Below are 57,404 nucleotides of genomic sequence, written 5' to 3' on the forward strand. Positions count from 1 at the left end.
CGATCATCGATGCGATCACGACCATCGACAACGCCATCATCGTCGTCTGATTGATGCCGGCCATGATGCTCGGCCGGGCCAAGGGCAACTGCACGTTCAGAAGCAACTGCCAGCGCGTCGTGCCGAACGCGCGAGCCGCTTCGACGACTTCGGCGTCCACATGCCGGATGCCGAGATCGGTCAAGCGAATCAAAGGCGGCAGCGCGTAGATGATGGTCGCGAAGATCGCCGGTACTTTGCCGAGACCGAACAGCATCAGCACCGGGATCAAGTACACGAAGCTCGGCAGCGTTTGCATGATGTCGAGGATCGGCAGCAGGATGCGCCTGAGCCACGCGCTGCGAGACGTCAGAATGCCGAGCGGCACGCCGAGCACGACCGACAGCACGGTCGCCACCAGCATCAACGCGAGCGTCTGCATGAGTTTGTCCCACAGCCCGAAGCAGCCGATCGCGTAGAGCAGCAGCACGAAGAAGCCGGCGACGGAAAGACGCCGCGTCGCGTTCCACGTGAGCAGCCCGATCGCAATCAGCAGCAGCCACGGCGGCACTGCACGCAGCGCGCCTTCGAGCGGCACCAGCAGATACCGCAAGAGCGTGGTGCTGAAGTCGTGGAAGCTGTCGCCGTACTGCGCGACGAACGATTGCACGGCGTCGTTCACCCAATCGGCGATCGACAAGTGTAGGAAAAACGAATTCATCATCAGCTCTCGCGTATCGGCATTCAGCTAGCAGCCATTAGCTCGCCAGGCTCGCCTGGATCTTCGTAGCGACGTCGGCCGGCACCCACTGCTTCCACATCTCGGGATGCGTCTTCAGGAAGTCGGTGGCCATCGTGCTGCCGTCGAGCTTCTTGGTGTTCATCTCGAGGATGGTCGAGTTCAGGAAGTCCATCGGGAACTTGACCTTATCGAACAGCGTGATCAGCTGCGGATCGGCTTGGTAGAACGGCGTCGATACGCCCACCGTGATGTGCGAGACCATGTACGACGACGCGCATTGCGAAGTGCTGCTTTCGTTACGCAGCGTCTGCCAGCAGGCGTCGTTGTACGCCGGCATCTTGAGCTCGGTGAGCTTGTACTTCGCCATCAGCGCGGCCGGGCCCCAGTAGTAGAAGAGGATCGGCTTGCCTCGCTCGTAGGCCGACGCGATCGCCGCATCGAGCGCCGCGCCCGTGCCGGGGCGGAAGTTCGTGTACGAATCGTCGAGCTTGAGCACCTTCAAGAGACGCGTGTTCACGCGCTCGCAGTCCCAGCCCGAGGGGCAGTTCAGGAAGCGGCCCTTGTTGGGCTCTTCGTCGTCGGTGAAGAGGTTCTTGTACTTCGGCAGATCGGAGACGGAAACGAGGCCCGGCGCCGATGGTTTGATGCCGCGCGCGGCGTCGCCCTTCACGACGTATTCGGGCACGAACCAGCCCTCCTTCGTGCCGCCCGGCAGCGTGTCGCCGACGAGCTTGACGCTGCCTGAAGCAACGGCCTTCGCGGTGATCTCGCTGCGGCCGGTCCATTGCTCAGCCCAGATCTGAATGTCGTTGTGGGCGAGCGCGGTTTCGGTGGCGGCCGTGCTGCCCGGCACGACGTCGGTCTTGCAGCCGTAGCCCTTCTCGAGAATCTGCCGCAGCACTTCCGTCGTGAACGAGCCGCTTTCCCAGGTGATGCCGGCAAAGTGCACGGTCTTGCCGGAAGCGCACCAGTCGCTCGGGCTGGCCGCGTGAGCCGCGCCGCTCGCGGCGAGCACTGCAGCGGCGAAGAGCGCCGCGCGAAGTTGTTTGAATCGCATCGTTGACCGTCTCCAATATGAATGTCGTTCTAGGACTTGTATTTGTACCGACCACACCCTGACCCGTTATGGGTAAAGCAGGTAGCGTGATTGTGCTGTCGAGCCCGGCTCCCGAAGAATGGATTTTTTATGGGATTGGGTATGAGCCTGGCTCAATTTCGGGTTTCTACCGAGCGGGGGAATAGCGTTCGTCGTCTTGTTCCATTTTTTCGAACGTTTCTCTCGATCCGGCGGCACGTCTAACCTGCATGTACATCACACAATGACCGCAAGCATCCGGGTGTGGTCAGTCGAGAGGCCTTCAAGCGTGTCCATGGCTGAATTCGTCCTCATTCGGATTTTTCGAACGAATTGGCTTGCCAAGGAGAACGTGATGGAATCGGTTGAACATTGGCTGCGCCGGGCAGGCGCGGCACTGATTGTGCTGCTGGCGTTTCAGGCGAATGCGAACGCGGCGGGCGCCGCAATCGAGGAACATTCGCTGACGGTGAACGGCGTCGAGTTGCACTACCTGGAGGCGGGCGCCGGGAATGGCACAACCGGCACGCCGGTGATTCTGCTGCACGGCTACGGTGAGACCAGCCATATGTGGTTGCCGCTCATTGCGAAGCTGGCCCGAAACCATCTCGTGATCGCGCCGGACTTGCCCGGCGCCGGAGCCTCGGGGATTCCCGCCGGCGGTTATGACAAGAAGACGATGGCCCAGGACATCCACGCGCTCGTGCAGGCACTTGGGCTTCGCGACGTCGATGTGGTGGGCCACGATATCGGCCTGATGGTGGCGTACGCCTACGCCGCCCAGTATCCGGGCGAGACCCAACGCCTCGCGCTAATGGATGCGTTCCTGCCGGGTGTCGGCAACTGGCAGCAATACTATTATTCGGGCGCAAAGTGGCATTTCGTCTTCTATGGGGACACGCCGCTCAAGCTCGTGCAAGGCCGTGAGCGGATTTATTTCGAGCATTTCTGGAACGATTTCGCCGCCAATCCCGAGCATTCCGTGTCCGAGGCGGACCGAGAGCTCTACACGAGCGTCTATGCGCAGCCCGGCCGCATGCGCGCGGGCTTCGAATGGTTCCATGCGTTCCCGCAGGACATTCAGGACTTTCAGCAGTTCGCTAAAACGCCGCTGCAGATGCCGGTTCTCGTACTCGCGGGCGAGAAAGCCGCGGGCAATTTCCTGATCGACCAGACCCGTGTAGCGGCCGTGGACGTGCAAGGGGAGGTGATCGAAGGCGCGGGCCACTGGCTCATGTCGGAAGCGCCTGAACGGACGATGGCGGCGCTCGTCGCATTTCTCGATGGCGGCCCGGCGAGTTGAGTCTCACGCGCCGGCTCCCGGAGCGCGGAGCGCATGCTCACGCTTGCGAGCTGACGGTCCGCTCCTGGAGCAGCGTGGCGAATGCATCCGCGGTCAGCGGCTTGCCGAGCAAGAAGCCTTGCATTTCGTCGCACAGCATCGCTTTCAGCTTCTCGTGCTGCGAAGTGGTTTCGACGCCTTCGGCCACCACGTCCATATCGAGCGAGTGTGCGAGCGCGATGATGGCCGAGACGATCGCGCCGCCCTCGTGGCCCTGAGCGTCGAGACCGTTGGTGAAGAAGCGGTCGATCTTCAGCTGCTTGACCCGGAAGCGCTGCAGGTAGGCCAGGCTCGAATAGCCAGTGCCGAAATCGTCGATCGCGATCTCGAAGCCGTTTTTTTGGAATTCGTGGATCATCTCGATCGTTTTGGCCGCGTCCTGCATCGCCACGGTTTCGGTGATCTCGAACATGAGTTGCTCGGGCGGAACCCCTTCGTCACGCACGATATCGAGCATCGTCGCCACGAGGTCGGGCTGTCCCAGCTGGCGCGGCGACAAGTTGATCGCCACCTTCGTCGACGGCAGCCCGGCGGCTTCCCAGCGGTTGATTTGCCGGCACGTCTCGCGCACGACCCAATTGCCGATCAGCACGATTTGTCCCGAACGTTCCGCGACCGGAATGAACTCCAGCGGCGCAAGCGGCCCGAGCTCCGGGTGATTCAGGCGCAGCAGCGCCTCGGCGCCGGCCAGCTCGCCGTTCTCGCCGCGAAACTTCGGCTGAAAATGCAGCGAGAAATAGTGCGCGTCGAGCGCTTCGTGCAGCGCGTTCTGGATCTGCAGCTCGCGCGTCGCCGCTTCGTTCATGCCCGCTTCGAAGAAACGATAGGTGCCGCGGCCGGCGCGTTTGGCCTCGTACATCGCGGCGTCGGCGTGCTTCAGCAGCGTGTCGACGCTGTCGCCGTCCCGCGGGAACAGCGCGATGCCGATGCTCGGCGTCACCTGCAGCGGCTGACCATCCATCCACGCCCCTTTGCGCATCCGGTCGAGCACGGTTTCCGCGACTCTTTCCGCGCCGGCCGGCGACTCGACGTTTTCGAGCAGCACGACGAATTCGTCGCCGCCCAGGCGCGCGACGGTGTCGTCGCCATGCACGCAATGCAAGAGCCGCTGCGCGAACGCTTTCAAGACTTCATCGCCGACCGAGTGTCCGAGCGAATCGTTGATGGTCTTGAAGCCGTCGAGATCCATGAACAGCACGGCAAAGAGATTCCCCGTGCGGCGCGAGGTTTGCATCGCGCGCTCGATGCGTTCGCCGAGCGTTCGGCGATTGGGCAGATCGGTCAAGGTGTCGAACGTGGCCATGCGGACGATCTGGCCGTTGAGCTGCGACACCGAGCCGGCGAGGAGCGCCGCCCTCACGTCGAAGCGCGACATCATGAGCGCCACGGTGAGGATGGCGAAGGTGAACAGCGTGATCGTCGTCGCGAGCCACTGGGAATCGATGCCGGTCGCGGCGCGGCAGATCGAGCCAAGCGGAAACTCGGCGGCCGCCATGCCGGTGTAGTGCATGCCGGTGATCGCGACGCCCATGATGAACGCCGCGCCGATGCGCTTCGTCACGACGCGATGCTGCTTCGCGTCGCTGAGCGTACGCGCGATCCACAACGCCGCGGTGGCCGCGGCGATCGCGATGGCGACCGACGCAGCGAAGAGCGCCGGATCATAGTGAATGTCCGGCTGCATCTTCAGCGCGGCCATGCCGGTGTAATGCATGCCGACGATGCCGAGCCCCATGAGCACGCCGCCGCCCGCAAGACCCGTCAGCGCGAGCGTCGAGCGGGTGACGACATAGAGCGCGAACCAGGAGACGAGGATCGCGATAGCGAGCGAATAACCGGTGATGGTCAAGTCGTAGCCGAGCGGAATCGGCAGCGAGAACGCGAGCATCCCGATGAAATGCATCGACCAGATGCCGATCCCCATGGCCGCCGCGCCCCCGGCGAGCCAGACGTGGCGCGCGCGCGAGTTCGCCAATTGGGTAATTCGGCCCGACAGGTCTAGCGCTGTATACGAAGCCAAAGTGGCAACGGCAAGCGATAGCGTGACTAGCCAAAAGTTGTACGTGCTTTGCATGTCAATCCGATCGCGAAAAAAATACGCGTTGTCTGGTTATCGGCAGCAAATTTTGATTATTTAGTGCGCGATCGTCGTCGTGCAACGGACTGTTGTGAATTCTGAAACTTGAACGCGTTTGGATCGTCCCTATCTCGAAACTCTTTAACAAAACGGGACTAGCTTTGACGGCAGCCGCCGCCTCATCGGCCGGCCGCCTATAGTCCGGATTGCCTTCATTGGGCTACAGCTTTTCGGAGCAATGGAATGCTGAGATACGCAAAATTCACTACGGCTGTTTTCGCGGCGGCACTGCTCGGCGCATGCGCGAGCGGCTCGGCCATCACGCCCACCGGGCAGGCCGATACCTACGTGATCACCACTCAGGCCGCGGGAGGTTCGCTGGCATGGGGCAGGGCCTTGAATCAGGCCGACGACCGCGCGGACGCGTTCTGCAAGCAGCGCGGCATGCTCGCGTCGACCAAGTTGGCGAGCACGTCCGGCTTTGGCGCGATGGAGACGCATGAAGCGACGGTGACCTTCACCTGCCATCCCGACTGGGCGACCGCCCGCAAGAATTGATGGCGGCCGGGCAAGGCCGTGATCACGAGCGGTATCGGTCATGACCGCGCTTGAGCTCCCAATCCCATCAGCACAGAGATCTCAAAAGCAACAAATCGGCCATCGCCAGCCTCGGGCGGGTCGGGATAAATACGTATGATGAATAGGCGGGCGGCGCCGATAATTCAGCCACGGCGCCCGCTCGTGCGTGCCGGCCTTTCGTTTCACGGCCTACGGGCCTGGAGCACGGCTTATGGACGTAACGCCAATACAGTTGCCGCTCGTCCGGCGCGCAAGCCAGGCGTTCGCGATGTTGCGGCGGCGCTTTGCCCGCTTTCAACTGGCGAGCCTGATCGTGATCGCGGCGCTTTGGATTGCGTTGGGCGCGTTCGTCGCATGGGACGCCGGCTCCGAGATCCGAACGGCGCGTGCCGGCGCGACTGCCCTGGCCGATGCGCTGTCCGCGAACACCGCCCGCGTGCTGCGCGAGGCCGAACAGGTGGCGGCGTTTGTCGCGCTGCAGGTGCGCAACGATGGGGTGGCGATTCCGCTCGCTCAATATGCCGACGACGGCATCCTGAAGCTCGACGTGTTCGTGCAAGTCGGTGTGATCGACGCGCATGGCGTGCTTCGAGCCTCGACGCTACCCGGGTTCAAGCCGATCGATCTCTCCAGCCGGGAAAACTTCCGGATCCACATGCACGACCCGAGCACGGCGCCGATGGTCGGCAAGCCGTTGATCGGCCGCACTAGCGGGAAGCCCCAGTTCCAGCTGTCGCAGCGCGTCGACGGCCGCGATGGCAGTTTTCTCGGCGTGGTGATCGTTTCGGTCGATCCCGCTTACTTCACCGAGGTCTACAACAGCCTGAGCATCGGCAGGAGCGGGCTCGTTCTCGTGCTCGGCACGAACGATTTCGTCGTCCGGGCAGGGGGGGCCGGTTCCGGCCGCGGCAACGCGTTCGGCGCAACGCTGCCGCCGAGCGACGCGCTGCGCCGCGCGCTCGAGCACTCGCCGTCGGGGACGCTGCGCATGCGGTCGTTCGTCGATGGCGCCGACACCGTCATCAGCTATCACACGCTCAAGGACTACCCCCTCGCGGTGGCGGTCGGCTATTCGACTGGTGAGTACTTGTCGGCATGGCGCATACGAAGCGCTTTCCTGCTGATTGCGGCCGTACTGCTCACTGCGCTGATCGTGATTACCGACCGTCGAACCTCGCAGCGAGCCGCGGCGCTCGGGGACAGCGAACGACGCTATCGCCAGTTGATCGAGCGCTCGCCCTACGCCGTATTGGTCCAACGCGCCGGCATCGTGACGTTTGCCAATCCGAAAGCCCTGGCCACGCTCGGCGCGAGCTCCGAAGCCGAGTTGCTGGGTCAGCCGATCAGCCGGTTCGAGCATTTCGTGCATCTCGATCACCTCGCCGGCATGGGCCGCCGTGGTATCGGCGACCGGATGCAGCCGAGATTGCAGAGCGGCGCCGAAGCCCAAGCGCTGGAGCAAACGTGGGTGCGTCTGGATGGATCGAAAATCTTCGTGGAAGTGACGGCAGTCCCCTACGACGAGAACGGCGAGCCCGGAGCGATCGTGCTACTGCACGACATGACCCGGCGCAAGCAGGCGGAGGCCCAGCGCGACCAGCTTTTCGAGCTTTCGTTGGATCTCATCTGCATCGCTTCGCCGGACGGCTACTTCACCCGCGTCAATCCGGCGTTTTCGGAGGTGTTGGGGTGGACCGAGGACGAGCTGCTGTCGCGTCCGTTCATCGAGTTCGTCGTGCCGGACGATCGACAGGCCACGAGCGAGGCGATTCAGGAGCACCGTTCGGGCGCGCCGCTGGAGCAGCTGGAAGTCCGCTTCATCTGTAAGGACGGCTCGATTCGATGGCTCGGCTGGAATGCCGTCGTCTTGCCCGACGGCACCGCCTATGCGACCGCGCGCGACGTGACGGAAAGCCGAAACGCCCAGCAGTTGATCGAGCAGGCGCGCTCGGACGCCGAAGCCGCTTCGCGCGCCAAGAGCGCCTTCCTCGCGATGATGAGCCACGAGATCCGCACGCCGATGAACGGTGTGATCGGCATGATCGAAGTGCTGACCCGCTCCGAACTGTCGGGCGATCAGAAAGACATGGTCCGCACGATTCGCGACTCCGCGTCCGCGCTGCTCAAGCTCATCGACGACATTCTCGACTTCTCCAAGATCGAGGCCGGCAAGCTGCAAGTGGAGTACGCCCCCGTGTCTGTGGAGGAGCTGATCGACGGCGTATGCATGTCGCTCGCCATGGTCGCCGAGCAACGCGCCGTCGCGCTGCGCACGTTCGTGTCGCCGGACCTGCCGGCTCTCGTGCTGTCGGACGACACGCGGCTGCGCCAAATTCTCTACAACCTCGTTGGCAACGCGATCAAGTTTTGCGGCAACCGCGCGAGCGATCGCGGCCAAGTCTGGGTTCAGGCTCGGCTTTCAACGGCGCCGCTCGAAGTGCATATCGAAGTGCGCGACAACGGGATCGGCATGTCGCCCGAGACGCTCGCGAAATTGTTCCGCCCATTCAGCCAGGCCGAAGCGTCCACCACGCGCCGCTTCGGCGGCACCGGCCTCGGCCTCGCGATTTGCCGCCGGCTCGTGGAATTGATGAACGGCGACATTTCTGTGACGAGCCAACCCGGCAGCGGTTCCACCTTCATCGTGCGCTTGCCGCTGCTGCAGGCGCCGGAACAGCCGGAGCGGAATTTGCCGGATCTGAGCTCAGTCGCGTGCTTCGTGGCCGCATCGCCGGACTTCGAAAGCGCCGACGTCGTCAGCTATCTGCAAAGCGCGGGCGCAACGGCCGCCGTGCTGCGCTATGTCGACGCCGCGAGGTGCGCGCTGCCAGCCACGCACGGGCCGGCCGTGCTCGTGCACGATGGCCGCGCCGGGAGCGTCGAGCCGGAATCGATCGGCGCCGAGCTCGCGCCCCGGCAGTTCAGTCAGGTGCTGATCACGGCCGGGTACACGCTCGCGCCTGCCGCGCATAGCGAGAACGTGATTGCCATCGGCCGGCAGGCATTGCGCCGCCGCACGCTGCTCGATGCCGTGGCGATGGCGAGCGGCGGGATGCTCTGGCACGCGGCCGGCAGCATGCCGTCCGAACGTGGACGCGCCGCGCTGCCGGAGCCCGTGCGCCGGTCTCCGAATGTCGCCGGCGCGATCATCCTCGTCGCTGAAGACGACGCGATCAACCGCAAGGTGATCTCGAGACAACTGGCGCTGCTCGGTTATGCCGCCGAGATCGCGTCCCACGGCAAGGAAGCCTTGCGCATGTGGCAGCCAGGGCGCTACGCGCTTCTGCTCACCGACCTGCACATGCCGCACATGGACGGCTACCAGCTGGCTCAGGCCATTCGCAGCGAGGAGGCGCAGCACGGGCATCCGCGCATGCCGATCGTCGCGTTGACCGCCAACGCCATTCAGGGCGAAGCCAACCGGGCCAGGCAACTGGGTTTCGACAATTACCTGACCAAGCCGCTGAAGTTGAATCAGCTGCAGCAGGTGCTCGAGTGCTGGATCGCGCCGCCGGACGCGCCGCAGTCGTCGGGCCTCGCGTCGTCTTCCTCGCCGCCCGCCGCCTCGGCGGTGGACATCGACGTATTGAAGGGCATCGTGGGCGACGACGCCGAGATCGTCGGCGAGCTGCTGAAGGAGTATCTGGATTCCGCGGGCGGCCTGGCGGACGATCTGCGCCGGCACGCGCGCGAAGCGCTGCCGCGTGAAGTCGCCGCCGTCGCGCACAAGCTCAAATCGTCGTCGCGCTCGATCGGCGCTCTGGGCCTCGGAGACCTTTGCGCCGAGCTCGAGAACGTCGCCAGACAGGGCGGCGCCGAACCGCTTTCCGAACTGGTCGCTCAGTTCGATACCGCCTTCAGCGGCGTGAGCGACGAAGTGCATCGGCTATTGCAAACCGTGACAGGAGCGTGACGAATGAAAACCAGTCCCTCGATCCTGGTGGCAACCCATGCGAGCGCCGACGCCGATCTGGTCGCGCGCCTGCTCGCCGACGAGTTCGACAACGTCCAGCTATCGACGAAACCGGAATACGCGGTGTCGGACTTCGAGAAGCATCTGCCGTCGATCCTGATTCTCAGCTTCGATACGCTCGAAGAAGCCGAGCGTTACTACCTCGGCTTGTACCGGCTCAGCAAGGTCATCCACACCGTCCCCCACAAGACGATCATCTTGTGCAACAAGGACGATCTGTGGCGCGTCTACGACCTGTGCAAGAAGCAGCAATTCGACGACTACGTGCTGTTCTGGCCGGCGACGAATGACGCCCCTCGGTTGCGCATGGCCGTGCATCATGCTGCGCGCTTGTTGGAGCCGCTCGCGCCCGATGCCGTGATGCCGGGGCAGCTCGCCGCCCAGGCGCGGCGCATGGCGGCGCTCGAACCGAAATTGGCCGAGTTCACGCGGCACTTCGCGCAGGAAATCGACAGCACGAGTGCCGCGGCCCGAGCCGCCGAGCGTGCGCTTGACGCCGCGAACGGGCACGTCCCGAACCCCGCCGACTTGCGGCGACAGTTCCAATCCGTGGGAGCGTCGGTCGAAGCGCTGCGGCGGGTCATCGGCGACTTGACGAGCGCCATCGCGCCGCAGCTCGAGGCGGCGCGCACGATGAGCGGGCTCGCCGAACGCATGCGGCCCGTGGTCCTCGCCGTCGACGACGACGACTTCCAGCGCAAGCTGCTGCAGAAGCTCCTTACCGGCGCCAAGGTCGATCTGGCGTGGGCCGCGAGCGGCACGGAAGCGCTGGCGATGATGTGGAAGCAGCGTCCCGATCTCGTGCTCATGGACGTGGAGCTGCCCGATCTGAACGGCGTCGAAGTCACACGCCGGCTCAAGGCGGTCGAACAATTCGCCGAGATTCCCGTGATCATCACGACGGGGCACAGTCAGAAGGCGATCGTGATGGAAAGCTTGACGGCCGGCGCCGCGGATTTTCTGGTCAAGCCCTTCGACCGCGCGCATCTGCTCGACAAGCTCAGAACGTTTCTGCCCGGCAGCGTCGAGGGATCGACTCAGCCCGACGGCGGCGCGGCTGCGCATCCGGACGCATCGGTGGCGCCGTTGCCGCGCCACGCCGATGCGAGAGAGCCCGATAACGGCAACACCAGCCGCCTCACACCATGAACACGCCCGAGCGCACCACCAAGGTTCTCATCGTCGACGATGAGCCGTTCGCTTTGAAGCTGCTGTCGCGGCAACTCAATCAGCTCGGCTTCCACGAGGTGTTTTCATGCGAGCGTGCGCAGGAGGCGCTCGCGATGCTCGAAGATGGCGGCGAATCGATCGATCTGGTCTTGAGCGACCTGCAAATGCCGGAAATGGATGGCGTCGAATTCGTTCGGCGGCTTGCGAACGCGCGCTACGAAGGCACGCTCATGCTGGTGAGCGGCGAGAACCCGCGGCTCTTGAAAAGCGCCGAGCGGCTCGCGTCGGCCCAAGGGCTGCGCGTGCTCGGATCGCTGACCAAGCCGCTGACGCAGGAACAATTGCGCGAGTGCCTGAGCGGCGTCCCGCAGTCCGCAAGCAGGTCAGCGGAAACGAGCGGTGCGTTCGACTTCGAACCGGACGAGTTGAAAGCGGCGATTTCGAACGGCGAAATCGTCACCTACTACCAGCCCAAGGTCGCAACGGCAACGGGCGCCATCGTGGGGGCCGAGGCCCTCGTTCGCTGGCGGCATCCGAGGCTGGGCTTGATCGCACCGGCTTGCTTCATCGGCATGGCCGAGGACCATGGGTTCATCGACGATCTGACGCAGGGTCTCGTCAAAGCGGCGCTCGCTTGCGCGCGGGAGTGCAAGACGGCGTTCTCGCCGCACTTCAAGATCGCCATCAATTGCTCGATGGACAGCCTGAAGACGCTGCAATTTCCGGAGGCAGTCGCGCGCATTGCCGAGGGGGCCGGCGCCGAGCTGTCCGACCTGGTCGTGGAAGTGACCGAAACGCGGCTCACGAGCGACCGCGTGGCGTCGCTCGACGTCTTGACGAGGCTGCGCCTGAAGGGGGCAAGCGTCTCCATGGACGAGTTCGGCACGCGCCAGTCCTCGTTGGCGCAACTGCGCGACGTGCCGTTCGACGAATTGAAGATCGACCGCAGCTTCGTGCAAGGCGCGCTGCGCGATGCGTCGCAGCGGGCGATCGTCGAGGCGAGCCTGGCCCTCGCCAATCGGCTCGGCATCCGAACGGTCGCGACCGGCGTCGAAAATGCGGAGGATTGGACGTTCGTTCGAACCACCTCGTGCGAAGTCGCGCAGGGATTTTTCATCGCCCGGCCGATGCCGCAGGAGGACCTGCCGCGCTGGGCCGCGGACTGGCGGACCCGGCTGCCGGATCTCCTGGCGGAAGTCGCCCTGTAAACCGTGTCGGCATGTGTCCCGATATCCTGCCAACAATGACAGTACCCGCCCGCATCGGCTCGACCTAGCATCGAAGCCTGCCACGCACAACGCATGCGTCCGCCTGTAACGCCAGCTCTCGGGGGATGTTGAGATGGCCATCGTCGTCAAGCGGCTGGGGAAAAATGCATCGCGCTGGATCACTCTCGGCCTGTGGACCGCGGCCGGTTTATTGCTGCTGACCGCCGGCGTCGGCGCACTCGGCACGGTACGCCTCTATAACAGCGAAGCCGAGGTGTTCCGCTCGAACGAGGTCATCGTCAGTCTCGAACAACTGCTCTCGCTGGCCAAGGACCTGGAGACCGGTCAGCGCGGGTACGTCATTACCGGCCGGCCGAGCTACCTCGAGCCCTACACGACGGCACTGTCGAACATCGGGCAGCAGTTCGACCGCCTGGCAGGACTGCTGAACGGCGATGCGCTCCAGCAGCAGCATCTCGCCGAGCTGCGCGCGCTGTTGCTCAAGAAGCAGGCGGAGCTGGCGGCCGTCATCGCGGCTCGTCAAACGGGCGGTTTCGACGCTGCGCAAGCGATCGTGCTGGACGACAGCGGGAAAGTCTTGATGGACCGTGCGCGCACGCTCGCACATGACATGGAGCTGTCCGCCCGGCGCGAACTGGCCTTGCAGCGCGAGACCGCCGTCAGGACACGCAACCTCGCGATCGCGACCGGGCTCGCGTCCGGTGCGCTGACGCTGTTGGTGTGCGTCGCGTTCGGATACTTGACGCAGCGCATGCTGCTGTCCGAGGCGCGTGCCGAGGAACGCTTCCGGCTCGCCGTGGAAGCCTCGCCCAACGCGATGATCATGGTGAATAGCGTTGGGCACATCGTGCTGGTGAACTCGCAAGCCGAAAAGATGTTCGGCTACGCGCGCGACGAACTGATGGGGCAGGGGATCGAGATGCTCGTGCCCGAGCGCTTCCGCTCTAAGCATCCCGCTTATCGCGACGCATTCTTTCGCGACCCGCACAGCCGCCCGATGGGAGTCGGGCGCGACCTTTACGGCTTGCGCCGCGACGGCACCGAGATGCCGATCGAAATCGGCCTCAATCCGATCGAAACCTCCGAGGGCATGTTTGTCTTGAGCGCGATCGCCGATATCACGGAACGAAAGCGCGCCGAGACGAATCTGCGCAGGCGGACCGAGGAGCTGGCCCGCTCCAACGAGGATCTCGAGCAGTTCGCCTACGTTGCCTCGCATGATCTGCAAGAGCCGCTGCGCGCGGTGGCGGGGCCGCTGCAACTGCTGCAGCGCCGCTACCAGGGCCAGCTCGACTCGCGGGCCGACGAGTTCATCGGGCACGCGGTGGACGGCGCCACGCGCATGCAGGCGCTCATCGACGACCTGCTCGTCTATTCCCGCGTGGGGCGGCCGGACGATGCGCGCCAGCCGACCGATTGCTCGCAGGTGCTCGATCAGGCGCTCAAGAACTTGAGCGCGTTGGTCCAGGAGTCCGGCGCTCAAGTGACCCGGGATGCGCTGCCCGTCGTCCGGGCTCTCCCGACCCAGCTGCTGCTCCTGTTTCAGAACCTGGTGGGCAACGCCATCAAGTTCCGGCGTCCGGACGGCCCCGTGCACATCCACGTCGGCGCCCGCGCCGAGGAGGACGGGTGGCGGCTGTGGGTCAAGGACAACGGGATCGGCATCGACCCGCAATACTTCGAGCGGATCTTTCTCATCTTCCAACGCTTGCATACGCGACGCGAGTACCCCGGCACGGGGATCGGGCTCGCGCTATGCAAGCGCATCGTCGAGCAGCACGGCGGCCGGATCTGGGTGGAGTCCGGCCAGGACGAGGGCACGACATTTCTCTTTACGCTGCGCAAGGAGTTCGTCGAGTAATCAGGATAACGATGTAAATAACAGGAGCAGCCGATGATCGTCGACCAAACCGGCAGTTTGGTTCATATCCTCTTGGTGGAGGACAGCCCGACCGACGTCATGATGACGCGCGAAGCCATGGAGCACTACAAGGTCCTCAATCCGCTTCACGTCGTGGACGATGGGGTGGCCGCGATGGAATACCTGCGGCGCGAAGGCCAATATCAGTCGGCGCACCGGCCCGGGCTGATCATTCTCGATCTCAACCTGCCACGCAAGAGCGGCCGGGAAGTGCTCGAGGAGTTGAAGACCGATCCCGAGTTCAAGAACATCCCCGTCGTCATCTTGACTACCTCGAAGGCGGAGGAGGACATCGCGAGATCGTACGGGCTCCATGCCAACTGCTACATCACGAAGCCCGTGGATTTCGACAAGTTCATCGACGTGGTGCGGACCATCAACGACTTCTGGTTCGGCGTCGTCACACTGCCTCCGGATCAGTCTTGAGCACGCCGCGAACCATCCGGATTCTGCTGGTCGAGGACAGTGCCACCGACGCTTTGCTGCTCGGCGAAGCGCTCTCGGAGGTGGTGGATTTCGAGCCCCAGCTGATTCGTGCCGAGCTGCTGTCCCAGGCCTTGGCAGAGGCGCAGGCGACACACCTCGATGTCGTGCTGCTCGATCTGGGCCTGCCCGACGCGCAGGGCGTCGAAACGTTCCGCACGTTTCGTCGGCACGCACCCGACGTGCCGGTGCTCGTGCTGACCGGGCTCGACAATGCGTCGGTCGGTTTGCTCGCGATCCAGGAAGGCGCGCAGGACTATTTGCTGAAGAAGGAAATCCACGCGTCGCTGTTGGGCCGCGCGATTCGCTACGCGATCGAGCGGCACCGCGTGGCGGCGGCGCTGGCGGCGAGCGAAGAGCGGTTTCAACTCGCGGTGAGCGGCGCCACGGCCGGCTTGTGGGACTGGAACCCGCAAACGGGCGCGATGTACTTTTCGCCCCATTTCAAGGAAATCCTGGGCTACGAAGACCATGAAATGCCCAATGTCGCCCAGGTGCATGAGGACGCCATCCACCCGGACGATGTCGAACTGGTCGCGGCGAACCTGAAGGCGCATATGGAGCACAAGCGCGACTACAACGTCGAGTATCGCGTGCGCACCAAGTCGGGCGACTTCCGCTGGATTCAGTCGCGCGGGCAGGCGCTGCGCAATGCGTCCGGCGAGCCTTATCGCATCGTCGGCTGGATCATGGATGTCACCGATCGCAAGCGTGCCGACGAAGCGTTGCGCAGCTCTCGCGAAGAACTGCAGCGCCTGTCGGCGAACATTCAGCAGATCCGTGAAGAGGAAAAGACCCGCATCGCGCGCGAACTGCACGACGATCTAGGCCAGCAGCTGACCGCGCTGAAAATGGAAGTCATGTTTGCCGAAGACGAACTCAAGCGTGCCGAGGCCGTCACGTCGAGCGAGGCCCTGCACAATCTCTACGCGCTGATCGATCAGCTGGTTCACTCTGTGCGGCGGATCGCGACGGACCTGCGTCCGGTGATACTCGACGATCTTGGCCTGATGCCGGCGATCGACTGGCTCGTCAAGGATTTCTCGGCGCGTTACGACGTGCGGGTGATCACGCGCGTCGACGCGAGGGACATCGCGTTCAGCCAAGACAGCGCGACGGAAGTGTTTCGCATGGTTCAGGAGGCGCTGACGAATATCGCGCGCCATTCGCGCGCCACCGAAGCGACGCTCGAGATCGTGCGCGACGAGCCGTACTGCATCGTGCGGATCGCCGATAACGGCCGCGGCGCCGCAAGCGATGCGCGCCCGGGCCTCAATTCGTTCGGCTTGCTCGGGATGCGCGAGCGCGCCGCGCGGCTCGGCGGCGAGATTCGCGTCCGCACGGCGCCCGGGGAGGGTTTTGGTCTGACGATCACTTTGCCGCTTGCGACCGTCGAGGCTCAATTGCTCCCTGACTCTTGAAGCTGACTGCAAGGGGGCGACTAGTCCTGAGTGGCCGCATCGGTAGCTTCGGCCTGTACCAGTGCGCGCACGAGTAGGTACACGACTGGCAAGTTGTCGTCGTCACGTCGCCAGTCGACGGGTTCGTCGAGATCCATCGCGGACAAACGACTGTCCTCAAACCGGACAAATGTCGAGCGTACTGCCTCGTTGTGCCTCGCCCGGAAGCCCCGATTCTCAAAGACCTGTTCGTCGATGGTCAGCAGCGTGCGCCAGGTCGGCAACCGCGCGCCACTTGAGTAACGGCGACGGCCACTGTCGAGGTGACGACCTGCGATCGTGGCAATGATCTGCTGGAGGTCGAGCGACGCGCTGCGGAGTGCGCGTTCGAGGGCGACAGGATTGACGTCGTGAACATCCATATCAAGAGCAGAGTCGTTAATCATAGGGTTATCTTCCTGAGGACTCGCGGCAACTCGCGGCATCAAACCTGATGCTTCAACAACGCCTTGTTTCGCTGTGCCAGCAACTGGCGGATCTGGGCAAGATGGTTATCGCCGACCGTGCAGTCTTCAACAGGCCGGCTCTGCTGGTGAGGCGTGGGTGGGCGTACGCCGAGATAGCGGCATACCGCGGACAGGTACGGTTTGCCGTTGCCTCCCAGATGTCGCGCAGCGGCAACCACGCGCACGTCTCCGACATGCTTGCGCAACCACGCAAGCGTTTCGCGATCACCGTCGTTCAAGATGCGGATGAGTTGATTCATGGCCGATCCTGTATATAAAAACAGTACTGTGAATTTATACAGTATTCGGCCAAGACGCAAGCTAATTCGCGGGAAGTTGGACTCGGCGGAAAGAGGGTGCAGATGGTAGACAGTTGCCTTCAACTGTCGATGCGTTCTACGCCGCTATTGGCGGTTCGCAAATCCCGAAACTCGGCCGCCATGTAATCCGAGAATGCGCGTGCGGACGGCTTCGCGGCTCGGCCTGCCGGAAGCACGACATTGATGTCCGCCGATCCCATCTCCCAATCGGGCAGCACGCGCACCAGTCGGCCCGTTTCCAGTTCGGTTATCACGCTGAGATCGCCTGTCGAAAGAATGCCGAGCCCGGCGACAGCCGCCGCCACGGCTGCATCCGTGCCATTCAGGAAAAATCGTCCTTCGACGCGCACCGAGCGGGTCATTCCGTCACGCTGAAACGCCCATCCTTCAATGCCTCGGCCGGCAGAGCTGACGATGGTTGCGTGGTCCGCAAGATCGCGCGGGGCCGACGGAGTTCCGGCCTTGGCCAGGTAGGAGGGCGCTGCAACGACGACACGGCGCACCGTTCCGATTTTGCGGGCAATGGCCGTGGAATCGCCAAGAACGCCGATGCGGACAGCGACGTCGATCGATTCGCCGACAAGATCTTGCCGATCATCACTGAGGACGAATTCCATGCGCAGACCGGCGTGCTGATCGGTGAAACGTGCCAGGCGCGGCAGGACAGCACGTATCGCGAAGCCGGAGGAGGTGGCGACGCGCAGCAGGCCGCGCAGCTCGCCGGTTCCGCGCGCGGCGTGATCGGCCTCTTCCAGAGCAGACAGGATGGACTCGATACGAGACAGATAGTCGGAGCCTGCCTCGGTGAGCGTCACAGCTCGCGTGGTTCGAACAAATAGCGCGACGCCGACTTGCTTTTCGAGGGCGGCCACGATCCGCGACGCCGAAGGCTGCGAAATGCCCATCTCGCGCCCAGCAACGGAAAAACTCCCGCTCCTCGCGACGCGGGCGAACAGTTGCAACGAGAAGAACCTGTCATTCATTCAGAAATTGCATTTAATAAAGTCGATTTTTCAGACTACCGCGAATTTCTGAATAAGCCAATCATTGCTCGAAGTTACCCCCCCGAAATGTGTCGGCCATGACCTCTTCTAACCAAGCGATTCTCTTCACGCCCTACGCGCTCGGCGAACTTCAACTCAAAAACCGTGTGGTGATGGCGTCCATGACGCGCGGCCGGGCGCGCAATGCCGAACTCGCGCCCACAGAACTTCATGTCGAATACTATCGACAGCGAGCGGCCGCTGGCCTCATCTTCACCGAAGGCACCTGGATCAGCCCTCGAGCAATCGGATTCATCAACGCTCCCGGCCTCTTTACCGAACGGCAGATCGAGGGCTGGCGGGCCGTCACCTCGGCCGTGCATTCCGAAGGCGGGACAATATTCGCGCAGCTTGCTCATGCCGGGGCGATCTCGCATCCCGACTTTTTCGACGGCGAGCTACCCGTCGCCCCGTCCGCTGTTAACCCACGCCTGAAAGCATTCACCCCTGGAGGGTTCAAGGATACGGTGACGCCGCGCGCCATGTCGCTTGAAGAAATCGGCTCGACCATCGCCGACTATGGGACGGCTGCGAGAAATGCCCGGGAGGCCGGCTTCGATGGCGTGGAACTGCATGCCGCAACCACGTATCTCCTGCCGGAATTCCTCAACAGCGCGCTGAATATCCGCGAAGACGCTTATGGTGGCAGTGCGGAGAACCGAACGCGGATCGTCCTGGAGGTTCTCGACGCGCTCATCGCGGTCTGGGGAGCAGGGCGTGTCGGCATCAAGATCAGCCCGGCGCTCGCAATGGGTGGCTTCGGACTGACCGACAAGACGATCGAAACCTACGACTACCTTGTTGACCGTCTCAATGAACTTCCGCTCTCTCACCTTCAGGTCGGCAGAGCGCTGGACAACTTGTCGGGCACGCCCATCGCCGCCTTGCAAGACACGATCGGCTACTACCGCGCCCGCTTCAACGGCACCTTGATTGCGAACTTCGGCTTTGATGGCGCCTCCGCCAATACGGCGATCGAAGACAAGCAAGCCGATCTGGTCTCCTTCGCCAAACCGTTCATCGGCAATCCCGATCTCGTGCGACGCCTTCGCGAGGGCCTGCCGCTCGCATCCTCATCCGCGGAGACTTACTACCAAGGTGGACCGCAGGGGTATATCGACTACCCCGCCGCTCCCTGAGGTGACAACCCGCAAACGCGGAAGTATCGGAAACCAATCCGGCTTGAAACACCACAACCTATAACGTAGCGGCGAGCCAGTCTGCGAATCGGAAAGGAAGATAGCTATGGAAATGAGAACGCTTGGTAAAAATGGTCCCCGTGTTTCCGCGATGGGCCTCGGCTGCATGCGGATGTCGAGTTTTGCGGGCCCGAAGACAAGCACCGACGCGGAGGGTATCGCTACCATTCAAGCTGCCTTGGACTCAGGAATCAATTTCTTGAACACCGGCGACTTTTACGGAATGGGACACAACGAGCTGCTCGTCGGTAAAGCGATTGAAGGTCGGAGGGACCAAGCGCTTATTAGCGTGAAATTTGGCGCCCTTCGTTCCCCCTCCGGGCAAATGTTGGGCATTGATACTCGGCCGAACGCTGTGAAGAACTTCGCGGCCTATTCGCTTCAGCGACTCGGCGTCGATGTCATCGACATTTACCAGCCTGCTCGCATCGACCCGAACGTGCCGATTGAGGAAACGGTTGGGGCTATTGCCGACCTTATCAAGGAAGGGAAAGTGCGATACCTGGGTTTGTCCGAAACAGGCGCTGAAAATATTCGGCGTGCCCACAAGGTGCATCCTGTGACCGCTCTTGAAATCGAGTATTCCCTTGGAACGCGTTTCATCGAGGAGGAAATCCTGCCTACCGTCAGGGAGCTTGGCATCGGGCTGGTCGCTTATGGGGTGGTCGGTCAAGGGCTTCTGACTGGTTCAGTGACCAATGACCTCCCGGCAAACGACTTTCGTCGCCAGTTTCCAAAATTCGACAAGCAGAACCTTCCAAAGAATCTAGAAAAGGTTTCGCTCCTCGAGCGCATGGCGAATGAGAAAAACTGTACGACGACGCAATTGGCAATAGCGTGGGTGATGTCGAGGGGTGAAGACATCGTGCCGCTGGTCGGAATGAGTCGTCCTGAACGTGTGGCGGAAAATCTCAGGGCTTTCGATGTGACGCTTACCAAGGAAGATCTCGACGAGCTCGATCGGACGTTTGCACCGGGAGCAATCACAGGGGACCGCTACCCCGCTCAATCCAAACACCTGGCGGCCAAATAGAAAAGGTGTTTAGGCGTATGAGAGACGATATGACGGAGATCTCGATCCCGACTCCGCATCACCCGCTCAAAAGCTATCTGGCCACGCCGCAAGGCGAAGGGCCTTGGCCTGGCGTCATTGTGCTTCATGATATTTTCGGCCTGACCGACGTGACGCGTAACCATGCCGATTGGCTGGCCAAGGAAGGATATCTCGCGGTGGCGCCGGACCTGTTCTCCTGGGGCAGCCGCTTCCGTTGCATCCGTGCCCTGATGATGGATCTGTCTACGCGCAAGGGAGCGGCGTTCGACGACGTCGAAGCTGTGCGGCAGTGGTTGGAACGCCGCCAGGATTGCACTGGCAAGACCGGAGTTATCGGCTTTTGCGTGACCGGCAAGTTTGCGATCCTTCTTGCGGCCGGCCACGGCTTTTCAGCAAGCGCCCCGAACTACGGCCCGCTTCCGAACGACATCGATGCGATCATGGGCGGCGCCTGTCCGGTGGTCGCGAGCTACGGTGGCCGCGACTGGACGCTGAAGGGCGCGGCGGCGCGGCTGAAAGGCGCACTCGAGCGGAACAGGATCGAGCATGACGTCAAGGAATACTCGGACGCAGGGCATTCCTTCCTGGACAATTACACAGGCCTGATCGGGGTGCTCGGCGTCGTCATAGGGGCGAGTTACAAGGACCGGGCCGCCGCTGACGCGCGAGACCGCATTCGAACGTTCTTCGCTCGCCATCTCGCTTAGTACTACGTTGCGTGTTGCTGGAGATAACTGGAGAAGAGTGACTCTCCATCACTTAAGCATTCGTTGCCGGACCGCTGATCAGACCGTGCCTCTGGTTTGTTGCGTAGCGGAACGAGCGTGCCCGCGATCCCGACCTCAAAAACATCGAGAGACAGAGGCGGGAGGCAAACCATTTGCGCCGCCTGCGAACGTAGGCTCGGCGTTGGATTCACTTGTCTTGCTGCCCTGACTACATCCTTTCGATCTTCCCCTAAATATTTGCGCGCGGTCTGCGGGATTTCCCTAGGCTCGACGCGGGGCTCGCGCGGCCGTCTAGAGGCGCACAGAGTTCGTCATATCCACTCCGTTGCCGAAGGATCCAGTCGTTGCTGCATTTCAGTGATAAGGCATTGTTTCTTTGAGGGAATTTGCGGATCGAAAGGGCGCTGTTAGGGGGTGGCGAGTTCAAACTTGAGTGAGCAAAGTTCAAAGTTAAGTGAATCTCGACAATAGCTAACTGTCGAGATGTCTTTAAGTTTGAACTTAGCATGACGCTACCATGGGGTTTTTGGCGTGAGTCGCTCAGCCAAGCTTGAATTGCTGATTCGCTTAACTTTGAACTATCTTGAGTTTGGTGCGTTTAAGTTTGAACTTTCGGTGTGCGCCGACTAGTACGTCGCCCATCGCCACGCTCAAAGGGTTATTAGCTGGTGGTGGGACGCTGTGGCGGATTGCGTGTTTGCCCTGGAACCGGGAAAGCGCATTCCCCCGGGTCGTGGGACTCGCCTATTTTGATTCAACAGGGGCGTACACCCAATATCGCTTTTTGAACCTGTTCCACACATCTTCGATCTTTTCACCCAGCAAGTTGTAATCTTTAAACTCGCCAGCCATTTCAGGGCTGAACCAACGCTGAAATACAGCGCGGCATATTTCGCCGACGTCTGAGCTATCGATGCCCGCCTGAAGACGGGCAACTATGTCGTGAGCTTCGGTATCGTACTCGTCAAAATTTTCTCCAAAATTTATGCAAATAGGGTCGATTTCAAACAGTATTCGCGATACTTCAGAAAACAGTACGCCGTATCCATAAAAAAGATCGTTTCCAAAGTTCGGCAGCTCTCGGTGCTCGACAACGACAGCGACAGACGCGTCCGGTGTTGTCGCAAACCTGTCGATCAACATTTTCTTGTATCGGCGTGCTTCCTCTTCCGTAAAACCCTTGGACTGACTTGTACTTGAATCATAGTCGTCGTGATGATCGAGACAAAGCGGGACAAGGTTTTCGCTTCTGTTGTCGTCTCGCTTTCTATTTATATGTGCTATTTGCACTTTCTTTTGTGTCTCGTCACCTTTGAGAAAAAAGCACAAACAGCAGCGGCGACGCGTCGATACCAATAGATCCGCAACCGTGTCGTCAGGGATGGTTTTACGTGGCTGTGTGTCCTTACTATCTTTACTATTAGCGTTCGGCATTTAATGTTCAATTCTCTGAGAACCTGCTTTGCCTCACGGCATGAACCTCTAATTCTAGCTGATGTATCGGGCAACAGCAGCACGTCTCCTGCTGCGTTCTCGGAGCTGGCTTAAAAGGACGTTGCTAGAAGTCGGTTGGCCCTTCTGAAGGGAGCGAGTCAAAGCCTAACCTATATTTTCAAAGCTTTCGCAGTGTTCTGGAGGCTGTTCGACTGAATTTCGATTCTGCTAGCTGCACCACTTTGCAGAGTGGAGTCGATTTGTGAAAAGACAAAGATTGAAAAGAACGAGATGCTCGCGGCATATAACCCCAGAAGTGCTAAGCGCCGCCAAGGCCGCATGGTGTCTTGCCAATATGCAATGATCTGGGTAAAGGTGGCCGCTTCTTGGTCCGTTTCGAACAAGTGGTGCAGCCCTTCTACCTCTTGTGAAAGCTCCAGGTCACGCCTCTTCGGCAGGCGCTCTGATATCTCTACAGGTGCTTTCGACCATTCAATAACTAGGTCGCAAGCCGACGCCTCTGATCGTTCAAGCTCAGTTGATTCGGGATTTCGAATACGCAGTCGATCTACCCACGGACGCTGTCCTTCATAGCCATATGTCGGTCCGAACTCCTCTAACCCGCTACTTTGACTTCGCGGGCATCTCCAAATCTTAATTTTCTGTGCCTTGGAAAATTCATGGAATGCCAACTCGATATGCGCGCATGCATAAGCACCGAAGCCCGCAAATGCCGGTGTCCCGTACCCGGACATAATTCCGGCTATCGTCTGATCGCCGATTTTGGTCAGATCGAGGTGCTCTATGCGTGGCTTCCACTCGCGCTTAATCCACCAACGTCTCAGTTCGTCTTCGACTAGCGCGCGTAGCCAACGGCGCCCATGCTGGCCAAGAATGTCTGAACGAGGAGCGATCGCTTGCTTCAAGAGAGCGGGGCACGACAACTCAAACCAAGCCACCGCGGCCAGATAACCCAGACCAGCCATCAGCAGCCACACGAATGGCGTGCCTTTCGAGTTGCTATTGTGCAGCATGGGAGCTGCCTGAAAAACGGAACTGATCAGGCCCGCTGCGGCGGCAAAGCGAACGCCGGTTGTCGTTTTGAGTCGGGCCAGTGATGTCCAGCCAGTGACTCTGCGTAGCCAGTAATAGTGCACTTGCTGGCGCGTCGATCGACGTGCGTGTGGGTTGAATCTATATATTTCGCCGTCAGGAAACTCGCCAAAGAATCAAGCCAGCGGGTTAAGTTCTGCGAATCTTTCAATGCGCCTTTGACGTCGATACTCGCGCTGTTGTCGGAGAACTTCGCGCATCCGATCTTCAGTGAAGAACCTCTCTTGTACCGTCGTTTTTTCTTGATCGACTTTTTGTTCCATATCCAAGTGAGCGCCATGATGGGAAATGACTGCGACGACTTGCTGTTTTGCGTATAACCATGGTGGACGGCTTTTGCACAGCGGAATCATTTTACTTTGCTGCGCGGACGTTTCCTCGAGTGCCTATGTCGGCGAAATCGAACATGGAGCATCAACCATCGCCATAGCGCAGAGAGCGAGCCCCGCTTGTATCGACGACTCACGTACTCAGGTCATGGAAGATGTTCGGATTGGTCAACAGTGGCTTTCGCTACCGGTCTTTATCCGAAAGGCAGCTTCGCGGCTCGAATTCGCAAGTTTATTCACGTGCGAGCGCCTTGGGCGAAAATGGGTGCGTGAATTCCCTGCGATCCCCATGCCTCCCATCGGTGCCTCCCTTGGTGGCGACGTACCGCTTCCTGCGCTCTCCATCTCTGGTTCAGAGCCGAATGGCGAAACTCCGACAAATGCCTTAGCCGAGATATCACGAGTGCTCGCCAATCGTCAATTCTCCCCGCCAACTCAAGATGCAATATTGACCTTGGCTTCCTTAGCCGATTTTCAACAATATGGTCATTGGGAGACCATTCAGCTTCCGGAGCTTACCTTCGGCTTCATCTGGAGTGCCGAATATGATTCCTCTGGAGGAATTTCGAATCCTAGAGCCGTGCGCGTCGATGAACAACCCCTTTAAGAACGGTGAACACCGGTTCGTAAGCAGCGGAATTGGCAGCGCTAGCGGCGGCCCTCGTCGTTCAGTCTATCAGGTGACAATGTGGTACTTAGTCCGGCGATTATTGAAGGCAGGCATCGTCCCTTCAAGCACATTCACCACATGCCCATTGATCGCGGGATTCTCGATCGCTCCGGCTACATAGGATATGGCGGAACCCTTCTTGCGATCAAAGCTGGACCAGATAACTTGCTCTGCATCGCAGACGACGGCGAGATTTGGGTTGTGCGTGACCATGATTATTTGCCGCCGCTTCTTGGCCTCGGTGAGGACGGGTACGAGCAGACTTACCACTGTCTCGTTGTCGAGATTCTCCTCGGGCTGGTCGAGAATGATCGGGTTGCGTCCCTTATCGACCAAGAGATAAAAAATCAACAGTAGGGCACCGCGCTGCCCAGGTGAAAGCTGTTCAATCTGCGTGTCCTGAAATAACAATGAGTAGCGCGGTTCCAGGAACGAGAGTCCGAAGAGAAGGTCGTAGACGTCCGTCGCAGTTTTGTCTTTCCGTAACAGTGACGCGACGCCAATGGCTGACTTGCTCCCAGCAGCGGCCGCCGCGACTTTCGTATTCAGTTCGGAGACAAAGCCTTGGATATCGACACGCTTGTTGAAATCGTATTTGTCCGTCAGAGCACGAACGACCGCGTAGCCTTCATCGGCTCCCCGGAACTCGCCGGTGTTTTGCTTGATAAGGTCAAACAGTGCGGCGGCGATCACATCGGCCGATCCGCCGAGCGTGGCCTGAAATTGAAGCTTGTATTCCTCGCGAATCAGGTTATTGCCATGAATCAGATCTTGGACAGGTTTGAACAGGTCTTCACGAGCCCTCCGTTGCGCGTCAAGAACGTCAAAAATTTCGCCAGTTAGTTTGTGTCGCAATGCGCGGTGTTCGTCGAGGCGTGCAGGTAGCTCGTCAAGTTGCTTGATGCGTGCTTGTAGACCAAGTAGCGAGTCGGGAGCATCAGGTGCTCCGGTCAGCGCAGTAAGCTTCGCGTTCCAGGTTTCAAGGGCTTGGAGGTTTTGCTGATAAGCCAATTGAGGCGCATTCAGCTTTGCGTTTAGAGCAGTCTGATCAGTCGCCAGCTTGCCCCTTTGTTCTACGGTTGCGTCGGTATCGGTCTTGAGCTTTGTCAGTTCATCTGGAATCGAACGCTCGATTTCCTCCAACGCTTGCGTGTTCACCGTGAAGGTGACCAGTTGTTCCGGCGCCAAACCGAGGACGCCGAGATCCTTGGTGGTATCGTCGACGAATTGCTTGTGAGCACGCTGCAGGACACGGAGTCGTTCGCGAACGTTTTGGATGGCCTTGAGTTTTCCGGCCAGCGCTAGCTCGCGACCGCTGTTCGCTGCAGCGGCCTCTTCGAGCGCTTTGACCTTGACGGCAATGGACTCGAGCTGCGTCGCTGCGTCTTGCTGTTCGGACGTCAGTTCGGCTGCCGGCTTCGCCAGAGCGGTCGGCTTGATCTTGTTGAGCTCTTCGATCTGACGAGTCTTGACAAGGAGGGCTTCTTGTAACGCACTCTTAACGTCTGGCTGAAGCTGCTCTTCGAAGGCGCTGATCTCCTGGTTGATCCGGTGGAGGTCCTTCCGAAAATCGTTCAACTGGATACGAAAGCCGCTCTCCTGTTGGTCGATCAGTTGATCGAAGTCGAGCGCGCCGAGTCGAATGGCTTCACCGGCGTGAGAGAAAATGACGGCGCGAAGCTCCCTTTCGAACGCATTCGAACTGCCGCTTACGTGGGCGTTGCAGAGTTCTTCGAAGTGGCCTTGCGGGATGTAGCGGACCATTTCCACCTTGTCAGCCGGCGGATCGTCGTTCAGGTTACGGGTTTCTTCCGTCGAGTCTAGCCATGTCAGCTTTCCCACGAAGTTCTTCGCAGGATCACCTGACTTACCACGGAAGCGGTTCTTCTGTAAGAACGAAAAGTGGAGCTTCTGGCGGGAGTTTCCAAGGAGGGCAACCACATCGGCGAGTGCGCTCTTGCCGCTTCCCTTGTTGCCGATGATGGCGACGAGATCGGGGTTGAGCGGCAAGTCGGTGCCGTCGAGCCACGAGCCCGGGGCCGTCAACACCTGCTTTCTGACCGACACTCTATCGATGAAGAACGTCTTGTTCGCCTCGATTTCGAGTTGTTTCGGTGGACGCTGACCAATGAAAGAACGTTTAGCCGGTTCCCAAATGGCCTGTTGGAGGCCCTGAAAGGTCGGGTCAGCTTTTATCCAGGTTATCTTGGTGGATGGAAAGTCGCCATATCCGCGCCTGTCGTTGTCGCCTTTGACGCCAACGAAACAGTGCGCATCACTGCCAGAAACAACGAGGCGGGGAACATTGCCGAGACCTTCTTGGAATTTCTTCAAAAAGGCCTTGTTTTTGTCGGTCTTCTCCCCGACGAAACAGCTACGAAGATGCGGGTCGCGAGACTCGAAGATCGGGGATGACTTAAAGAGCCCGATGAAGTAGGCGTAGTGATCTTGCCATTTGACTTCGGCCAAGCCGTCGCTCGTGTCGTACGGCATGAAGCCAATCGCCAATCCGTCCTCCACTTGTTCAATTGCATCGCGGTAGCTCTCCACAGTAATTTCTGCCATCGCAGCTCCCGCGTAGAACGCGTTGGCCTCGTCTGCCATTTCGATCTTCTTGAAGGCGTGGACCTTCAGAATATCTTCTGACAAGTTGCGGGCCAGCGAGACTAGTGCGTCGTTCGAGAGAGGGCGGTCGATGATGGCGACACGAAGAGCAGCCTTGAAATCGTGAAGCATCTGATCCGGGATTTCATCTGAAAACAGGACGTGGGCGTTGAGGCGTCCGTTTGGTGTCTTCATCGGCGCCATGAGGCGCAGTTCGATCCCCGGAAAGACCTTCTTGTGAAGCTGCGGCGCCCCGGCCTCCTTAAGTCGACGCTTTAACGCGAACCAGCCGTCAAAGGTCCAGTAGTCCATCAACGCAAAGACCGCCGGCTCCGCCGCATTCATGGCGACGATCATCTCGTCGACGAGCGACCGATTGTTCGCGGAGTTTGGATCGGCGTCAAATTTGGCTCCTTGCCAGTGAAAGGATGCCGGCGTGTGAACATGCAGGTCCCATTGCCGCCATTCTGAGCCGCGCTCTAATCGATTCGGTGATGCCATTGTCTGCCCCCCTCAACCAGCTCTTTCGTTCTTGGTAGCTGACTGCGCGTTCGCTCATGAGCGCATGGGAACGCGGAGATCTCCACATGCCATGCGGGATCGACGTGCCGCAGATGGGATCCCGTCGAGCAGCATGGTAGTGCCTTCAGGTGAATTTGTCTGAGGGGATAATTTCTACGACATAGATCCTGCAGTCTGAAAAGCTGATCACGGAGGGCGATTAGGATGGCAGCGCCGGCCGCGTCATGTTTTCGAGTTCCGCGAGCGTGACCGAGGAGTGTGATCTGCCCCGGGGGTTTACCCGAGAGTGAACGTTGGCCACCAAGATTTGCGGGGCGGCGCTTCCAGAAAGGACTCGATGTCGTACTCCACGTGCGGCAGTGCACGACAGGGCTCCATATCCTAAGTCATTGTTTTTATGAGGAAGTTTTCATGTCGGGGCATCCCGATGCGAGTGGCGGGTTCAAGATTAAGTGAACAAAGTTCAAAGTTAAGTGAATCTCGACAATAGTTAACGGCGCCGCGTCTCCCGCCTTGAATTTGTCAAAACCCATCCATATAATTAGCACTCGCTGCACGTGAGTGCTAACAAGATCTCCGCTTGGCATTCTGCCCGGCGGGCTTACTCAGCGTTCTTCAGTCTCAATCAAGAGAGGAGTGTGTATGAACCTTCGTCCTTTGCACGATCGCGTCATCGTGAAGCGTTTGGATCAAGAAACCAAGACCGCATCGGGCATCGTGATCCCTGACGCAGCTGCCGAAAAGCCGGATCAAGGCGAAGTGCTCGCCGTCGGCCCGGGCAAGCGCGATGACAAGGGCGCGCAAATCGCCCTCGACGTGAAGGTTGGCGATCGCGTCCTGTTCGGCAAGTACGCTGGCCAGACCGTCAAGGTCGACGGCAACGAACTGCTCGTGATGCGCGAAGAAGACATCATGGCAGTTGTCCAGAAGTAACTTGCCTCGGTTCGTATTCTCAAAGATTTCAAGGAGTTAGAAGATGGCAGCTAAAGACGTCGTATTCGGCGATTCCGCTCGTGCCAAGATGGTCGAGGGTGTGAACATCCTCGCCAACGCTGTGAAGGTCACGCTGGGTCCGAAGGGCCGCAACGTGGTGCTCGAGCGCAGCTTCGGCGGCCCGACCGTCACCAAGGACGGTGTGTCGGTCGCGAAGGAAATCGAGCTGAAAGACAAGCTCCAGAACATGGGCGCGCAAATGGTCAAGGAAGTCGCTTCCAAGACCAGCGACAACGCCGGCGACGGTACGACGACCGCTACGGTCCTCGCACAATCGATCGTTCGCGAAGGCATGAAGTACGTTGCATCGGGCATGAACCCGATGGACCTGAAGCGCGGCATCGACAAGGCCGTCGGCGCAGCGATCGAAGAGCTGCGCAAGATCAGCAAGCCCTGCACGACCAACAAGGAAATCGCACAAGTCGGCGCGATCTCGGCGAACAGCGACACGTCGATCGGCGATCGCATCGCTGAAGCAATGGACAAGGTCGGCAAGGAAGGCGTGATCACGGTCGAAGACGGCAAGTCGCTGTCGGACGAGCTGGACGTCGTCGAAGGCATGCAATTCGACCGCGGCTACCTGTCGCCGTACTTCATCAACAACCCGGAAAAGCAAGTCGCCGTGCTCGAAAACCCGTTCGTGCTGCTGCACGACAAGAAGGTTTCGAACATCCGTGATCTGCTGCCGGTGCTCGAGCAAGTCGCGAAGGCAGGACGCCCGCTGCTGATCATCGCAGAAGACGTCGAAGGCGAAGCGCTGGCTACGCTCGTGGTCAACAACATCCGCGGCATCCTGAAGACCGTTGCGGTCAAGGCTCCGGGCTTCGGCGATCGTCGCAAGGCGATGCTCGAAGACATCGCGATCCTGACGGGCGGCCAAGTGATCGCCGAAGAAACCGGTCTCACGCTCGAGAAGGCAACGCTGGCTGAACTGGGCCAAGCGAAGCGCATCGAAGTGGGCAAGGAAAACACGACGATCATCGACGGCGCTGGCGAAGCGAAGAACATCGAAGCGCGCGTGAAGCAAGTTCGCACGCAAATCGAAGAAGCGACGTCGGACTACGACCGTGAAAAGCTGCAAGAGCGCGTGGCCAAGCTGGCCGGCGGTGTGGCAGTGATCAAGGTCGGCGCTGCGACCGAAGTCGAAATGAAGGAAAAGAAGGCACGTGTCGAAGACGCACTGCACGCCACGCGCGCAGCCGTTGAGGAAGGCATCGTGGCAGGCGGCGGCGTTGCGCTGATCCGCGCTCGCTCGGCAGTCGTCGGCCTGAAGGGCGCGAACGCCGACCAAGACGCCGGCATCAAGATCGTGCTGCGCGCGATGGAAGAGCCGCTGCGTCAGATCGTGATCAACGGTGGCGAAGAAGCCAGCGTTGTGGTGGCGGCAGTTGCAGCAGGCAAGGGCAACTTCGGCTACAACGCAGCCACTGGCCAATACGTCGACCTGGTCGAAGACGGCGTCGTGGACCCGACGAAGGTCACGCGCACCGCGCTGCAAAACGCGGCATCGGTGGCAGGCCTGCTGCTGACGACCGACGCAGCCGTTACCGAACTGCCGAAGGAAGATGCTCCGATGCCTGGCGGTATGCCCGGCGGCATGGGCGGCATGGGCATGGACATGTAAATTCAGCGGGGTCGCTCTAAGCGGCCTTGTTGGAAATACATGGAGGGGGCGCGTCGCGAGGCGCGCCCCTCAAAGAAAAACCCGCAGCGATGCGGGTTTTTTTACGTCTGTACGTTAAGCGCGCGTTCGCTCAATGCCGAGCTTCGCCCGGCGGCGCATCAGGCTCGCTGGCAGGTGGCGTTTCCTCATCCTCGTCGTTGCGCGCCCAGAAGAAACGGTCTGGCAGATACGCGCCCATGCCCGGGCGGAACGCGTTGCGCGCCGCCTGATACAGATATTCCTGCGCTTCGCGTGCCGCTTCAGCCGGCTCCTGGCCATTCGCGAGCAATGCCGCGATCGCGGCTCCGAGCGTGTCGGTGATGCCCATGATGCGATGGGCCGGGCGATCCCACATATCCTGGCGCAATTGGCCGTCTTCGGAGAAAAGCGTGTTGACGAGCCGGTGCGTGCCGGTCTCGGTCGACAAGATGTATTCGGCGCCTTGCGACAGAAGGTGAGAGATCGCCGCGTCGAGCGTCGGCGTATCGGCATCGCCGTCCGGTTGAGCGAGCGCGAGCAGCGTGGCGTGATCGGCGACGAGCAGCGTGGTTTGCGGCGCGAGCAAATCGGCGATCGATTCGCGCAGCTCGTCGGCTGCGAGCACGTGCTCATCGTCGAGCGTGAAATCGGGAGCGAGGATCAGCGGGATGTCGTCATAGTCGGCGACGACTTCGGCGATCGCGCTCACCACCTCGGCGCGCGTCGCGGCCCCGATCTTGAACGCGGCGATCGGCATGTCTTCCAGAAGCATCCGCGCTTGCGTCGCGACCGTATCGGGATCGAGGCCAGTGACTTCGTCGCAGCTCGCCGAATCGCGCACTGTGTAGCCGGTGAGCACGGTGACGCCGTGGCAGCCCATGCTCGCCAGCGTCAGCAGGTCGGCTTGCAGACCGGAACCGCCGGTCGGGTCGGACAGGCCAAAGGTAAGGACGATCGGAAGGGACTCGCTGGACATGAACGGTGTGGAAGAAGGGTAGATCTCGCTATGGACCTGCGGTGTTAAGCGGACACATAGCGTGCGGGTGGCTCAATTATGCGGCTTTATTTGCGCGCTGCGCCGTTTTTTCCGTATTTGATCCTGGTCGCCTGAGTTGAACGCGTCAGGCCCGTTAGGGGCTGGATTGCTAGCGAGCCGGGCGGCAAAACGGTACCATCATGGCTCTTTGATCAACGGATTTTTCGACGCGGCATAAGAATGGAATATAGAAGCTGGATGTGCCTGATTTGCGGCTGGATTTACGACGAAGAAGCCGGCTTGCCCGAAGAAGGCATTGCCCCGGGCACGCGCTGGGAAGACGTTCCGATCAACTGGACGTGTCCTGAGTGCGGTGCGCGCAAGGAAGACTTCGAGATGGTTCAGATCTGATCGGTTCGGCGCTAGCCGTGGCTGGGCGTGTACGTGATGCGCGTCCGCCGTCAAGCGCTGATCCTTTCGCATTGTCGCCGCAGCTGTTCGTTTCACCATCGAGGCGGTCTGCTGGGGAGTCGATTCCGCAGGCCGTATCCGTCAAACCGCGTCGCCGCACGGCACGCCAGCTTGTCCGCGCCACGAAGGCACGGTTCGAGAGTGGTCGTATCGCATGCCTATGACACAGGGTTTCGCTGTTCCCGCGAGTTTCGAAGCGCTGCCGAATCCGCGCGGCGCGGCGGTGCGCGCGGCCGAGACGGCGCTGATCGACGCGCAACGCGGATTCAGCGCGCACACGGACATCACCCCTCCGCTGATCCACGCTGCCGCGGCGCTGCGCCAGGCCGGCTGGCACGCGGCTCAGCGCTTTGCCGACACGCTTGTGCTCGCGTCGCCGTTTGCCAGCGGCGACTTTGCGCGGCGCTTCGGCATCGCGCTCTACGACTTCCAGGCGGCAATCGAGCGGCGCAATCTGCGCGAACTCGCGTGTTCCGCGACCCTGTTTGATCACTATCGCGAGCTCAGTGCGCGCCTCGCGCAGCATACGCACGCGTTCGAAGTCGCTTACGAAGACCTCGCGCTCGCGTATCGGCCGATCCCGCCGGCAACGTTGCGCGCGGTGCCCGCGCACCGGCTTGCGCTCTTGCGGGCGAGCTACGAAGGCGCGCTGCTCTTTGTCTTGCGCGGCCATTCGGCGGCGCAAAGTGCGCTCGACGAAATCGACGCGTGCATGGCCGAGCTCGCGGGCCCCGATCCCTACGACGTCTGGCGTTTGGCCGCCGGCTGTTCGAAAGCGTTGCGCGCGAGCGGCCGGGCCGTGTCGGGCGCCGCCGACGCCAAGCGCTTCTACGCGCGTTGCAATCTGCTGCTCGCCGACCAGGCGCGCGGCATCGCGATGGCGCCGCGTTCGTTTGTGCGCGCGTCGCTCGCGATCCTGTGGCGCGACTACGCGCTCTATGGCGCCGCCGCGGAAGACGCCGACCAGGTCGCGCTGCTCAACGACTACGGCTTGACCGTCGACTGGCACGTCGCCGGCACGCAGGCTTCGGAGGCGCTGTGGGAGGCCGGCGCGGCTGCGGCGGAACAGCAGGCGACTGGCCATGTGTCGCTCACCCGTGAACTGGGCGTATTGAGCGTCAACGCCAATGCGTATGAGGATTTCCTGCAGACCGCGGATGCGTCGATCGATGTGTTGTCGAAACACGCGAGCGCTGCGAAAGCCGATGCCGGCGGCGCGCTCCTGGCCAGCGATGCGGCGTACCGGCTCGGCGCCGCCGCGTGCGCGCTCGGGCTCGGTCATGTGGCGCTGCTTTCCGACGCGCTGGGCCTCGCGTGGCGCCGCCGCGCGCACGCGGGCGCCGCAGTGCCCGAAGTGCATTCGCGCGCGGTGATAGACGCGCCCGACGGCGCGTCGCTCTCACGGGCAACCGAGGCGTTGCGCGCGATGCTGCTGCGCGTGGCCGCCGGCGTCACGCCGCCCGATTCACAGCAGGCGCTTGCGGCGCTGACGCAGGCGATCGAGCGCGGCCGCGAGGGGCCTTCCGCTTCCCACGCGGCACCGTAGCGCGCCCGCCGCTCCAAACCTTTCCCACGCTTTCTCGCCGTGGTTCACCGCGACGTCATTGCGCCGTGTGCAAGCCGCTTCGGACCGGCCGTGGGCAAAGCGTAAGCGCGTGATAGAGTGCAGCATGGTCCTCGGGCCGTGAAACCAGGCAAAAGCCGTCTGGCGCACGGTCTTGACGGCCATTCCGCCTCGTCTTTGCTATAAAATTCGAACCATGCCCAAGAGTACCGATCGCATCAATTTGACCAATCAGTTCCTGATCGCCATGCCCAACATGGCGGATCCCACGTTTTCAGGGACTGTGGTCTACCTTTGCGATCACAGCGAGAAAGGCGCGCTCGGCCTTGTCATCAACCGGCCGACCGACATCGACCTGGAATCGCTCTTCAATCGCATCGATCTCAAGCTCGAGATCGAGCCTCTCCTGCATGTCCCTGTTTACTTCGGCGGTCCGGTGCAAACCGAGCGTGGCTTCGTGCTGCACGAGCCCGTCGAGGGCAGCTCGTACACGTCGTCGATGCTGGTGACCGGCGGGCTCGAGATGACCACGTCGAAGGACGTGCTCGAAGCCGTCGCGAGCGGCAAGGGTCCTGAACGCTTTCTGCTGACGCTCGGCCATGCAGGCTGGGGCGCTGGCCAGCTCGAAGAGGAAATCTCGAAGAACGGCTGGCTCACCGTCGAGGCAGACCCCAAAATCGTTTTCGACGTGCCCGCCGAAGACCGCCTGGAGGCTGCGCTCGCGCTGCTGGGCGTGACGCTGTCGATGCTATCCGGCGAAGCAGGTCACGCATGAACAAAGTGGTCGGGCGTGAGGCGACGCTGCTTGCGTTCGACTATGGTGAAAAGCGCATTGGCGTCGCCATCGGCAATTCCCTCACGCGCCATGCGCGCGCGCTCGTCGTTCTGCAAAATCGAAATCGCGAATACCGCTTCGAAGCTGTCGGCAAGCTGATCGGCGAGTGGAAGCCGGATGCGCTCGTAGTCGGCCTGCCATGCCATCCGGACGGCACTCCGCACGAAATGACGCAGCTCGCGAAGCGCTTCGGCAATCAGTTGAACGGCCGTTTCAATCTGCCTGTGACTTGGGTCGACGAACGCTATTCGTCGGTCGAGGCTGAGGCCGATATCCGCCAGGGCGCTGCGCGCGCCGACATGCTCGATGCCGAAGCGGCTCGCATCATCCTTCAACAATATCTGGACGGACTTTCCGACGATCATGAGCTTCATTGATGCGGAGGCGCTTTATCGCGCGTTGCTCGAGCAGATCCGCGCGGCCTATCCCGCGTCGCCGGGCGCTTCGTTTGGCGCGGCGGATGGCCCCGTGCTCGCCGGCATCTACAGCGGCGGGGCGTGGCTCGTCGAGCGGCTCGCGAAAGATCTGGGCGCGGCCGAATTCGGCGTCGTCAACATCGCGCTGCATCGCGATGACTACGCGAAGAAGGGCCTGCATATCCAGGCAAGCCCGACGTCGCTGCCGTTCGACGTGAACGATCGCCGCATCGTCCTTGTCGACGACGTGCTGTACACGGGGCGCACCGTACGCGCGGCCTTGAACGAGCTGTACGACTACGGACGTCCCGCCGCCGTGGAGCTCGCGGTGCTCGCCGATCGCGGCGGACGCGAGATGCCGGTGGCGGCGCGCTTCGTCGGCGGCGTGGTCGAGGTGGGTGCCGATGCGACGCTCGTCCTCGCACGCGGCGACGACGGACACCTTACGTTTCACACCGAAGCACGCGCTTAAGTGACGCGGCAACGCAATTCCTCATGCAGCAAGTAGCGGGACGGGCGCCGTGCAGCGTCTTTCTGCGGTCTGCGTCGACTTACCCGGTTGGTGCAGACAGCTTGCGAATCACGTCAAGCACACGTTTGAATCAGGCACATCATGAACACCGTCACCCAGGGCTTGGCCGATAACACTGGCGAAGCCGCCCAAGGCGAGCGCTTTCGCCACGGCTTTCTAAAGGGCAACCCTCAGCTCACGAAAAACGGCGAGCTCAAGCACCTGCTGTCGATCGAGGGCTTGCCGCGCTCAATCGTCACGCACATCCTCGATACCGCCGAACAGTTCGTCAGCGTGACGGACCGCGAAATCAAGAAAGTGCCGCTGTTGCGCGGCAAATCGGTGTTCAACCTGTTCTTCGAGAACTCGACGCGCACGCGCACGACGTTCGAGATCGCCGCGACACGCCTCTCGGCGGACGTGCTCAACTTGAACATCAACGCCTCGTCGACGAGCAAAGGCGAGTCGCTGCTCGACACGATCAACAACCTCTCGGCGATGCACGCCGACATGTTCGTCGTGCGTCACGCATCGAGCGGCGCGCCGTATCTGATCGCCGAGCATTGCGCGCCGCACGTGCACGTGATCAACGCCGGCGACGGGCGCCACGCGCATCCGACTCAGGGCCTGCTCGACATGTACACGATCCGCCACTACAAGCGCGATTTCACGAACCTGCGCGTGGCGATCGTCGGCGATATCCTGCATTCGCGCGTCGCGCGCTCCGACATCCACGCGCTGACCACGCTCGGCGTGCCCGAAGTGCGCGCGGTCGGCCCGCGTACGCTGCTGCCGGGCGGTCTCGAGCAGATGGGCGTGCGTGTCTTTCACAACCTCGACGAAGGGCTGAAAGACGTCGACGTGATCATCATGCTGCGCTTGCAGAACGAACGGATGAGCGGGGCGCTGTTGCCGTCGGCGCAGGAGTATTTCAAGAGCTGGGGGCTGACGCCGGAGCGCCTCGCGCTCGCGAAGCCCGATGCAATTGTCATGCACCCGGGCCCGATGAACCGCGGCGTCGAAATCGATTCGCAAGTCGCTGACGGTCCGCAATCGGTGATTCTGAATCAGGTGACCTTCGGTATCGCCGTGCGCATGGCCGTGATGGGCATTGTCGCGGGTAACAACGGCTGAAGCGGCCGCACCTAACAGCACTGAAGCGAAAGCAACGCAGAAAAAAGGCAGCGCATGAAGATCCATATCCAAGGCGGCACGCTGATCGATCCGGCGTCCGGCACCGAAAAACAGGCGGACGTATTCATTGCCGCGGGCAAGATCGTCTCGATCGGCGCGGCGCCGGCCGACTTCAACGCGGCGAAGACGGTCGACGCGAAGGGCTGCTATGTGGCCCCGGGTTTCGTCGATTTGTCCGCACGTCTGCGCGAGCCCGGTTACGAGCACAAAGCGACGCTTGTCTCCGAAATGGCCGCCGCGCTTGCAGGCGGCGTGACGAGCCTCGTCTGCCCGCCGGATACCGACCCGGTGCTCGACGAGCCCGGCCTCGTCGAAATGCTGAAGTTCCGTGCGCGCAATCTGAATCAGGCGCACGTGTACCCGCTTGGCGCGCTGACGGTCGGGCTCAAGGGGCAGGTCATCACCGAGATGGTCGCGCTGACCGAGTCGGGCTGCATCGGTTTTTCGCAGGCGGACAATCCGATCGTCGATACGCAGGTGATGCTGCGCGCGCTGCAATATGCAAGCACCTACGGCTATACCGTGTGGTTGCGTCCGCTGGACGCGTATCTCGCGAAGGGCGGCGTGGCGGCGAGCGGCGCGTTGGCGTCGCGGCTCGGTTTGTCGGGCGTGCCGGTGTCGGCTGAAACGATCGCACTCCATACGATTTTCGAATTGATGCGTGTCACGGGTGCGCGCGTGCATCTGTCGCATCTGTCGTCGGCGGCGGGCATCGCGCTCGTACGCGAAGCGAAGGCCGAAGGGTTGTCCGTGACGTGCGACGTCGCCGTGAATCATATTCACTTGATTGACGTCGACATCGGCTACTTCGATGCGCAATTCCGGCTCGATCCGCCATTGCGCGGTCAGCGCGACCGCGATGCAATTCGCGCGGGCCTCGTCGACGGCACCATCGATGCGATCTGCTCGGACCATACCCCGGTCGACGACGACGAGAAGCTGCTGCCATTCGGCGAAGCGACGCCGGGCGCGACAGGCCTGGAACTGCTGCTGTCGCTGACCGTGAAGTGGGCAAGCGAAGCGGGCGTTCCAATCGCAAAGGCATTGAGCCGGATCACCAACGCGCCCGCCGACGTGCTGAAACTGCCTGCCGGACGTATCGCCGCAGGTGGGGTGGCCGACCTGTGCGTCTTCGATCTTGGCGCGCACTGGCGCGTCGAGCCGCGCGCGCTGAAGAGCCAAGGCCATAACACGCCGTTTCTCGGCTACGAACTGCCGGCACGCGTGCGAGCGACGATCGTCTCCGGACACGTCGCGTTCGAACAGCGCTGACGCATACACGGAATCTCACGATGAATATCGCGCTTCGCAAGCTTCGGCTCGTCACGCATCTGCTGCACGGTATGTGGATCGTCGCCACGCGGTTTCCGCGCGCGAGCGACGAGCAGAAGCTCGAAATGAATCGCAAGTGGTCGCTGAAGATGCTGCGTCTCGCGGGCATGCGCCTCGTTGTGCACAACGACGATGCGCGGCTTGATCACGGCGTGCTCGTAGTCGGCAATCACGTGTCGTGGATCGATATTTACGTGATCAACGCATGGCGGCCGACACCGTTCGTCTCGAAGGCCGAGATCCGCAACTGGCCCGTGGTGGGGTGGCTCGCGCACCAGCTCGGCACGGTCTTCATCCAGCGCGAAAAGCGCAGCGACGCGAAGCGGATCATGCACGAGCTCGCGGACAGGCTGAGCGCGGGTGAGCTGATGTGCGTGTTTCCGGAGGGCACTACGTCCGATGGGCTCGCATTACTGCCGTTTCACGCGAATATGTTTCAGGCGGCGGTGTCGGCGGGGTGTCCGGTGCAGCCGATTTGCCTGATGTACGAGGACGCGCACGGGCGTCAATCGACGGCGCCTGCGTATATCGATGACTTGTCGCTTGCCGACTCGCTGAACGCGTTGTTGCGCGGTGGACCGTTGACGGCGCATCTGTATGTGGGCGCGCCGATCATGGCTGGACCGGATAGGCGTTCGCTGGCTGCGCTGGCGCAGGAATCGGTGGGCGGTGCGCTTGCCGAAATGCAAGCGACGGTCGGACGGCCATTTGCGGATGGGGCGCGCATCGCAAATGCGCCTGCTGAGCGGCCAACGGATGTTGATGGAACCGACGAGGCGGTCAGTTCACGGCATTGAATTGAGGGCGCGACGCCCTCGTGGCAGTTCGGCAAGTAAGCGGGATGTTCGTGGATTGTCCGACGCTCGGACGCGGCTCCGTATTAGCGTTGCGCCCATGCGAAGCGAATATTCCCGCGGACGAATGCTTCGAGCTTGGCGACCGAGGTTGCGATGGCTTCGCCCGCGGTGTCGATTGCCAGATTCGGTGACGGCGGAACTTCGTATGCCGACGAAATTCCGGTGAATTCGGGGATTTCCCCCCGACGTGCGCGAGCATAGAGGCCCTTCGGATCGCGCGCCTCGCAGCACGCAAGACTGCTGCTGATATGAACTTCAAAGAAGCGATCCCCGATGATGTCGCGCGCCAGCTTGCGGTGGACGATCAAGGGGGAGATCAGCGAACAGATCACGAGGAAGCCTTCGGCCTTGAATAGCGCGGCGACTTCGGCCGTGCGCCGGACGTTTTCGAGGCGATCGTTGTAGCTGAAACCGAGGTCAGCGTTCAGGCTCGTTCGAAGCGCGTCGCCATCCAAGACGACCGTCATGCAGCGTTCAGTCTGCAGCCGTTCTTTCAAACCGTTCGCGATCGTGGATTTGCCTGCGCCCGACATGCCAGTGAGCCAAATCACGCCGCCATGATCGCGCGGTAGGACTGCGACATTGGCGCGGGGGTCGAGGGTGCTCCAGTCGCTTGTTGCGGCGCTGGTCTGCAACTCGGACGGCGACAGTGCGGTAGTTCCCAAGACTATTCTCCAGCTCGGCTTCCTTAAGATAAGCTTAAGGACCGTGACATATGGGGCTAATTGTATTTGGAGTCTTAAGCAAAACTGTAAAACTCGTTACAAGCTTTATTACGGAATATTGGCGGACGTCAGATTGATGCCATGCGAGTGTCAGGAAGGGTTGGCGAGACGTCAGATCATTCCGAACAGCGGTGCGTGTTTCGAGAAAAGAAGCAGATTTTTCCTGCCGATCTTCAATCGAAGGGTATCAATTGCCGGAAGCCTTGCATTCCGCGCAATCGACTTGTGCGACTGTGCGCTCAGCGGGATCGGCTGCGAGACGAACCGCCGACAGACGGTTGCCCCAAACACAACCCGAATCAAGCCCGATCAAGTTGTCTCGCAGCATCAGACCGAGCGCTGCCCAATGTCCGAACACGACGGTGACATTTTCAGTTTGGCGTTGCGGCGTGTCGAACCACGGCAAGTACCCTTCGGGCGCCGAGTTCGGCCCGCCGTTTGCAGCGAACTCCATTGCGCCGTCCGCCGTGCAGAAGCGGATTCGCGTGAACGCGTTGAATGCAACGCGCATGCGGTCCGCGCGCTTCAAATCGGGGCTCCAGCGGCGCGGCTCGTTTCCATAAAGGTCTTTGAGCGTCTCGATCCATGTCGGGGCGCGCAGCGCACGCTGCAGTTCATCGGCCAGCTCGAGCGTCAGCGTCACATCCCACTGCGGCAGAACGCCCGCATGCACCATGAGCATTCCGTGCTCGAAATGGGCGAATGGACGCTTGCGGACCCACTCGATCAACTCCTCGGCGTCGGGGGCCGCAAGGATGTCGTCGAGCGTATCGCTGTTCTTGGTGCGACGAATGCCGGCGGAAGCTGCGAGAAGGTGTAGGTCATGGTTGCCAAGAACGGCGACCGCGCGTTCCCCGAACTCGACGACATCTCGCAGTGTCGCGAGAGACTCCGGGCCGCGGTTAACCAGATCACCGGCGAACCAGAGCGGAGTGTTGTCGCTGGGAGACAGTCGCTTTAGCAAGCGTTGAAACGGAGGGCGGCAGCCTTGGAGATCGCCGAAAGCGAAGGGCGGAGGAGTCTGTTCGATCATGGTGGGTGGGGCGAGAACAACCGGTGGCAAGCTGCGGCGCGGCCGGTTCGGCTTGCAATTTGGTATTCATTCTGCATTTGGGCAAGCGATTTTGCCTAAAGATGCAAAAAAAAGAAAAGACTTCCTTGATGCCCTAAATAAGCCGGCAAGCTTTGTCAAGCTGTTTCGAGTTGTTAGAGGTCTAGTTTTTGCCCCCGGCGGCTTTATAATTGCAGTCTCTGAAAATCTGCGCGCCCAGCGGTAGCCGGCCGGATAAAATTACCGGTTTCGCGGAGACCTGAAGATATTTACCGCTTTTTGCGATCGGCTTACAGACATTTTGCCGCCGGCCGCGACCTCATAAGGGAACCCCATGATCCTGGTAACGGGCGGCGCCGGTTTTATCGGCGCCAATTTTGTGCTTGATTGGCTGAGCGCTTCCGATGAAGCGGTCCTGAACATCGACAAGCTTACGTACGCGGGCAATCTGGGTACGCTCAAGTCGTTGCAAGGCAACGCGAGGCACATCTTTGCACGAGCCGATATCTGCGATCGAGCGGCGCTCGACGCACTTTTCGCAGAGCACAAGCCACGTGCAGTACTGCATTTTGCCGCCGAGAGCCATGTTGATCGTTCGATCCATGGCCCGGCGGATTTTGTGCAGACCAACGTGGTCGGCACGTTCACGCTGCTCGAAGCCGCGCGCAACTACTGGAACGACCTGGGTGCTGCCGAGAAGGCCGCTTTCCGTTTCCTGCACGTCTCGACTGACGAAGTATTCGGCTCGCTCTCGGCGACGGATCCGCAGTTCTCCGAGACCACCCCATACGCACCCAACAGTCCGTACTCGGCCACCAAAGCCGGCTCTGACCATCTGGTGCGCGCATATCACCATACGTACGGCCTGCCGACGCTGACGACCAACTGCTCGAATAACTACGGTCCGTACCAGTTCCCTGAAAAGCTGATTCCGCTGATGATTGCCAATGCGCTGGCGGGCAAACCGCTGCCGGTCTATGGCGACGGCCAGAATGTGCGCGATTGGCTCTATGTGGGCGACCACTGCAGCGCGATTCGCGAAGTGCTGGCGCGCGGCAAGCCGGGCGAGACGTACAACGTCGGCGGGTGGAACGAAAAGAAGAATCTCGAAGTCGTGCACACGTTGTGCGACTTGCTGGACGAAGCGCGCCCGAAGACAGTGGGCTCCTACCGCGACCAGATCACATACGTGACGGACCGCCCGGGGCACGATCGCCGCTACGCGATCGATGCGCGCAAGCTCGAACGCGAGCTTGGCTGGAAGCCGGCGGAAACGTTCGAAACGGGCCTCGCAAAAACGGTCCGCTGGTATCTCGAGAACCAGGAGTGGGCGGACGAAGTGGCTTCCGGCGAATACCGGAAGTGGGTTGAGACCAACTATGCGCAGCGCGCGTGAGGTATAGCCATGGCGCGTAAAGGCATTATCTTGGCGGGCGGATCGGGTACGCGGCTGTATCCGATCACTCACGTCGTATCGAAACAGCTGCTCCCGGTGTACGACAAGCCGATGATTTATTACCCGCTGTCCACGTTGATGGTAGCGGGCATTCGCGATGTGCTGATCATTTCGACACCGCAGGATACGCCGCGCTTCGAGACTATGCTCGGCGACGGCAGTCAGTGGGGCATGAACATACAGTATGCGGTCCAGCCGTCACCGGACGGACTTGCGCAAGCGTTCATCATCGGTAAGGACTTCGTCGGTAACGATCCATCCGCGTTGATTCTTGGCGACAACATCTTCTATGGGCACGATCTCGCAAAGCAGCTCGAGCGGGCGAATGCGAACGAAACCGGCGCGACGGTGTTCGCCTATCACGTGCACGATCCCGAGCGTTACGGTGTGGTGGAGTTCGACAAGGGGTTCCGCGCACTGTCGATTGAGGAGAAGCCGGCGAAGCCGCGCTCGAACTACGCGGTGACGGGGCTCTACTTCTACGACAACCAGGTGTGCGACATCGCCGCTGACATCAAACCTTCCGCGCGCGGCGAGCTTGAGATTACGGACGTAAACTCGCGCTACTTGGACGCAGGTGCCCTCGATGTCGAGATCATGGGCCGTGGTTATGCATGGCTCGATACTGGTACGCACGATTCGTTGATCGAGGCAGCGACGTTCATTGCGACGTTACAGAAGCGGCAGGGGCTAGTGGTAGCGTGTCCCGAGGAAATCGCGTTCCGCCGGCAGTGGATCGATGAGGATCAGTTGCGCAAGCTCGCAGCACCTCTCGCAAAGAACGCCTACGGCAAGTACCTTCAAAACATTCTCACGGATCAAGTCGCATGGCCATCCAGGTAACCGCTACCGCTCTTCCGGAAGTCAAGATCATTGAGCCAAAGGTGTTCGGCGATGCGCGTGGCTTCTTCTTCGAAAGCTTCAACGGACGCGAGTTTGCAGAGCAGGTCGACGCGAGTGCCGTGTTCGTACAGGACAATCATTCGCGCTCGGCAAAGGGCGTGCTACGCGGGCTGCACTACCAGATCAATCACGCGCAGGGCAAGCTAGTGCGCGTGGTGGAAGGGGAAGTGTTCGACGTCGCCGTCGATGTGCGCAAGAGTTCGGCGAATTTCGGCAAGTGGGTTGGTGTGCGCCTTTCGGCCGAGAACAAACGGCAACTGTGGGTTCCTGCCGGTTTCGCGCATGGCTTCGTTGTGCTGAGCGACTCTGCCGACTTTCTGTATAAGACGACGGACTATTGGTACCCGGAGTTCGAGCGCAGCATCGTATGGAATGATTCCGAGATCGGCATCGAATGGCCGATCGAAGGCGAGCCGCTCGTGGCGGCTAAGGACGCTGCAGGCAAGCGGCTGAGCGAAGCTGAGGTTTTTGCCTGAGGTCCAGATGAGCAAACAAGCGACGATTCTCGTTACCGGTGTCAATGGGCAGGTCGGCTTCGAACTGGCCCGCACCCTACAAGGGCTGGGCCGCGTGGTTGCGCTAGATCGCGCGGCGCTCGATCTGTCGGATCTCATTCGCGTCCGTGATGTGGTACGGGATCTGAAACCGTCGGTCATCGTTAACCCGGCGGCTTATACTTCCGTCGACAAGGCCGAGACGGATGTCGACGCAGCGATGCGCATCAATGCCGAAGCCCCGGGCGTCCTCGCGGAAGAGGCGCGGAAGAGCGGGGCGGTGTTGATTCACTATTCGACTGATTACGTGTTCGACGGTACGAAGACTGAGCCGTACGTTGAGGAAGATGCCACCAATCCACAAAACGTCTACGGCCGTAGCAAGCTCGCCGGTGAACAGGCAATTGCTGGCGCGGGATGTGCGCATTTGATCTTGCGCACCAGTTGGGTGTACGGTCGCCGTGGCAAGAACTTTCTGCTCACGATGCTGAAGCTGGGGGCAGAACGTCCGGAGCTGCGAGTCGTTGCCGATCAGGTCGGCGCGCCGACGTGGAGTTCGACGATCGCTACGCTGACGGCGCATTTAGTGGCGCAGGGCACAGCGGCAAGCAAGCGTGACGCCACGTGGTGGCAAGAAAAGGCAGGGGTGTACCACCTGACCGCGTCTGGTGCGACATCCTGGGCCGGGTTTGCTGAAGCGATTTTTGATGAGGCGTTGCTTGTATCGAAGCCGAAGGTCACCGCAATTCCCGCGTCAGAATACCCTGTACCGGCCAAGCGTCCGTCGAACTCCCGCATGTCTTGCGACAAGCTCGCCGAGGTGTTTGGATTGCGTGCGCCGGACTGGCTTGATTCATTGAGGTTATGCATCGGCGATGGCAACGATAAGTGACAAATCGATCGACACTCTTGATCTGGCGTCGATCTGACTTCCTTGTACATGTCACATCGGCGTTTCGCTGCTTGTTCCTGCGTTCCAGCCTCGTTAAACAATGTAGTGCAATTGGGCACTTGGTGACGGGTTCTAGCAGGGGCTTGGCTGAAGGCGAATTGTGTGAATATGTGCGCTCTTTGTCCGGCTGTGGGACAGCGGCGAGTTGAGAGATACCCCCTTCTACTTATTCTCCAGATCTGCTTACGATGTTCAACTTGATTTTTAAGGACCTGAGCACCAGCCTCGCGTCCTGGCGCCTTTGGACGCTGCTAGGCTGGCTGGAAGTTCGTCAACGCTATGCGCGCTCTCGATTCGGCCCATTTTGGCTGACGATCAGCATGGGCGTCATGATCGCTTCCATTGGGCTCGTATATGGCACATTGTTCGGTCAGAAGATGAGCGACTATCTTCCGTATCTGAGTATCAGCCTAGTCATGTGGACGCTTTTTGCTCAAACCGTCAACGAAGGGAGCGGTGCGTACATCGCCAGTTCTGCGTATATTCGCCAGGCAGCGACGCCAAAGCTCATTTATGTACTGCAGGTTGTCTGGCGCAACGTTGTGATCCTGCTTCACAATATTGTGATTATCGTTGTCTTGTTCGCGCTGTTCGGTGTCCGGAATTGGGCCGATCTGCCTTTGTTCGTCCCGGCGTTGATAATTTATTTGCTCAATGTGACGTGGATTGCCATGGTGGTAGGCCTGCTTTCCGCACGTTTTCGCGATTTGCCTCAAATTGTGGCTGCGCTTACCCAAGTTGCTTTCTACGTCACCCCGATTATTTATCGACCTGACTCGCTGCGACGGTTTTCGTGGATCGTCAGCTTCAACCCGATTGCGTATTTGATTGAATTGGTGCGTGGTCCGTTGATTGGGCAAGCCCCCTCTGCCTTGACATGGGCTCTGACTATCGGGATGGCCGTTGTGGGTTGGAGCGGCGCACTGCTATTGACAGGCCGCTATCTGAAACGCATTCCTTTTTGGGTTTGATAGGGCTATTCCATTCTTATGACAGCCTATATTCACTTGCAGGACGCGACGCTCGACCTGCCGATTTACGATGTGCAGGGTCGGTCGCTGAAGAAACAGGTAATGCGTCTTGGACGACGCAACCGAATAGCGGAAGACAACCACGGCGTGGTCGTGGTGCGTGCACTGGATTGTGTCAATGTGCGACTGGAAGCCGGCGATCGCATTGGGCTAATTGGTCGCAATGGTGCTGGGAAGTCCACTCTGTTAAGAACCATGGCTGGCATTTATGCGCCTAGTGCCGGAACCATAGAAAGCAAAGGCAAGATTGTTCCTTTGTTGGATATTTCATTGGGAATGGATGAGAATTCCACTGGACTGCAGAACATCCGTCTTCGCGGATTGTTGTTAGGCATGACCAGTTCGGAGATCGAGGCAAAGCGGGATGCCATCGCTGAATTTTCCGATCTTGGTGATTATCTCGATCTACCGCTGCGAACCTATTCCAGTGGGATGCGCGTGCGGCTTGCGTTTGCGATATCGACTGCCGTCGACGCGGAGATACTCTTGCTGGACGAAGTGATTGGAGTTGGTGATGCCGCGTTCATCGAAAAGGCGAACCGACGCTTGAAGGACCTTCACAGCCGCGCGGAGATAGTCGTGCTGGCAATACATTCGAACGCGGAAATTCGCAAAACCTGTAATAAAGTCATCTGGATGGAGCAAGGGCGCGTGCGGGCATTCGGACCTGTTGAAGAGGTGCTTGCAGATTATGAGGCTCTTGCCGTCTGAGGAGCAGTGCCGCCTGACGCCACTACTTGTTCTTGGATTTACTAGAGTATGACTGACTTTCCAATCAACCTTTCCGACACGATGACATCAAGCACGCGACAGCTCACAGCGTGCTTGATGGATTCGGCACCAAGGTCGGTGGCGTGCCGCATAAGCTAAAAACCGTGCTTCCGACTATTTAAGAGGGCGATTGCCGGCAGAACATATATTTTATGATTCTATTTCTTAGGATTGTCGACGAGTATTGAATTCATTGTGATATCGAATACTCGATTCTGCGGCGCTGAGCCAAAAGAGTATTTGCGAAGAATTCGGCGCGGAAAGAGCGATTTCGGCTTTAAAGTGGCAATGGTTAGATTGGTATGGTTAATTTAATAGTGTTTATTAAAGAAAAAATGAGGGAGGGCTGCTGATGATTGATCGAGCATATCGGGTTTATTGTTATTGGAAAACCCATGGGACGCCGGCTCTGCAGCAGCTTGTTTATAGAAAACTCGCGGGCAAACTAAACAAGACCTCCGATTCCTTGGTCGGCGGCGATGCGGTGGAAAAAACAGTTGCGCAACTTTCTCGTGTCCGTTTTGAGTCGTTGGCACCTTTGCAGGTGTACTCCATCCCCAGGTCGGGCATTCGTCGGGTAAGTATTGTGACCGATAGCGTTGGGAGCGGAAGTATGTTCGGCGGAGTGGGCACGGCTGTCATATTCGCGGCTCTGCTAGCCAACGAACTCGACGCGCAACTTCGAATCATAACTCGCACGCAGCGCGCGCAGTCCGAGGATGTTGGCCATGTTTTGTCGCTATATGGCATCCAGCTAAAATATGACCTGCAATTCAAGTTTGCAGCGTTTTTCGATAAGAAGAGCGAGCTTGATGTTCGCGACGATGATATTTTTATCACCACTTCGTGGTGGACGACGGCTGCGGTTTTGCCGAGCGTTCGGCAGGACTCGATTATTTATCTTCTGCAGGAAGACGAGCGGATGTTCTATCCGTATGGAGATGATCGAGTCAAATGCGAGACAATTTTAAAGAATCGCGACATACGTTTCATAATAAATACGAAATTACTTTTCGACCATCTGGTTGGGGATGGTTTGCGTAATATTGTAGATAGGGGTGCGTGGTTTGAGCCCGCTTTCCCCAGCAACGTATATTATCCAAGAAAGAATGGGGAATCGGGAAAGCGCCGATTTTTCTTTTATGCCAGACCGAACAATTTGCGGAATTTATTCTATCTTGGTATCGAAGTCATAGAAGAGGCCATCGCGCAAAAAGTTTTGGATCTTGATATCTGGGATATTTACTTGGTTGGGAAAGACATACCTGCTGTGGTTTTTGATGGAGGCTACAGGCCAAAGCGGTGTGAAAATCTCAATTGGTCGGAATATGCTGAGTTGGCTGGTACGGTGGACGTCGGCCTCAGTTTGATGAGTACGCCGCATCCGAGCTACCCACCACTAGATCTCGCTGCGAGCGGCGCAGTTGTCGTGACGAACCGCTTTGGCAATAAGCAGGATCTAAGTAGCTATTCACCCAACTTGATATGTGCCGATCTTGACCGCGATGCATTGGTGGCTGCAGTCGGCTCAGCGGTAACAATGGCTGTCGATTCTCGTGTGCGCGAGGAAAATTACCGCAACAACGGCTTGCTGGTGGACTGGGCAATGGCATTCGACGGAATCATTAAGAAGTTATCTGGCGAATACAATGTTCAAAATTAACACTTCAGCGGTAAGTTATTCGGATCCGTGGATCATTCCACTGCACGAGCGGATGAAAATGCTTATGCGTGGAAGCTGCAAAGTCGCCTATTTTTACGAAGAGCCGAACAATAGCACGTTTCGTTACCGCGCTTACAACATGACGCAGGTGCTAAACGATGAAGGGGCTGGAGATGTTTCGGCGAGTTACTTTTTTTTGAGTGATTGGCCAAAAATCGATGAGATTGCGGATCGTGCTGATATTCTGGTGATCTGTCGGTCGCGATATTGCCACCGTGTCAATCAGCTGGTGACGAAGTTTCGAAGGAGAGGGAAGCGCGTACTTTTTGATATCGATGACTATGTATTCGATACAAGCTACGCTCATCTGATTATGAATACGCTTGCCGAGGATCTCGATGATTCGGCAAAGTGGGATTATTGGTTTTCGTATATTAGTCGGCTGGGGCAGGCGCTGAAGTTATGTGACGGTGCTATCACGACCAACAACTATTTGGCGGAAAAGATTGCGGCGTTTTCAGGGCTGCCCGTCAGCGTGGTGCCGAACTTCATGAACAAAGAGCAACTTAGCTATTCTGACGACATCTATAAGGCCAAGCAAGCCTCAGGATACGCTCGGGATAATAAGATTCATCTAGGTTATTTTAGCGGTTCGCCGTCGCATAAGTTGGATTATGAAATCATCGCATCGGCCCTCGGAGATGTGCTGGAAAAGGACAATCGCGTCGAAGTGATGGTTGTCGGGTACATAGAAATCGGTCCGACGTTAAGTAAATTTGGGTCGAGAGTTAATCGTCAGCCTTTTCATGATTATATTAACCTTCAACGATTAATTGGTTCCGTCGAATTCAATTTGATGCCTTTGCAGTCAAACGTATTCACAAATTGTAAATCGGAACTCAAATACTTCGAGGCTGCGGTGGTTGGGGCTGTAAGTATCGCATCGCCCTCATATACGTATGCGAAGGCTATCCGTGATGGCGAGAATGGATATATAGCGCAGGCGCATCAATGGGCATCGGTTATTCGACGTGCCATTGATAGCGCGGAATCGAACCGAAGCATAGTTGAAAGTGCTCGCGAGGATGCGCGGTCCAAGTACGCGTGGTTTAAACAACGGCAAGCAATTGTCGACGCGTTGGGTCTCCATTGATTTGGCTCGGGGAGCGCCTGCGCACATTGGATTAGCGGCAGCTCCTTAGTCCTTGAAGATGCTGTGTGGAAGAATGTGCGCATTCCGAGCTAAGAGGCGCGTATTGCTTATGGCCTGAGAAGAAAGAGTGCTTCACTGAACGTAAAACTATGACTTTTGATTCCGAGCAACTGGAAACAGCAGGCGTTGTCGCTGTCGTAGTGAGTTACCAGCCGAATTTTGAGCATCTGGCGAAGCAGTTGGCGGAGCTCGCACCCCAGACAGACAGCGTGATCGTGGTTGACAACGGATCGACTCAGGATGTGGGCAATTTCTTGGGGTCGATGGCTGATTCGCGAGTCCATTTTCTAGCGTTGGGTCACAATCTTGGTATAGGTGCGGCACACAATGCGGGGATTCGTTGGGCACGAGAGCGAGGCGCTGGATTCGTGCTGCTGATGGATCAGGATAGCGTGCCGGAGCGCGATATGGTCCCTCGATTGCGTTCGGCCCATGAAGCATTGGTCGCAGAGGGAAAGAAGGTGGCGGCCGTCGGCCCTCGATTCAGAGACAGTGATAGTGGTCGTCTCTCCGAGCACGTCCGTTTTGGAAGGTTTCACATTAGTCGTGCTAAGTGTATGCCTGATCAGGAACTCGTCGTGACAGATTTCCTGATTTCTTCGGGTTCGTTCATTTCGATGGCTGCACTCGATGCGATAGGCGAGATGGACGAGGGACTGTTCATTGACCAGGTCGACACCGAGTGGGTGCTGCGCGCTCGGGCGAAGGGGTATCTAACGTGGGGACACTGCGATGCCATCATGACCCATTCGCTTGGCGAAAGCCGTCGGCGAATATGGTTCGGTCGCTGGCGTGACGTGCCATTTCACAAGCCTTTCCGTTACTACTACATGTTCCGTAACAGCGTTCTACTTCAACGGCGTAGTTACCCGTGTTGGGCATGGAGGCGGGTGGATGTAATTCGCCTGCTGCAGATTTTTGTGTTCATGATGCTATTTCATCCCAATCGGTTCGGAGCACTCCAAATGATGTTGCGGGGTCTTAGGGATGGAGTGCGGACCAGCCGGAAGTAGCGCCACATCGAGCTAGCAGCATCATCGAATGGCATATGTCAGAACGCGATCGGGCACAGACCTAGGAGTTGCCCTTCGGCTTTGCGAAGTCAAAGGACCGTCACCGTAACGTACCGACGCGACACAAAGCAACGCAAGGCGTATGACTCGATGACGACTGCGTTCCGAGCAGTACTTGAGCCTTCCTCTAAGCGCTTGCATATTTCGCTACATATCCTGTATGTAGGACTGCTCGGTCAGACCGTTCGGTTCGGTCAACGAGCGAGGAGGCTCAGATAAACGCCGAATGGTCGTACGGCCAATGGCTATCGTTTTTGAGGTACGGGTCATTCTTGCCGTTACAGATACCCTGCGCTTTTACCCCGTAATCTACATGATCCACGATGTATGGTACGTCAGTCGTGTAGTGCGCGGGTGGCGTCGCGCGCTTTGTCTCAAATCGGTAGCCGAGAGAATAGGCAGTCTTCGTTTCGGCGATCGCATCGCCCCATGACAGCATCAGATGCGTGACCTTTTCCTTTTGGGATAGGCGGTCATAGGCGCGTGTCTGGTTGTCGGCTAGCAGTAGCTTTTCCTGGTTGCCTGAGCGAAAGCAGTGGGCGTGCGGCCAGTTTTCCTGTTCCACACAGCGGCCATCGCGATCGACTATCACCAGCCGTTTCCCTTCTTTCAGAAGCGTCTGCGAAAGGCCGTTCGGACCGCTTTCGAAGCCATACGCTGAGTTCTTGGTCGGCTGGACCGAGAACTTCAGAAAGTCCGAGCGTCTCAGGATGAAGCCGTTGCTTCGAACGTGCGGATTCGGAAATCGCGGGAAGCCCTCGAGAAAGTCGTTGTAGCCACCGGGCGATACGGCATTGCGCCACGAAATCTTCCATTTCTCGTCGAGGTATCGCTCGTAGAAGTGCCCGTACCGGTGCTCCTTCTGTGGCTTTTCTTCAAGCCACCACGGCGTATGAATGTTGAGGATGAAGCGATAATAGTCCGCCAGTTTCTGGTCGTACGCCACACGCTCGAAGCCTGCGAGCCATATCACCCTGTCCAACACCGCGAGCGAGTCATACAGGCTCTCGTAAGATGCGGTTGCTCCGGCAATGCCGACCGATTCATCCTCTACCGCGTTGCGAAGATGCAACAGCCAGTTATCGGCCAAGATCTCGGTGTGCGTATTGACGAAGCAGACATGCTTTGCGTAGATCTGATGTGCGGCTTGAATGTAAGCACCGATGTCGTAATGCTCGTCGGTTACACAGACTTCACTTCGGCTATCGGCGATCTCACGAAAAAGATCGCATGCTTCGTGCAGTGCCGGATCATCCTGGCCGTCGAAACCCTTATAGATGATGACCAGTTGATGTGGACATCCAGCAACCCGTGCGCGGTACGAGTCGGCGAATCGTCGAAATGAATTAATTCCTTCGGCTTTGCGAGCGAGATAAAACAAGGCCAAATCGTAATGGATTATCATATCCCGTCCTTTTTTACAGCGGTAAACACAGGCAGGCCTACCGCACAAACGTCGCTTTGCCGGCTTCTACTTCAGCACTCTGATTTCTTCGTCGCAAAAGATCTGGAATCTTTTGACCCACCGCAATGCATGGTTTTTCAAGCAAGAACCACGATATAGCCGCAAGCGGAAACACGCACGCGAACGTCATGATCTGGTTTTCGTGTATCCCGGATTTCGGGAAGAGGTTTGCGAAAGTATTTTGCACAGGCCACCCCAACACATAAACCCCATAGGAAAAGTCTCCTGGAAGGCTAATCGATTTCACAATATCCAGTGACATAACCCACAAGGCAGTGATGAAAAAGGTGGGCAGAAATACAAACTCGAAGGCGGGACCATGCCTGACAGCGAGTGCGAGGATCGCCAATCCCACGCACAGACGTCCGTCTATTCGCACGTGTTCTTTGTACAGGGCGAGTAGGGAGCCAAATGCAAAAAATGCTGGCAGTTGACCGCCCTTGTTAACATTCGGTAGGCCGATTGCGGTGATGCCATCAGGCCAGATCAAGCAGACGACAGCGACCGATAAGAGAACCGCGGTGGCGGCCAGTTTGAAACGAAAAAGCCCGCACATCCCAGCACCCAAAAGTAGGGTGTAAAGCATCAATTCGTATTTGATCGTCCAGATCGAGCCATTTACATGCTGATATAATCCATGCTCAAACACACCTGGTAGCAAGTATTCGATATAGGGATGCAAGAGCACATGCATCAGCTCGCCGTGATGGTGGAAGTACTCGGATACCGACATAGAGGTTAACATCGGCCCCATGATGACCATCGTGGCCAAAGAGCTAACTATCAGCAGCGGGAAAATGCGAAAAAAGCGCGCCGATGCGAAACGGATCGCGTTTGGCTTCGTAAGCCAACTGTTCGTAACGAGAATACCGCTCAGGAAAAAGAAAAACTTTACTGCCAGTGAGCCGGAATAATCAAACCCGAGGAGATTGCCAAGTGGCTCGTCTACGCCTGGTACAGGAACCAGCCTGTACGCGTGTCCCCATATCACCGCTGACGCCGCGATTAGGCGAAGGAGGTCGGCGTTGTTGTTCCCGCGGCGAAGCAATTGGTCAAGCATCATGATCCGTACACTCTCGGTTGCTCACCGCGCGGAGTACGGGTAGGTCGCCCAGCGCGTTAGCGAGACATATCTCAACATTCTAGCGTGCAGCGAATATACTATTCGCCACCTATGCTGGCAAATAGGTTTGCAGTGGCGCGCTTCGCGAGATCGCTCCGCAGGGTTGCAGCGTCCGCGTCTGGCGACGGGAACTCGATCCGACCTTTGCGCACCAGCACCAGACTTCGGTCGCTTCAGTCCAACCAGTGATGCTCCAGCGCGTCATGTTTCGGGGCACTCGCGTGTGGCCGGCTCGACGCTTACTTCTTTTCTTCCTCTGATCCAGCGCCTGAACGACCTTGCCGGCTACCGTATCTACGGATGCGGTCACGCACATGTGACCGCCTGACAGACGAACTATGCCGGATTGTATTTATTTAGGCCGGACTACAAAGGATCGCAATGCAGAAAAAATATTCCGCCTGGGTTCGGATGAATTTTCCTTTGCTGCGATGACGTGCTCGTACAGTCGTAGATCTGCTTGTACGTATTTCAGTAGTGTCCGCCGGATATCGGGCACGGTAACGTCCACTATCCGTGAGGATGGGGAGGTGTTGAGACGCGAGATAATCGGGGCGGGTCCTAAATTGAGAATTTCAAAAAGGATTTTCATTTCGGATGAAAAATTTTCTGAAACACCAATGAAACCCAGTTGGCTTAAATTTTTTATGGCTCTATTCGCGAGAGTCGTTTGCGATATTTTTGAAACGCCACCGCGCTTGAACGTAAGTAGCTCCGATTGGAGATTAATTAATCTGATCTCAGAGTCGCGAGCAAGTGACTGAAAATATCTGTCTATTGACCTGGCATCTGACAGGTCCACATTAGCAAGCTTACGTATTTCCTGTCTAATTTTCTCGGGGAATCCATTGAGCTCGAGTTCGTACTCCGGTTGATTATAGTGGTCGATCCACATCAAGTGCGACGCAATTTGGTTCAGTGGATTACGAACGAAGGTAAAAATGAACGGACTGCATTGAATATCGCCGAGATAGACATGCCCGGAGACAAATTTTTTGTTCTTGAAGGCATCTGCAGAAATTTCGCCACTAAATGCATGGCAGCATTCTGCTCCAAGTCGATTAACAAACGAACTGATAACCGAAACCCCTGCTGTTTTTGGGATATGCAGAAATGCAATTTTTTCGATGCTATTGTTCAACATTCTCAAGAAAATCAATCATCCATCGCAAAAAACCTTGGGTTTACTCAGGTTTTCTATCAACAAGTTTGCCATGTAGGCTTAACAATTCATCTACATAATCGCACCGTGGCCAGAAAAAGGCGAACAGGCTGAGTGTTCTCCCCAAATTTATCTGTAAAAATATAGTCGGCGCGTTCCTTCGGTTGTGTGCAATAAAAGGGGGACAGTATATTTAATTACAACCGGCGGCTTCGGGATGGTTACGCTGGCCGGTGCTGTTATCAACCACTCGCCAAAGTGTCATAATTCTATCATGGTCGCTTCTATCGCTCTGTTTCGCGAGCAGAGGCGCCAGATCTTACATCTTTGATTCTGAATATTTCACGTATCTTACGTGCCATCTTAAGATGGTGCGGCGGGCAGGCACAAAGCCCGAGGCGTTATTGATCAGCACGTCAAGTGATTCCTCTTATTTTTATGTGCACCTTGCTCCTCGCGTTTGCTCGCAGAAGTTGGTCCGTGACGCAACGTGCGTGGGCGGACAGGTGACCCGGATACAGGATGCCCCATGAAAGTTGTCGTAACTGGAGCCACCGGCTTTATCGGTCGGCATCTCGTGCCGAGATTGCTTTCCAGAGGCCACGAAGTTGTCGCGCTCGTGCGGGACGAAACAAAGGCGCGCCGTCTTGAATGGTCTGGCGAAGTTCGTATCGTTGCCACCGACATTGGTCGTGTGGAGCCGGATATCTTTGAGTCATTAGGCAGCCAAGATGCGGTTGTCCATCTTGCGTGGCCAGGACTGCCGAACTATCAGGCGCCGTTCCACTTCGAAGAGAATCTCCCAGCTGCGTATCGATTCCTAAAGCAGTCTGTGGCGGCGGGTATTTCGCAGGTGCTGGTAACCGGGACATGCTTTGAATATGGCATGCGAAACGGGTGTCTTTCGGAGGCGCTTGAGTCTCAGCCTGGGAATGCGTACTCGATGGCGAAAGATACGCTTCGAAAATTTCTTGAGTACTGGCACCAGCAGCAGCCATTCACTCTGCAGTGGGCACGATTGTTCTATATGTACGGCGAGGGACAAAATCCGAACAGTGTGCTCGCACAACTCGATCGCGCTATTGACAACGGAGATGCCATTTTCAATATGTCGGGAGGCGAGCAGTTGCGCGACTACCTGCGGGTGGCCGAAGTCGCCGAGAGGCTGTCGTTGCTGATTGAGCATCCCGAAATGACAGGCATCACAAACATCTGTAGCGGTGAGCCGATTTCCGTGCGTCGGCTTGTCGAGCGAAGAATTGCTGAGCGGGGCGCACGGATCACACTCAACTTGGGGCACTACCCATATCCCAGCCACGAACCAATGGCGTTCTGGGGAGACGCACGTAGGCTTCAGTCGCTCGCTTCCGCGCTTTGACCAACTGGGAAGGGCGGCGATCGTGCCGGATGATTTGAGTATCCGCCGGCACGAGCTGCCAGTACGCGGTTCACCAGGTCAGGAGATGCTCAGAGTCGGCACTACAGCAGCAAATCTTGCTCCCCATTCTCTAACGTAGGCATGCTGATCTGTGACCTCGTGGAGAATATTCCAAGGTAATACGAGAACAACGTCGGGGCGGTATTTGCGAAGCGCGTCTGTCGGAAGAATGGGGACGTGGCTTCCGGGGAGATATTTTCCTTGCTTTGAGGGCGCCGCATCGCATACATACGGCAGCAAATCTGGCTTGACCCCCGCGTAATTCAGAAGCGTGTTGCCCTTGGCTGCCGCCCCGTATGCGGCGACCTTTTTCCCTAGTTTTTTCTGTTCAAGCAGGAATTGGAGCAGGCCATTCTTAACCTGATCGGCTCGCGACTGGAAGCTGCCGTAAGTCGAAAGTTTTGCAAGTCCAAAGCGAGCTTCTTCCTCAAGCAACCGAGCTACCGAGGGATGAGTCGCACGCTGATCTTCGTTATGGCAACCGTACACTCGGAGACTGCCGCCATGCGTTGGGAGCTCCTCCACTTGCCACACGCGCAGGCCCGCGTGCGCAAAGATCTTCATTACAGTCTGGAGCGACAGATAGGAGAAGTGCTCGTGGTACACGGTGTCGAACTGTACGTGTTCGATCAAACGCATTAAATGCGGGAACTCCAATGTAATCGTGCCGTGCGGCTTCAGCGCTGCTTTCAAGCCCGCGGTAAAGTCATTGATGTCGGGGACATGCGCAAAAACGTTATTTCCTGCTATCAAGTCTGCTTGTTTGCCTTCTGAGGCAAGCCGCTTTGCAAGTGCTTCGCCAAAGAATTCACGCAGCACTGGAACGCCGAGACGTTCGGCCGCCTCCGCCGTGCTGACCGTGGGTTCGATGCCTAAGCACGGAATGCCGGCCTCGACAAAGTTTTTCAGCAGGTAGCCATCGTTTGACGCTATCTCAATGACAAGGCTGTTTTGACCCAACTCCAAACGCTTGGTCACCATCTCCGAGTAGGTTTTCGCGTGTGCCAGCCATGTGTGGGAGACCGACGAAAAATACGCGTAGTCCGACTTGAACAATTCATGCGCGCGCGCGTAATCTTCGGTTTGAACAAGCCAACAGTGTTGGCAGACAAAAAGTTTTAGCGGGAAATACGTCTCGGGCGTCTTTAGGTCGCTTTCGGACAGATATGCGTTGGACGGCGGTGCGAAACCCAAATCGAGAAAGACGTGTTCTAAGGGGGTTTGACAGTGACGGCAGTTCATACAGTTAGTCCACGAAATTCCGGCGTTAGAAGGGGATGTAATTGGTCTCGTTGAGAGACATCGGCAACCGGCAGCGGCCACGTGATGTTCAGCATTGGATCATCGTGCCGCAAGCCGCCCTCTGATGAAGGGTCGTACGATGCCGTATGAAGATAAAGTAGCTCGCTTTCAGGCTCGATAACCTGAAACCCGTGCGCGCATCCCTCTGGAATGACAAGCATCCTTCCGTTGTCGAACGAAAGCTCCTCTGCGTGCCAGTGGAGAAAGGTCGGGGAATCGGTTCGCAAATCGACAGCAACATCCCAAACCTTGCCGCGAAGGCAGCGCACCAGTTTCATTTCGGCGTGCGGTGCACGCTGAAAATGCATCCCGCGCACTGCGCCGCAGCGTATTGTCCTGGAGTGGTTGATCTGTGTAATGTGCCGTCGGCCGATTATCGATTCGAGTTCTTTGTCACAGAAGACTCGTTGAAAAATGCCACGATGATCAGCAAAGGGCGTAGCCTGCACAACCATCACACCCGGAATGCTAGTAGGTTTGAGGTTCATGTTCCGCACCACGACGAACCGATGGCTGCCGCATTCATGACATATTGATCGAGCTGGCGCGCGCTGACGATTTCGCCGGAGGTCAGCCATGCCCGATACCAATCGGCCGTCTGGCGCAATGCGTCGTCAAAGCCCCACACGGGTTGCCAGCCAAGCATCGTGTGCGCCTTCGTGCTATCGAGCGAGAGCAGTTGCGCTTCATGCGGATGAGTTTGATTCGTTACGTGCCATTTCGCGTCTGGCCACGACTCTACAATGCGTTGTAGCACATCGGAGACTGAGCGATTACCGTGGGCGTCGGGGCCGAAGTTCCATGCCTCTGCGAAGCGACTTTGTCCTGTCAGCAGTTGTTGGCCGAGCAGTAGATAGCCGCTTAACGATTCCAGCACGTGCTGCCAGGGGCGCGTTGCTTTCGGCGAGCGGATCTCTAAAGAAACGCCGCCGGCGACGGCGCGAACAAGGTCCGGTATCAGCCGGTCTTCCGACCAGTCGCCGCCACCGATGACGTTGCCTGCACGCGCTGTCGCGAGGAGCGGTGAATCTGGATTCGACATGAACGAAGCACGATAGCTGGCCGCAACCAGTTCTGCAGCCGCCTTGGAGGCGCTATAGGGGTCGTGTCCGCCCAGTCGATCGCACTCGCGATAACCCCAAACCCACTCGTGATTCTCGTAACACTTGTCCGTTGTGACTGAGACGATGGCTTTCACGCTTGAAATGGTGCGACATGCTTCCAGCACGTGGCACGTTCCCATCACATTGGTTGCCCAGGTTTCGATGGGCGCGGCATAGGAGCGCCGCACAAGCGGCT

General features: G+C 58.9%; 51 protein-coding genes (1 of these 51 running past the window's edge). 33 read left to right on the top strand and 18 right to left on the bottom strand.

The annotated features are described in order from the left end of the window. Both AAHK20_RS08305 and AAHK20_RS08310 read right to left on the bottom strand, forming a co-directional pair. The coding region (locus AAHK20_RS08305) for an ABC transporter permease (RefSeq protein WP_449180986.1) at window positions 1-703 on the bottom strand (703 nt) is incomplete at its 3' end. A 34-nt stretch (window positions 704-737) separates the two neighbouring features. Then, the gene (locus AAHK20_RS08310) at window positions 738-1,778 is read right to left on the bottom strand and encodes an ABC transporter substrate-binding protein (protein WP_449180987.1); all 1,041 of its coding nucleotides are present in this window, start codon (window positions 1,776-1,778) and stop codon (window positions 738-740) included. A gap of 373 nt (window positions 1,779-2,151) precedes the next feature. Here AAHK20_RS08310 and AAHK20_RS08315 point away from each other — a divergent pair, with 373 nt between their 5' ends. Continuing rightward, window positions 2,152-3,099, top strand: a complete 948-nt coding sequence (locus AAHK20_RS08315) for an alpha/beta fold hydrolase (protein WP_449180988.1) — start codon at window positions 2,152-2,154, stop codon at window positions 3,097-3,099. A 37-nt stretch (window positions 3,100-3,136) separates the two neighbouring features. Here AAHK20_RS08315 and AAHK20_RS08320 read toward each other — a convergent pair whose 3' ends face one another. After that, entirely contained in the window at window positions 3,137-5,212 is a 2,076-nt protein-coding gene (locus AAHK20_RS08320; protein WP_449180989.1) for a putative bifunctional diguanylate cyclase/phosphodiesterase, read from the bottom strand. Window positions 5,213-5,458: 246 nt separating this feature from the next. Here AAHK20_RS08320 and AAHK20_RS08325 point away from each other — a divergent pair, with 246 nt between their 5' ends. The 7 genes from AAHK20_RS08325 to AAHK20_RS08355 all read left to right on the top strand — a co-directional run bounded on the left by AAHK20_RS08325 (window position 5,459) and on the right by AAHK20_RS08355 (window position 15,991). After that, window positions 5,459-5,773, top strand: coding sequence for a hypothetical protein (locus AAHK20_RS08325; RefSeq protein WP_449180990.1), 315 nt, complete (start codon window positions 5,459-5,461; stop codon window positions 5,771-5,773). Between the two features lie 232 nt (window positions 5,774-6,005). Then, on the top strand, window positions 6,006-9,707 hold the full coding sequence (locus tag AAHK20_RS08330) for a PAS domain S-box protein (protein WP_449180991.1): 3,702 nt from the start codon (window positions 6,006-6,008) through the stop codon (window positions 9,705-9,707). A gap of 3 nt (window positions 9,708-9,710) precedes the next feature. Next, entirely contained in the window at window positions 9,711-10,916 is a 1,206-nt protein-coding gene (locus AAHK20_RS08335) for a response regulator (protein WP_449180992.1), read from the top strand. Further along, on the top strand, window positions 10,913-12,145 hold the full coding sequence (locus AAHK20_RS08340) for an EAL domain-containing response regulator (protein WP_449180993.1): 1,233 nt from the start codon (window positions 10,913-10,915) through the stop codon (window positions 12,143-12,145). The genes AAHK20_RS08335 and AAHK20_RS08340 overlap by 4 nt, the downstream gene beginning before the upstream one ends. Before the next feature lie 133 nt (window positions 12,146-12,278). Next, complete coding sequence (locus tag AAHK20_RS08345; protein WP_449180994.1) at window positions 12,279-14,027, top strand: sensor histidine kinase; 1,749 nt, start codon at window positions 12,279-12,281, stop codon at window positions 14,025-14,027. Window positions 14,028-14,060: 33 nt separating this feature from the next. After that, window positions 14,061-14,513 (top strand): response regulator, encoded by a 453-nt coding sequence (locus tag AAHK20_RS08350; RefSeq protein WP_449180995.1) that lies wholly within the window; start codon window positions 14,061-14,063, stop codon window positions 14,511-14,513. Continuing rightward, window positions 14,510-15,991 (top strand): PAS domain-containing protein, encoded by a 1,482-nt coding sequence (locus AAHK20_RS08355; protein ID WP_449180996.1) that lies wholly within the window; start codon window positions 14,510-14,512, stop codon window positions 15,989-15,991. Before AAHK20_RS08350 ends, AAHK20_RS08355 begins: the two co-directional genes overlap by 4 nt. 20 nt (window positions 15,992-16,011) lie before the next feature. Here AAHK20_RS08355 and AAHK20_RS08360 read toward each other — a convergent pair whose 3' ends face one another. The 3 genes from AAHK20_RS08360 to AAHK20_RS08370 form a co-directional block, all read right to left on the bottom strand. Continuing rightward, window positions 16,012-16,416, bottom strand: coding sequence for a DUF2471 domain-containing protein (locus AAHK20_RS08360; RefSeq protein WP_449180997.1), 405 nt, complete (start codon window positions 16,414-16,416; stop codon window positions 16,012-16,014). Window positions 16,417-16,454: 38 nt separating this feature from the next. Beyond that, window positions 16,455-16,736: a CppA family protein gene (locus AAHK20_RS08365; protein WP_449180998.1), complete on the bottom strand. Its 282-nt coding sequence runs from the start codon at window positions 16,734-16,736 to the stop codon at window positions 16,455-16,457. Between the two features lie 119 nt (window positions 16,737-16,855). Beyond that, complete coding sequence (locus AAHK20_RS08370) at window positions 16,856-17,779, bottom strand: LysR family transcriptional regulator (RefSeq protein WP_449180999.1); 924 nt, start codon at window positions 17,777-17,779, stop codon at window positions 16,856-16,858. A gap of 98 nt (window positions 17,780-17,877) precedes the next feature. Between AAHK20_RS08370 and AAHK20_RS08375 the strand changes: the two genes are divergently transcribed. The 3 genes from AAHK20_RS08375 (at window position 17,878) to AAHK20_RS08385 (ending at window position 20,799) form a co-directional block, all read left to right on the top strand. Further along, window positions 17,878-18,978 (top strand): alkene reductase, encoded by a 1,101-nt coding sequence (locus AAHK20_RS08375; protein ID WP_449181000.1) that lies wholly within the window; start codon window positions 17,878-17,880, stop codon window positions 18,976-18,978. A gap of 106 nt (window positions 18,979-19,084) precedes the next feature. After that, entirely contained in the window at window positions 19,085-20,071 is a 987-nt protein-coding gene (locus AAHK20_RS08380) for an aldo/keto reductase (RefSeq protein ID WP_449181001.1), read from the top strand. Window positions 20,072-20,100: 29 nt separating this feature from the next. Beyond that, the gene (locus AAHK20_RS08385; RefSeq protein WP_449181002.1) at window positions 20,101-20,799 is read left to right on the top strand and encodes a dienelactone hydrolase family protein; all 699 of its coding nucleotides are present in this window, start codon (window positions 20,101-20,103) and stop codon (window positions 20,797-20,799) included. Between the two features lie 765 nt (window positions 20,800-21,564). Here AAHK20_RS08385 and AAHK20_RS08390 read toward each other — a convergent pair. Together AAHK20_RS08390 and AAHK20_RS08395 are read right to left on the bottom strand one after the other, a co-directional pair. Beyond that, window positions 21,565-22,254, bottom strand: coding sequence for a hypothetical protein (locus AAHK20_RS08390; RefSeq protein WP_449181003.1), 690 nt, complete (start codon window positions 22,252-22,254; stop codon window positions 21,565-21,567). A gap of 170 nt (window positions 22,255-22,424) precedes the next feature. Further along, entirely contained in the window at window positions 22,425-23,411 is a 987-nt protein-coding gene (locus AAHK20_RS08395; RefSeq protein WP_449181004.1) for a hypothetical protein, read from the bottom strand. A 244-nt stretch (window positions 23,412-23,655) separates the two neighbouring features. On the opposite strand from AAHK20_RS08395, the gene AAHK20_RS08400 reads away from it, so the two are divergent. Continuing rightward, window positions 23,656-24,303, top strand: a complete 648-nt coding sequence (locus AAHK20_RS08400; RefSeq protein WP_449181005.1) for a hypothetical protein — start codon at window positions 23,656-23,658, stop codon at window positions 24,301-24,303. Between the two features lie 69 nt (window positions 24,304-24,372). Here AAHK20_RS08400 and AAHK20_RS08405 read toward each other — a convergent pair whose 3' ends face one another. Continuing rightward, window positions 24,373-27,471, bottom strand: a complete 3,099-nt coding sequence (locus AAHK20_RS08405) for a TrlF family AAA-like ATPase (protein WP_449181006.1) — start codon at window positions 27,469-27,471, stop codon at window positions 24,373-24,375. Window positions 27,472-28,134: 663 nt separating this feature from the next. Between AAHK20_RS08405 and groES the strand changes: the two genes are divergently transcribed. After that, the gene (groES, locus tag AAHK20_RS08410) at window positions 28,135-28,425 is read left to right on the top strand and encodes a co-chaperone GroES (protein ID WP_137333599.1); all 291 of its coding nucleotides are present in this window, start codon (window positions 28,135-28,137) and stop codon (window positions 28,423-28,425) included. 43 nt (window positions 28,426-28,468) lie between these two features. Further along, entirely contained in the window at window positions 28,469-30,109 is a 1,641-nt protein-coding gene (groL, locus tag AAHK20_RS08415; protein WP_449181007.1) for a chaperonin GroEL, read from the top strand. Between the two features lie 130 nt (window positions 30,110-30,239). On the opposite strand, the gene AAHK20_RS08420 is transcribed toward groL, so the two are convergent. Then, entirely contained in the window at window positions 30,240-31,103 is an 864-nt protein-coding gene (locus AAHK20_RS08420; protein ID WP_449181008.1) for a hydroxymethylpyrimidine/phosphomethylpyrimidine kinase, read from the bottom strand. Between the two features lie 240 nt (window positions 31,104-31,343). Between AAHK20_RS08420 and AAHK20_RS08425 the strand changes: the two genes are divergently transcribed. The 8 genes from AAHK20_RS08425 (at window position 31,344) to AAHK20_RS08460 (ending at window position 38,223) form a co-directional block, all read left to right on the top strand. Continuing rightward, complete coding sequence (locus AAHK20_RS08425) at window positions 31,344-31,514, top strand: rubredoxin (RefSeq protein WP_025527884.1); 171 nt, start codon at window positions 31,344-31,346, stop codon at window positions 31,512-31,514. Between the two features lie 220 nt (window positions 31,515-31,734). Continuing rightward, on the top strand, window positions 31,735-33,120 hold the full coding sequence (locus AAHK20_RS08430; protein WP_449181338.1) for a hypothetical protein: 1,386 nt from the start codon (window positions 31,735-31,737) through the stop codon (window positions 33,118-33,120). A gap of 214 nt (window positions 33,121-33,334) precedes the next feature. Continuing rightward, complete coding sequence (locus AAHK20_RS08435) at window positions 33,335-33,913, top strand: YqgE/AlgH family protein (RefSeq protein WP_449181009.1); 579 nt, start codon at window positions 33,335-33,337, stop codon at window positions 33,911-33,913. After that, window positions 33,910-34,350, top strand: a complete 441-nt coding sequence (ruvX, locus tag AAHK20_RS08440) for a Holliday junction resolvase RuvX (RefSeq protein WP_449181010.1) — start codon at window positions 33,910-33,912, stop codon at window positions 34,348-34,350. The genes AAHK20_RS08435 and ruvX overlap by 4 nt, the downstream gene beginning before the upstream one ends. Then, the gene (pyrR, locus tag AAHK20_RS08445) at window positions 34,337-34,861 is read left to right on the top strand and encodes a bifunctional pyr operon transcriptional regulator/uracil phosphoribosyltransferase PyrR (RefSeq protein ID WP_449181011.1); all 525 of its coding nucleotides are present in this window, start codon (window positions 34,337-34,339) and stop codon (window positions 34,859-34,861) included. Before ruvX ends, pyrR begins: the two co-directional genes overlap by 14 nt. A 141-nt stretch (window positions 34,862-35,002) precedes the next feature. Further along, window positions 35,003-36,034: an aspartate carbamoyltransferase catalytic subunit gene (locus AAHK20_RS08450; RefSeq protein WP_449181012.1), complete on the top strand. Its 1,032-nt coding sequence runs from the start codon at window positions 35,003-35,005 to the stop codon at window positions 36,032-36,034. Between the two features lie 54 nt (window positions 36,035-36,088). Further along, window positions 36,089-37,366, top strand: coding sequence for a dihydroorotase (locus tag AAHK20_RS08455; protein WP_449181013.1), 1,278 nt, complete (start codon window positions 36,089-36,091; stop codon window positions 37,364-37,366). Between the two features lie 20 nt (window positions 37,367-37,386). Further along, a complete protein-coding gene (locus AAHK20_RS08460) occupies window positions 37,387-38,223 on the top strand; it encodes a lysophospholipid acyltransferase family protein (protein ID WP_449181014.1) in 837 nt (278 codons plus the stop codon). 83 nt (window positions 38,224-38,306) lie between these two features. Here AAHK20_RS08460 and cysC read toward each other — a convergent pair whose 3' ends face one another. Next, a complete protein-coding gene (gene cysC, locus AAHK20_RS08465; RefSeq protein ID WP_449181015.1) occupies window positions 38,307-38,918 on the bottom strand; it encodes an adenylyl-sulfate kinase in 612 nt (203 codons plus the stop codon). Window positions 38,919-39,195: 277 nt separating this feature from the next. Further along, window positions 39,196-40,041 (bottom strand): symmetrical bis(5'-nucleosyl)-tetraphosphatase, encoded by an 846-nt coding sequence (locus tag AAHK20_RS08470; protein WP_449181016.1) that lies wholly within the window; start codon window positions 40,039-40,041, stop codon window positions 39,196-39,198. On the opposite strand from AAHK20_RS08470, the gene AAHK20_RS08475 reads away from it, so the two are divergent. The 10 genes from AAHK20_RS08475 to AAHK20_RS08520 all read left to right on the top strand — a co-directional run bounded on the left by AAHK20_RS08475 (window position 40,040) and on the right by AAHK20_RS08520 (window position 49,555). After that, window positions 40,040-40,285, top strand: coding sequence for a hypothetical protein (locus tag AAHK20_RS08475; RefSeq protein ID WP_449181017.1), 246 nt, complete (start codon window positions 40,040-40,042; stop codon window positions 40,283-40,285). The genes AAHK20_RS08470 and AAHK20_RS08475 overlap by 2 nt on opposite strands. Window positions 40,286-40,393: 108 nt before the next feature. After that, entirely contained in the window at window positions 40,394-41,455 is a 1,062-nt protein-coding gene (gene rfbB, locus AAHK20_RS08480; RefSeq protein WP_449181018.1) for a dTDP-glucose 4,6-dehydratase, read from the top strand. 9 nt (window positions 41,456-41,464) lie between these two features. Continuing rightward, complete coding sequence (rfbA, locus tag AAHK20_RS08485) at window positions 41,465-42,358, top strand: glucose-1-phosphate thymidylyltransferase RfbA (protein ID WP_449181019.1); 894 nt, start codon at window positions 41,465-41,467, stop codon at window positions 42,356-42,358. Further along, complete coding sequence (gene rfbC, locus AAHK20_RS08490; protein WP_449181020.1) at window positions 42,343-42,894, top strand: dTDP-4-dehydrorhamnose 3,5-epimerase; 552 nt, start codon at window positions 42,343-42,345, stop codon at window positions 42,892-42,894. The genes rfbA and rfbC (AAHK20_RS08490) overlap by 16 nt, the downstream gene beginning before the upstream one ends. A 7-nt stretch (window positions 42,895-42,901) precedes the next feature. Further along, the gene (gene rfbD / locus AAHK20_RS08495; protein ID WP_449181021.1) at window positions 42,902-43,804 is read left to right on the top strand and encodes a dTDP-4-dehydrorhamnose reductase; all 903 of its coding nucleotides are present in this window, start codon (window positions 42,902-42,904) and stop codon (window positions 43,802-43,804) included. Window positions 43,805-44,052: 248 nt separating this feature from the next. Continuing rightward, window positions 44,053-44,835, top strand: coding sequence for an ABC transporter permease (locus AAHK20_RS08500; RefSeq protein WP_449181022.1), 783 nt, complete (start codon window positions 44,053-44,055; stop codon window positions 44,833-44,835). Between the two features lie 18 nt (window positions 44,836-44,853). Further along, window positions 44,854-45,606 (top strand): ABC transporter ATP-binding protein, encoded by a 753-nt coding sequence (locus AAHK20_RS08505; protein WP_449181023.1) that lies wholly within the window; start codon window positions 44,854-44,856, stop codon window positions 45,604-45,606. 412 nt (window positions 45,607-46,018) lie between these two features. Continuing rightward, window positions 46,019-47,329 carry a rhamnosyltransferase WsaF family glycosyltransferase gene (locus AAHK20_RS08510; protein WP_449181024.1) on the top strand — a complete coding sequence of 437 codons (1,311 nt, stop codon included), beginning with the start codon at window positions 46,019-46,021 and terminating at the stop codon, window positions 47,327-47,329. After that, window positions 47,316-48,482: a glycosyltransferase family protein gene (locus tag AAHK20_RS08515; protein ID WP_449181025.1), complete on the top strand. Its 1,167-nt coding sequence runs from the start codon at window positions 47,316-47,318 to the stop codon at window positions 48,480-48,482. The genes AAHK20_RS08510 and AAHK20_RS08515 overlap by 14 nt, the downstream gene beginning before the upstream one ends. A 149-nt stretch (window positions 48,483-48,631) precedes the next feature. After that, complete coding sequence (locus AAHK20_RS08520; protein WP_449181026.1) at window positions 48,632-49,555, top strand: glycosyltransferase family 2 protein; 924 nt, start codon at window positions 48,632-48,634, stop codon at window positions 49,553-49,555. Window positions 49,556-49,826: 271 nt separating this feature from the next. On the opposite strand, the gene AAHK20_RS08525 is transcribed toward AAHK20_RS08520, so the two are convergent. The 3 genes from AAHK20_RS08525 to AAHK20_RS08535 form a co-directional block, all read right to left on the bottom strand. Then, window positions 49,827-51,020 (bottom strand): hypothetical protein, encoded by a 1,194-nt coding sequence (locus tag AAHK20_RS08525; RefSeq protein ID WP_449181027.1) that lies wholly within the window; start codon window positions 51,018-51,020, stop codon window positions 49,827-49,829. Window positions 51,021-51,057: 37 nt separating this feature from the next. Continuing rightward, window positions 51,058-52,143: an acyltransferase family protein gene (locus tag AAHK20_RS08530; protein WP_449181028.1), complete on the bottom strand. Its 1,086-nt coding sequence runs from the start codon at window positions 52,141-52,143 to the stop codon at window positions 51,058-51,060. Between the two features lie 412 nt (window positions 52,144-52,555). Beyond that, the gene (locus tag AAHK20_RS08535; RefSeq protein ID WP_449181029.1) at window positions 52,556-53,344 is read right to left on the bottom strand and encodes a hypothetical protein; all 789 of its coding nucleotides are present in this window, start codon (window positions 53,342-53,344) and stop codon (window positions 52,556-52,558) included. A gap of 550 nt (window positions 53,345-53,894) precedes the next feature. Between AAHK20_RS08535 and AAHK20_RS08540 the strand changes: the two genes are divergently transcribed. Further along, on the top strand, window positions 53,895-54,743 hold the full coding sequence (locus AAHK20_RS08540) for an NAD-dependent epimerase/dehydratase family protein (protein WP_449181030.1): 849 nt from the start codon (window positions 53,895-53,897) through the stop codon (window positions 54,741-54,743). A 78-nt stretch (window positions 54,744-54,821) separates the two neighbouring features. On the opposite strand, the gene AAHK20_RS08545 is transcribed toward AAHK20_RS08540, so the two are convergent. The 3 genes in view from AAHK20_RS08545 to rfbG are tightly spaced (each overlapping or abutting the next) and all read right to left on the bottom strand, a layout consistent with a single transcriptional unit that may run on beyond the window. Beyond that, window positions 54,822-56,045 carry a methyltransferase domain-containing protein gene (locus tag AAHK20_RS08545; RefSeq protein ID WP_449181031.1) on the bottom strand — a complete coding sequence of 408 codons (1,224 nt, stop codon included), beginning with the start codon at window positions 56,043-56,045 and terminating at the stop codon, window positions 54,822-54,824. Beyond that, window positions 56,042-56,593: a dTDP-4-dehydrorhamnose 3,5-epimerase gene (gene rfbC, locus AAHK20_RS08550; RefSeq protein ID WP_449181032.1), complete on the bottom strand. Its 552-nt coding sequence runs from the start codon at window positions 56,591-56,593 to the stop codon at window positions 56,042-56,044. The genes AAHK20_RS08545 and rfbC (AAHK20_RS08550) overlap by 4 nt, the downstream gene beginning before the upstream one ends. Beyond that, on the bottom strand, window positions 56,590-57,404 hold the 3' portion of the coding sequence (gene rfbG / locus AAHK20_RS08555) for a CDP-glucose 4,6-dehydratase (protein WP_449181033.1). Its footprint extends 265 nt past the window's final position; 815 of the gene's 1,080 nt are visible here — the last part of the coding sequence; its start codon lies off the right edge, out of view; it ends in the stop codon at window positions 56,590-56,592. The genes rfbC (AAHK20_RS08550) and rfbG overlap by 4 nt, the downstream gene beginning before the upstream one ends.

The sequence above is a fragment of the Trinickia camelliae genome, assembly GCF_053525655.1.

What these genes read in the sequence shown, in the direction of transcription:
- AAHK20_RS08310 (WP_449180987.1), bottom strand. Translation starts at nt 1,778, where the DNA reads ATGCGATTCAAACAACTTCGCGCGGCGCTCTTCGCCGCTGCAGTGCTC.
- AAHK20_RS08315 (WP_449180988.1), top strand. Translation starts at nt 2,152, where the DNA reads ATGGAATCGGTTGAACATTGGCTGCGCCGGGCAGGCGCGGCACTGATT.
- AAHK20_RS08320 (WP_449180989.1), bottom strand. Translation starts at nt 5,212, where the DNA reads ATGCAAAGCACGTACAACTTTTGGCTAGTCACGCTATCGCTTGCCGTT.
- AAHK20_RS08325 (WP_449180990.1), top strand. Translation starts at nt 5,459, where the DNA reads ATGCTGAGATACGCAAAATTCACTACGGCTGTTTTCGCGGCGGCACTG.
- AAHK20_RS08330 (WP_449180991.1), top strand. Translation starts at nt 6,006, where the DNA reads ATGGACGTAACGCCAATACAGTTGCCGCTCGTCCGGCGCGCAAGCCAG.
- AAHK20_RS08335 (WP_449180992.1), top strand. Translation starts at nt 9,711, where the DNA reads ATGAAAACCAGTCCCTCGATCCTGGTGGCAACCCATGCGAGCGCCGAC.
- AAHK20_RS08340 (WP_449180993.1), top strand. Translation starts at nt 10,913, where the DNA reads ATGAACACGCCCGAGCGCACCACCAAGGTTCTCATCGTCGACGATGAG.
- AAHK20_RS08345 (WP_449180994.1), top strand. Translation starts at nt 12,279, where the DNA reads ATGGCCATCGTCGTCAAGCGGCTGGGGAAAAATGCATCGCGCTGGATC.
- AAHK20_RS08350 (WP_449180995.1), top strand. Translation starts at nt 14,061, where the DNA reads ATGATCGTCGACCAAACCGGCAGTTTGGTTCATATCCTCTTGGTGGAG.
- AAHK20_RS08360 (WP_449180997.1), bottom strand. Translation starts at nt 16,416, where the DNA reads ATGATTAACGACTCTGCTCTTGATATGGATGTTCACGACGTCAATCCT.
- AAHK20_RS08365 (WP_449180998.1), bottom strand. Translation starts at nt 16,736, where the DNA reads ATGAATCAACTCATCCGCATCTTGAACGACGGTGATCGCGAAACGCTT.
- AAHK20_RS08370 (WP_449180999.1), bottom strand. Translation starts at nt 17,779, where the DNA reads ATGAATGACAGGTTCTTCTCGTTGCAACTGTTCGCCCGCGTCGCGAGG.
- AAHK20_RS08375 (WP_449181000.1), top strand. Translation starts at nt 17,878, where the DNA reads ATGACCTCTTCTAACCAAGCGATTCTCTTCACGCCCTACGCGCTCGGC.
- AAHK20_RS08380 (WP_449181001.1), top strand. Translation starts at nt 19,085, where the DNA reads ATGGAAATGAGAACGCTTGGTAAAAATGGTCCCCGTGTTTCCGCGATG.
- AAHK20_RS08385 (WP_449181002.1), top strand. Translation starts at nt 20,101, where the DNA reads ATGACGGAGATCTCGATCCCGACTCCGCATCACCCGCTCAAAAGCTAT.
- AAHK20_RS08390 (WP_449181003.1), bottom strand. Translation starts at nt 22,254, where the DNA reads ATGCCGAACGCTAATAGTAAAGATAGTAAGGACACACAGCCACGTAAA.
- AAHK20_RS08400 (WP_449181005.1), top strand. Translation starts at nt 23,656, where the DNA reads ATGACTGCGACGACTTGCTGTTTTGCGTATAACCATGGTGGACGGCTT.
- AAHK20_RS08405 (WP_449181006.1), bottom strand. Translation starts at nt 27,471, where the DNA reads ATGGCATCACCGAATCGATTAGAGCGCGGCTCAGAATGGCGGCAATGG.
- groES (WP_137333599.1), top strand. Translation starts at nt 28,135, where the DNA reads ATGAACCTTCGTCCTTTGCACGATCGCGTCATCGTGAAGCGTTTGGAT.
- groL (WP_449181007.1), top strand. Translation starts at nt 28,469, where the DNA reads ATGGCAGCTAAAGACGTCGTATTCGGCGATTCCGCTCGTGCCAAGATG.
- AAHK20_RS08420 (WP_449181008.1), bottom strand. Translation starts at nt 31,103, where the DNA reads ATGTCCAGCGAGTCCCTTCCGATCGTCCTTACCTTTGGCCTGTCCGAC.
- AAHK20_RS08425 (WP_025527884.1), top strand. Translation starts at nt 31,344, where the DNA reads ATGGAATATAGAAGCTGGATGTGCCTGATTTGCGGCTGGATTTACGAC.
- AAHK20_RS08430 (WP_449181338.1), top strand. Translation starts at nt 31,735, where the DNA reads ATGACACAGGGTTTCGCTGTTCCCGCGAGTTTCGAAGCGCTGCCGAAT.
- AAHK20_RS08435 (WP_449181009.1), top strand. Translation starts at nt 33,335, where the DNA reads ATGCCCAAGAGTACCGATCGCATCAATTTGACCAATCAGTTCCTGATC.
- ruvX (WP_449181010.1), top strand. Translation starts at nt 33,910, where the DNA reads ATGAACAAAGTGGTCGGGCGTGAGGCGACGCTGCTTGCGTTCGACTAT.
- pyrR (WP_449181011.1), top strand. Translation starts at nt 34,337, where the DNA reads ATGAGCTTCATTGATGCGGAGGCGCTTTATCGCGCGTTGCTCGAGCAG.
- AAHK20_RS08450 (WP_449181012.1), top strand. Translation starts at nt 35,003, where the DNA reads ATGAACACCGTCACCCAGGGCTTGGCCGATAACACTGGCGAAGCCGCC.
- AAHK20_RS08455 (WP_449181013.1), top strand. Translation starts at nt 36,089, where the DNA reads ATGAAGATCCATATCCAAGGCGGCACGCTGATCGATCCGGCGTCCGGC.
- AAHK20_RS08460 (WP_449181014.1), top strand. Translation starts at nt 37,387, where the DNA reads ATGAATATCGCGCTTCGCAAGCTTCGGCTCGTCACGCATCTGCTGCAC.
- AAHK20_RS08475 (WP_449181017.1), top strand. Translation starts at nt 40,040, where the DNA reads ATGGTGGGTGGGGCGAGAACAACCGGTGGCAAGCTGCGGCGCGGCCGG.
- AAHK20_RS08470 (WP_449181016.1), bottom strand. Translation starts at nt 40,041, where the DNA reads ATGATCGAACAGACTCCTCCGCCCTTCGCTTTCGGCGATCTCCAAGGC.
- rfbB (WP_449181018.1), top strand. Translation starts at nt 40,394, where the DNA reads ATGATCCTGGTAACGGGCGGCGCCGGTTTTATCGGCGCCAATTTTGTG.
- rfbA (WP_449181019.1), top strand. Translation starts at nt 41,465, where the DNA reads ATGGCGCGTAAAGGCATTATCTTGGCGGGCGGATCGGGTACGCGGCTG.
- rfbC (WP_449181020.1), top strand. Translation starts at nt 42,343, where the DNA reads ATGGCCATCCAGGTAACCGCTACCGCTCTTCCGGAAGTCAAGATCATT.
- rfbD (WP_449181021.1), top strand. Translation starts at nt 42,902, where the DNA reads ATGAGCAAACAAGCGACGATTCTCGTTACCGGTGTCAATGGGCAGGTC.
- AAHK20_RS08500 (WP_449181022.1), top strand. Translation starts at nt 44,053, where the DNA reads ATGTTCAACTTGATTTTTAAGGACCTGAGCACCAGCCTCGCGTCCTGG.
- AAHK20_RS08505 (WP_449181023.1), top strand. Translation starts at nt 44,854, where the DNA reads ATGACAGCCTATATTCACTTGCAGGACGCGACGCTCGACCTGCCGATT.
- AAHK20_RS08510 (WP_449181024.1), top strand. Translation starts at nt 46,019, where the DNA reads ATGATTGATCGAGCATATCGGGTTTATTGTTATTGGAAAACCCATGGG.
- AAHK20_RS08515 (WP_449181025.1), top strand. Translation starts at nt 47,316, where the DNA reads ATGTTCAAAATTAACACTTCAGCGGTAAGTTATTCGGATCCGTGGATC.
- AAHK20_RS08520 (WP_449181026.1), top strand. Translation starts at nt 48,632, where the DNA reads ATGACTTTTGATTCCGAGCAACTGGAAACAGCAGGCGTTGTCGCTGTC.
- AAHK20_RS08525 (WP_449181027.1), bottom strand. Translation starts at nt 51,020, where the DNA reads ATGATAATCCATTACGATTTGGCCTTGTTTTATCTCGCTCGCAAAGCC.
- AAHK20_RS08530 (WP_449181028.1), bottom strand. Translation starts at nt 52,143, where the DNA reads ATGATGCTTGACCAATTGCTTCGCCGCGGGAACAACAACGCCGACCTC.
- AAHK20_RS08540 (WP_449181030.1), top strand. Translation starts at nt 53,895, where the DNA reads ATGAAAGTTGTCGTAACTGGAGCCACCGGCTTTATCGGTCGGCATCTC.
- AAHK20_RS08545 (WP_449181031.1), bottom strand. Translation starts at nt 56,045, where the DNA reads ATGAACTGCCGTCACTGTCAAACCCCCTTAGAACACGTCTTTCTCGAT.
- rfbC (WP_449181032.1), bottom strand. Translation starts at nt 56,593, where the DNA reads ATGAACCTCAAACCTACTAGCATTCCGGGTGTGATGGTTGTGCAGGCT.